At 72.6% G+C, this 55,858-nt stretch carries 54 protein-coding genes (1 of these 54 cut by a window edge); 23 read left to right on the top strand and 31 right to left on the bottom strand.

The features are described 5' to 3' along the window. Positions 1 to 616: 616 nt before the first annotated feature. Positions 617 to 1,615, top strand: a complete 999-nt coding sequence (trpS, locus tag B085_RS0115755; RefSeq protein WP_018559524.1) for a tryptophan--tRNA ligase — start codon at positions 617 to 619, stop codon at positions 1,613 to 1,615. 47 nt (positions 1,616 to 1,662) lie between these two features. Here trpS and proC read toward each other — a convergent pair whose 3' ends face one another. The 3 genes from proC to B085_RS0115770 form a co-directional block, all read right to left on the bottom strand. Continuing rightward, positions 1,663 to 2,472, bottom strand: a complete 810-nt coding sequence (gene proC / locus B085_RS0115760; protein ID WP_018559525.1) for a pyrroline-5-carboxylate reductase — start codon at positions 2,470 to 2,472, stop codon at positions 1,663 to 1,665. Between the two features lie 66 nt (positions 2,473 to 2,538). Beyond that, positions 2,539 to 3,276 carry an ABC transporter permease gene (locus B085_RS0115765; protein ID WP_018559526.1) on the bottom strand — a complete coding sequence of 246 codons (738 nt, stop codon included), beginning with the start codon at positions 3,274 to 3,276 and terminating at the stop codon, positions 2,539 to 2,541. After that, entirely contained in the window at positions 3,273 to 4,061 is a 789-nt protein-coding gene (locus B085_RS0115770) for an ABC transporter ATP-binding protein (protein WP_026251077.1), read from the bottom strand. The genes B085_RS0115765 and B085_RS0115770 overlap by 4 nt, the downstream gene beginning before the upstream one ends. Before the next feature lie 200 nt (positions 4,062 to 4,261). Between B085_RS0115770 and B085_RS0115775 the strand changes: the two genes are divergently transcribed. The 3 genes from B085_RS0115775 to B085_RS49315 all read left to right on the top strand — a co-directional run bounded on the left by B085_RS0115775 (position 4,262) and on the right by B085_RS49315 (position 7,009). Then, positions 4,262 to 4,615 carry a hypothetical protein gene (locus B085_RS0115775; RefSeq protein ID WP_018559528.1) on the top strand — a complete coding sequence of 118 codons (354 nt, stop codon included), beginning with the start codon at positions 4,262 to 4,264 and terminating at the stop codon, positions 4,613 to 4,615. Between the two features lie 323 nt (positions 4,616 to 4,938). Then, positions 4,939 to 6,429, top strand: coding sequence for a SulP family inorganic anion transporter (locus B085_RS42585; RefSeq protein WP_018559529.1), 1,491 nt, complete (start codon positions 4,939 to 4,941; stop codon positions 6,427 to 6,429). Positions 6,430 to 6,541: 112 nt separating this feature from the next. Beyond that, the gene (locus B085_RS49315; RefSeq protein ID WP_063741030.1) at positions 6,542 to 7,009 is read left to right on the top strand and encodes a hypothetical protein; all 468 of its coding nucleotides are present in this window, start codon (positions 6,542 to 6,544) and stop codon (positions 7,007 to 7,009) included. Positions 7,010 to 7,283: 274 nt separating this feature from the next. On the opposite strand, the gene B085_RS0115790 is transcribed toward B085_RS49315, so the two are convergent. From B085_RS0115790 to B085_RS0115805, 4 genes are all read right to left on the bottom strand, one after another. Next, positions 7,284 to 8,072 carry a class I SAM-dependent methyltransferase gene (locus tag B085_RS0115790; protein ID WP_018559531.1) on the bottom strand — a complete coding sequence of 263 codons (789 nt, stop codon included), beginning with the start codon at positions 8,070 to 8,072 and terminating at the stop codon, positions 7,284 to 7,286. A gap of 51 nt (positions 8,073 to 8,123) precedes the next feature. Continuing rightward, entirely contained in the window at positions 8,124 to 8,477 is a 354-nt protein-coding gene (locus B085_RS0115795) for an SH3 domain-containing protein (RefSeq protein WP_018559532.1), read from the bottom strand. 52 nt (positions 8,478 to 8,529) lie between these two features. Next, a complete protein-coding gene (locus B085_RS0115800) occupies positions 8,530 to 8,910 on the bottom strand; it encodes a hypothetical protein (RefSeq protein ID WP_018559533.1) in 381 nt (126 codons plus the stop codon). 129 nt (positions 8,911 to 9,039) lie between these two features. Then, entirely contained in the window at positions 9,040 to 9,360 is a 321-nt protein-coding gene (locus B085_RS0115805) for an SH3 domain-containing protein (protein ID WP_018559534.1), read from the bottom strand. Between the two features lie 123 nt (positions 9,361 to 9,483). On the opposite strand from B085_RS0115805, the gene B085_RS0115810 reads away from it, so the two are divergent. Then, positions 9,484 to 11,664: a serine/threonine-protein kinase gene (locus B085_RS0115810; RefSeq protein WP_026251078.1), complete on the top strand. Its 2,181-nt coding sequence runs from the start codon at positions 9,484 to 9,486 to the stop codon at positions 11,662 to 11,664. Between the two features lie 58 nt (positions 11,665 to 11,722). On the opposite strand, the gene ilvD is transcribed toward B085_RS0115810, so the two are convergent. The 4 genes from ilvD to B085_RS0115830 form a co-directional block, all read right to left on the bottom strand. Beyond that, on the bottom strand, positions 11,723 to 13,576 hold the full coding sequence (ilvD, locus tag B085_RS0115815; RefSeq protein ID WP_026251079.1) for a dihydroxy-acid dehydratase: 1,854 nt from the start codon (positions 13,574 to 13,576) through the stop codon (positions 11,723 to 11,725). Between the two features lie 171 nt (positions 13,577 to 13,747). Next, positions 13,748 to 14,383, bottom strand: coding sequence for a TetR family transcriptional regulator (locus B085_RS0115820; protein WP_018559537.1), 636 nt, complete (start codon positions 14,381 to 14,383; stop codon positions 13,748 to 13,750). Beyond that, a complete protein-coding gene (locus B085_RS0115825; protein WP_018559538.1) occupies positions 14,383 to 15,186 on the bottom strand; it encodes a sugar phosphate isomerase/epimerase family protein in 804 nt (267 codons plus the stop codon). The genes B085_RS0115820 and B085_RS0115825 overlap by 1 nt, the downstream gene beginning before the upstream one ends. Before the next feature lie 156 nt (positions 15,187 to 15,342). Continuing rightward, on the bottom strand, positions 15,343 to 16,281 hold the full coding sequence (locus B085_RS0115830) for a Ppx/GppA phosphatase family protein (RefSeq protein WP_078619907.1): 939 nt from the start codon (positions 16,279 to 16,281) through the stop codon (positions 15,343 to 15,345). A gap of 101 nt (positions 16,282 to 16,382) precedes the next feature. Here B085_RS0115830 and B085_RS0115835 point away from each other — a divergent pair, with 101 nt between their 5' ends. Continuing rightward, positions 16,383 to 17,204, top strand: coding sequence for a hypothetical protein (locus B085_RS0115835; protein WP_234018582.1), 822 nt, complete (start codon positions 16,383 to 16,385; stop codon positions 17,202 to 17,204). A gap of 7 nt (positions 17,205 to 17,211) precedes the next feature. Here the strand turns inward: B085_RS0115835 and B085_RS42590 are convergent, their stop codons facing one another. After that, the gene (locus B085_RS42590) at positions 17,212 to 18,882 is read right to left on the bottom strand and encodes a BACON domain-containing protein (RefSeq protein ID WP_018559541.1); all 1,671 of its coding nucleotides are present in this window, start codon (positions 18,880 to 18,882) and stop codon (positions 17,212 to 17,214) included. A gap of 216 nt (positions 18,883 to 19,098) precedes the next feature. Here B085_RS42590 and radA point away from each other — a divergent pair, with 216 nt between their 5' ends. Continuing rightward, positions 19,099 to 20,487, top strand: coding sequence for a DNA repair protein RadA (gene radA, locus B085_RS0115845; RefSeq protein ID WP_018559542.1), 1,389 nt, complete (start codon positions 19,099 to 19,101; stop codon positions 20,485 to 20,487). 66 nt (positions 20,488 to 20,553) lie between these two features. Then, positions 20,554 to 21,684: a DNA integrity scanning diadenylate cyclase DisA gene (disA, locus tag B085_RS0115850; protein WP_018559543.1), complete on the top strand. Its 1,131-nt coding sequence runs from the start codon at positions 20,554 to 20,556 to the stop codon at positions 21,682 to 21,684. Between the two features lie 57 nt (positions 21,685 to 21,741). On the opposite strand, the gene B085_RS0115855 is transcribed toward disA, so the two are convergent. Continuing rightward, on the bottom strand, positions 21,742 to 22,596 hold the full coding sequence (locus tag B085_RS0115855; RefSeq protein WP_202470822.1) for a hypothetical protein: 855 nt from the start codon (positions 22,594 to 22,596) through the stop codon (positions 21,742 to 21,744). Positions 22,597 to 22,778: 182 nt separating this feature from the next. Here B085_RS0115855 and B085_RS0115860 point away from each other — a divergent pair, with 182 nt between their 5' ends. The 5 genes from B085_RS0115860 to B085_RS0115880 all read left to right on the top strand — a co-directional run bounded on the left by B085_RS0115860 (position 22,779) and on the right by B085_RS0115880 (position 27,026). Continuing rightward, the gene (locus B085_RS0115860) at positions 22,779 to 23,666 is read left to right on the top strand and encodes an A/G-specific adenine glycosylase (RefSeq protein WP_018559545.1); all 888 of its coding nucleotides are present in this window, start codon (positions 22,779 to 22,781) and stop codon (positions 23,664 to 23,666) included. Positions 23,667 to 23,809: 143 nt separating this feature from the next. Beyond that, positions 23,810 to 24,379 carry a SigE family RNA polymerase sigma factor gene (locus B085_RS0115865; protein ID WP_018559546.1) on the top strand — a complete coding sequence of 190 codons (570 nt, stop codon included), beginning with the start codon at positions 23,810 to 23,812 and terminating at the stop codon, positions 24,377 to 24,379. A 5-nt stretch (positions 24,380 to 24,384) separates the two neighbouring features. Beyond that, on the top strand, positions 24,385 to 25,068 hold the full coding sequence (locus B085_RS42595; protein WP_086020706.1) for a hypothetical protein: 684 nt from the start codon (positions 24,385 to 24,387) through the stop codon (positions 25,066 to 25,068). After that, complete coding sequence (gene cseB / locus B085_RS0115875; protein ID WP_018559548.1) at positions 25,061 to 25,744, top strand: two-component system response regulator CseB; 684 nt, start codon at positions 25,061 to 25,063, stop codon at positions 25,742 to 25,744. The genes B085_RS42595 and cseB overlap by 8 nt, the downstream gene beginning before the upstream one ends. A 49-nt stretch (positions 25,745 to 25,793) precedes the next feature. Next, entirely contained in the window at positions 25,794 to 27,026 is a 1,233-nt protein-coding gene (locus B085_RS0115880) for a sensor histidine kinase (protein WP_018559549.1), read from the top strand. 115 nt (positions 27,027 to 27,141) lie between these two features. Here B085_RS0115880 and B085_RS0115885 read toward each other — a convergent pair whose 3' ends face one another. Next, positions 27,142 to 28,686: an MDR family MFS transporter gene (locus tag B085_RS0115885; RefSeq protein WP_018559550.1), complete on the bottom strand. Its 1,545-nt coding sequence runs from the start codon at positions 28,684 to 28,686 to the stop codon at positions 27,142 to 27,144. 124 nt (positions 28,687 to 28,810) lie between these two features. On the opposite strand from B085_RS0115885, the gene B085_RS0115890 reads away from it, so the two are divergent. Continuing rightward, a complete protein-coding gene (locus tag B085_RS0115890) occupies positions 28,811 to 29,395 on the top strand; it encodes a TetR/AcrR family transcriptional regulator (RefSeq protein WP_018559551.1) in 585 nt (194 codons plus the stop codon). On the opposite strand, the gene B085_RS0115895 is transcribed toward B085_RS0115890, so the two are convergent. Next, positions 29,377 to 30,090 carry a peptidoglycan DD-metalloendopeptidase family protein gene (locus tag B085_RS0115895; RefSeq protein WP_018559552.1) on the bottom strand — a complete coding sequence of 238 codons (714 nt, stop codon included), beginning with the start codon at positions 30,088 to 30,090 and terminating at the stop codon, positions 29,377 to 29,379. The two genes, B085_RS0115890 and B085_RS0115895, sit on opposite strands and share 19 nt — an antisense overlap. A gap of 349 nt (positions 30,091 to 30,439) precedes the next feature. Between B085_RS0115895 and B085_RS42600 the strand changes: the two genes are divergently transcribed. Further along, positions 30,440 to 33,172, top strand: coding sequence for an NACHT domain-containing protein (locus B085_RS42600; protein WP_078619921.1), 2,733 nt, complete (start codon positions 30,440 to 30,442; stop codon positions 33,170 to 33,172). A 113-nt stretch (positions 33,173 to 33,285) separates the two neighbouring features. On the opposite strand, the gene B085_RS42605 is transcribed toward B085_RS42600, so the two are convergent. Beyond that, positions 33,286 to 34,926 carry a ricin-type beta-trefoil lectin domain protein gene (locus tag B085_RS42605; protein WP_018559554.1) on the bottom strand — a complete coding sequence of 547 codons (1,641 nt, stop codon included), beginning with the start codon at positions 34,924 to 34,926 and terminating at the stop codon, positions 33,286 to 33,288. 333 nt (positions 34,927 to 35,259) lie between these two features. Further along, positions 35,260 to 37,776, bottom strand: coding sequence for an ATP-dependent Clp protease ATP-binding subunit (locus B085_RS0115910; RefSeq protein WP_018559555.1), 2,517 nt, complete (start codon positions 37,774 to 37,776; stop codon positions 35,260 to 35,262). Between the two features lie 431 nt (positions 37,777 to 38,207). Here B085_RS0115910 and B085_RS42610 point away from each other — a divergent pair, with 431 nt between their 5' ends. Continuing rightward, a complete protein-coding gene (locus B085_RS42610; protein ID WP_018559556.1) occupies positions 38,208 to 38,735 on the top strand; it encodes a hypothetical protein in 528 nt (175 codons plus the stop codon). Here the strand turns inward: B085_RS42610 and B085_RS0115920 are convergent. The 10 genes from B085_RS0115920 to B085_RS0115965 all read right to left on the bottom strand — a co-directional run bounded on the left by B085_RS0115920 (position 38,666) and on the right by B085_RS0115965 (position 46,778). After that, a complete protein-coding gene (locus tag B085_RS0115920) occupies positions 38,666 to 39,007 on the bottom strand; it encodes a histone-like nucleoid-structuring protein Lsr2 (protein ID WP_018559557.1) in 342 nt (113 codons plus the stop codon). The genes B085_RS42610 and B085_RS0115920 overlap by 70 nt on opposite strands. Positions 39,008 to 39,172: 165 nt before the next feature. Beyond that, on the bottom strand, positions 39,173 to 39,691 hold the full coding sequence (locus B085_RS0115925) for an amino-acid N-acetyltransferase (RefSeq protein ID WP_018559558.1): 519 nt from the start codon (positions 39,689 to 39,691) through the stop codon (positions 39,173 to 39,175). A 9-nt stretch (positions 39,692 to 39,700) separates the two neighbouring features. After that, a complete protein-coding gene (locus tag B085_RS0115930) occupies positions 39,701 to 40,105 on the bottom strand; it encodes a BlaI/MecI/CopY family transcriptional regulator (RefSeq protein ID WP_078619908.1) in 405 nt (134 codons plus the stop codon). A 55-nt stretch (positions 40,106 to 40,160) separates the two neighbouring features. Then, positions 40,161 to 40,346 (bottom strand): hypothetical protein, encoded by a 186-nt coding sequence (locus B085_RS0115935; protein WP_018559560.1) that lies wholly within the window; start codon positions 40,344 to 40,346, stop codon positions 40,161 to 40,163. Positions 40,347 to 40,659: 313 nt separating this feature from the next. Then, complete coding sequence (locus B085_RS0115940; protein WP_078619909.1) at positions 40,660 to 41,334, bottom strand: hypothetical protein; 675 nt, start codon at positions 41,332 to 41,334, stop codon at positions 40,660 to 40,662. A 129-nt stretch (positions 41,335 to 41,463) separates the two neighbouring features. Continuing rightward, positions 41,464 to 42,261: a type III pantothenate kinase gene (locus B085_RS0115945; protein WP_018559562.1), complete on the bottom strand. Its 798-nt coding sequence runs from the start codon at positions 42,259 to 42,261 to the stop codon at positions 41,464 to 41,466. Continuing rightward, positions 42,261 to 43,271 carry a carboxylating nicotinate-nucleotide diphosphorylase gene (gene nadC, locus B085_RS0115950; protein WP_018559563.1) on the bottom strand — a complete coding sequence of 337 codons (1,011 nt, stop codon included), beginning with the start codon at positions 43,269 to 43,271 and terminating at the stop codon, positions 42,261 to 42,263. Before nadC ends, B085_RS0115945 begins: the two co-directional genes overlap by 1 nt. After that, positions 43,268 to 44,995, bottom strand: a complete 1,728-nt coding sequence (locus B085_RS0115955; protein ID WP_018559564.1) for an L-aspartate oxidase — start codon at positions 44,993 to 44,995, stop codon at positions 43,268 to 43,270. Before B085_RS0115955 ends, nadC begins: the two co-directional genes overlap by 4 nt. Continuing rightward, a complete protein-coding gene (panC, locus tag B085_RS0115960; RefSeq protein ID WP_018559565.1) occupies positions 44,992 to 45,846 on the bottom strand; it encodes a pantoate--beta-alanine ligase in 855 nt (284 codons plus the stop codon). Before panC ends, B085_RS0115955 begins: the two co-directional genes overlap by 4 nt. Beyond that, positions 45,843 to 46,778 (bottom strand): Rossmann-like and DUF2520 domain-containing protein, encoded by a 936-nt coding sequence (locus tag B085_RS0115965; RefSeq protein ID WP_018559566.1) that lies wholly within the window; start codon positions 46,776 to 46,778, stop codon positions 45,843 to 45,845. Before B085_RS0115965 ends, panC begins: the two co-directional genes overlap by 4 nt. Positions 46,779 to 46,880: 102 nt before the next feature. Here B085_RS0115965 and B085_RS0115970 point away from each other — a divergent pair, with 102 nt between their 5' ends. Beyond that, a complete protein-coding gene (locus tag B085_RS0115970; RefSeq protein WP_018559567.1) occupies positions 46,881 to 48,014 on the top strand; it encodes a threonine aldolase family protein in 1,134 nt (377 codons plus the stop codon). A gap of 131 nt (positions 48,015 to 48,145) precedes the next feature. Here the strand turns inward: B085_RS0115970 and B085_RS0115975 are convergent, their stop codons facing one another. The 3 genes from B085_RS0115975 to cdgB all read right to left on the bottom strand — a co-directional run bounded on the left by B085_RS0115975 (position 48,146) and on the right by cdgB (position 51,895). After that, entirely contained in the window at positions 48,146 to 48,841 is a 696-nt protein-coding gene (locus B085_RS0115975) for a response regulator (protein WP_018559568.1), read from the bottom strand. An 82-nt stretch (positions 48,842 to 48,923) separates the two neighbouring features. Further along, the gene (locus B085_RS0115980) at positions 48,924 to 50,117 is read right to left on the bottom strand and encodes a sensor histidine kinase (RefSeq protein WP_018559569.1); all 1,194 of its coding nucleotides are present in this window, start codon (positions 50,115 to 50,117) and stop codon (positions 48,924 to 48,926) included. A gap of 131 nt (positions 50,118 to 50,248) precedes the next feature. Continuing rightward, entirely contained in the window at positions 50,249 to 51,895 is a 1,647-nt protein-coding gene (gene cdgB, locus B085_RS0115985) for a diguanylate cyclase CdgB (RefSeq protein WP_018559570.1), read from the bottom strand. 407 nt (positions 51,896 to 52,302) lie between these two features. On the opposite strand from cdgB, the gene B085_RS0115990 reads away from it, so the two are divergent. Beyond that, positions 52,303 to 52,803: a flavin reductase family protein gene (locus B085_RS0115990; RefSeq protein WP_018559571.1), complete on the top strand. Its 501-nt coding sequence runs from the start codon at positions 52,303 to 52,305 to the stop codon at positions 52,801 to 52,803. Positions 52,804 to 52,843: 40 nt separating this feature from the next. On the opposite strand, the gene arfB is transcribed toward B085_RS0115990, so the two are convergent. Then, the gene (gene arfB, locus B085_RS0115995) at positions 52,844 to 53,287 is read right to left on the bottom strand and encodes an alternative ribosome rescue aminoacyl-tRNA hydrolase ArfB (RefSeq protein WP_026251084.1); all 444 of its coding nucleotides are present in this window, start codon (positions 53,285 to 53,287) and stop codon (positions 52,844 to 52,846) included. 159 nt (positions 53,288 to 53,446) lie between these two features. On the opposite strand from arfB, the gene B085_RS0116000 reads away from it, so the two are divergent. The 5 genes from B085_RS0116000 to B085_RS0116020 all read left to right on the top strand — a co-directional run. Next, a complete protein-coding gene (locus tag B085_RS0116000; protein ID WP_026251085.1) occupies positions 53,447 to 54,022 on the top strand; it encodes a TerD family protein in 576 nt (191 codons plus the stop codon). A gap of 99 nt (positions 54,023 to 54,121) precedes the next feature. Further along, positions 54,122 to 54,499 carry a GNAT family N-acetyltransferase gene (locus B085_RS42615; protein ID WP_202470825.1) on the top strand — a complete coding sequence of 126 codons (378 nt, stop codon included), beginning with the start codon at positions 54,122 to 54,124 and terminating at the stop codon, positions 54,497 to 54,499. An 88-nt stretch (positions 54,500 to 54,587) separates the two neighbouring features. Further along, entirely contained in the window at positions 54,588 to 55,082 is a 495-nt protein-coding gene (locus B085_RS0116010) for a hypothetical protein (protein ID WP_018559574.1), read from the top strand. 55 nt (positions 55,083 to 55,137) lie between these two features. Then, on the top strand, positions 55,138 to 55,539 hold the full coding sequence (locus B085_RS0116015; protein WP_018559575.1) for an SHOCT domain-containing protein: 402 nt from the start codon (positions 55,138 to 55,140) through the stop codon (positions 55,537 to 55,539). 114 nt (positions 55,540 to 55,653) lie between these two features. Next, positions 55,654 to 55,858, top strand: the start of a protein-coding gene (locus tag B085_RS0116020) for a zinc-binding dehydrogenase (RefSeq protein ID WP_018559576.1). It continues 770 nt past the right edge of the window; 205 of the gene's 975 nt are visible here — the first part of the coding sequence; it begins with the start codon at positions 55,654 to 55,656; its stop codon lies beyond the right edge, outside the window.

The following is a 55,858-nucleotide window of genomic DNA, read 5'->3' on the forward strand; positions in this document are numbered from 1 at the left end:
CTACAAAGGAACCTCGTCCGAGATGGACGGGGTATCAACATATCTGGCGTTGACTTTTGGCACGCTGTTGAGTTCTCAAGGAACGGAAGCTTCCTTCGAGACCGTTTCACCGGCCCCTCCGGGCTTTCCCTTCGTTGTCTCCAACCTTACCAGATCCGTTTCGCGTTTCCGCTCTTCGTTTCCGGCCCCCTGTTGGAGCGGGGTTTTTGTTTCGCGCCTTCCGGCGTGTCCACTACGTTAGCGGATTTCCCCGGCGGTTCATAATCGAGCCATTCGGTTCGAATTTCGGCATGCCGAAATCGTCCCCGAGGGGAGATCGTGCAGTAGTGGTTTGCCGCCGGGCGGCTTGAGTGGCCGCCGTTGGAAAGGTGACCCCGTCCGAGGCAGCTAGAGAACACTACACCACGCCCCACGGTGCTTCAAACCTGTGGCCGTCAACAGGTTTGCGCGTTACCTTCGAGCCATGACCGAGCATGCGCACTCGTACCTGTGGTGGGCCGCCTGACGGCGGCCGACCACCCAGCGCATGCACCCAACGGCCGCCGCTTCGGCGGCCGTAGGTGTTTCTGCTCCCGGCCCGCCGACCGCGGCGGCCCCACAGCCGGAAGGAACACCGATGACGAGGGTCTTCAGCGGGATCAAGCCGACGGGGCACCTGACCCTGGGCAACTACCTGGGCGCCGTGCGGCAGTGGGCGGCTGTGGACCAGCACCGGGCCGAGTCGCTCTTCTGCGTCGTGGACCTGCACGCGCTCACCGTCGAGCACGATCCGGCCCGCGTACGGCGGCTGAGCCGGCAGGCGGCGACGCTCCTGCTGGCGGCCGGCCTCGACCCGCGGGTCTGCACGCTCTTCGTGCAGAGCCATGTGGACGAGCACACCCGGCTGGCGTACCTCCTCGAGTGCACCGCCATGGACGGGGAGATGCGGCGGATGGTGCAGTACAAGGAGAAGGCGGCCAGGGAGCAGCGGCGCGGCGGCAGTGTGCGGCTGTCCCTGCTGACGTACCCCGTGCTGATGGCGGCGGACATCCTGGCGTACGGGGCGGACGAGGTGCCCGTCGGGGACGACCAGGCGCAGCACGTCGAGCTGACCAGGGATCTGGCGGCGCGGTTCAACCACCGGTACGGGCCCGTGTTCACCGTCCCCCGGGCGGTGCTGCCGCAGGTGGCGGCGCGGGTGATGAACCTGCAGGACCCGGGGTCGAAGATGGGGAAGTCCGAGGACACCGGTCCGGGGATCGTCTACCTGCTCGACGAACCGGAGGTCGTCCGCAGGAAGGTGCTGCGGGCGGTGACGGACAGCGGGCGGGACGTGGAGTACGACCCGCAGGAGCGGCCCGGGGTGGCGAACCTGCTGGAGATCCTGGCCGCGTGCACCGGGCGGGCGCCGCAGGACCTCGCGGCGCGTTGCGACTCGTACGGCGCCTTGAAGAAGGACGCCGCCGAGGCGGTGGTGGAGGAGCTGCGGCCGTTGCGGGAACGGCATGCGGAGCTGGTGGCCGATCCCGGGTACGTGGACGGGGTGCTCAGGGAGGGTGCCGAGCGGGCGCGGGCCCTGGCCCGCCCGACGGTCGACGCGGCCTACCGGGCGATCGGGCTGCTGCCGCCGGGCTGAGGACGTGCCGGCGGCGGCGGGGACCCGCCGCCCCGGCCGGCGGTCGGTCAGCCGTTGCCGGAGGCCAGCTCGCGGCTGCGGTCGCGGGCGGCCTCCAGGGCGGCGATCAGGGCGTGGCGCACGCCGTGCTTCTCCAGTTCCCGGATGGCGTTGATGGTGGTGCCGGCGGGTGAGGTGACGGCCTCGCGGAGCTTGACGGGGTGCTCGCCGCTGTCGCGCAGCATCACGGCGGCGCCGATCGCGGACTGCACGATCAGGTCGTGGGCCTGGGCGCGCGGCAGGCCGAGGAGGATGCCGGCGTCGGTCATGGCCTCGACCAGGTAGTAGAAGTACGCGGGTCCGGAGCCGGACAGGGCGGTGGCGGCGTCCTGCTGGTACTCGGGGATGCGCAGGGTCTTGCCGACCGGCTGGAAGATCTCCTCGGTGCGCAGCAGGTGCTCCTCGGCGGCGTGGCTGCCGGCGGAGATGACGGACATGCCCTCGTCGACCAGGACCGGGGTGTTGGGCATGACGCGGACGACCGCGATGCCGTCCGCGAGGCGCTCCTCGAAGAACGAGGTCGGGACGCCGGCCGCGGCGCTGATGATCAGCCGGTCGGCGGCGACGTGCGGGGCGAGCTCCTCCAGGAGGGCGGACATGTCCTGGGGCTTGACGGCGAGGATGAGGGTGTCGGCGGTCTTGGCCGCCTCCTCGTTGGAGACCGACTCGACGCCGTGGCGGGAGTGCAGCTCCTGGGCGCGGGCCGGGCGGCGCGCGGTCACCAGCAGGTTCTCCGGCTTCCAGCCGGCACGGAGCATGCCCGACAGCAGGGCCTCACCGATCTTGCCGGTGCCGAGCACCGCGACTTTCTGCGTCATGGGGCCATCCTCGCACCGTGGACGGCCCGGAGGCCGTGCCGTCCACGGTGCGGTCACCCGCGGGGATCAGGCCGTACGGCGGCGGAGCGTGGCCGCGCCGAGGGCGAGGGCGAGGGCGGCGCTGCCGGCGACGACGGCGAGGTCGCGGACGAAGTCACCGGTGACGCCGGTGTGGGTGAGCACCTGCTGCATGCCGTCGACGGCGTACGACATCGGCAGCACGTTGGAGATGGCCTCCAGCACGGGCTGCATCCGGTCGCGCGGCATGAGCAGTCCGCAGAGCAGGATCTGCGGGAGCAGCACGGCGGGCATGAACTGCACGGCCTGGAACTCGCTGGTGGCGAAGGCGCTGACGAAGAGTCCGAGGGCGGTGCCGAGGCAGGCGTCGGCGAGGGCGACCACGAGCAGCAGCCAGGCGGAGCCGGTGACGTCGAGGCCGAGCGCGAGGACGGCGAGCCCGGTGGCGAGGGCTGCCTGGACGACGGCTACGGCGCCGAAGGCGAGGGCGTACCCGGCGAGCAGGTCGCCCTTGCCGAGCGGCATGGACAGCAGGCGCTCCAGGGTGCCGGAGGTGCGTTCGCGCAGCGTCGCGATGGAGGTGACCAGGAACATCGTGATGAGCGGGAAGATGCCCAGCAGCGAGGCGCCGACGGTGTCGAAGGTGCGCGGGCCGGCGTCGTACACCCAGGACAGCAGGGTCAGCAGGACGCAGGGCACGACGACCATCAGGGCGATGGTGCGCGGGTCGTGACGCAGTTGCAGCAGTACGCGGCGGGCGGTGGCGAGGGTGCGGCGCGTGCTCATCGGACGTTCTCCTCGGCCTGGTGGGGGAGCTTTCCGGCGGCCTCGTCGACGATGCGGAGGAAGGCGTCCTCGACGGTGGGGGCGCCGGTGCGCGCGCGGAGCGCGTCGGGGGCGCCCTGGGCGAGGATGCGCCCCTCGCGCATCAGGAGGAGCCGGTGGCAGCGCTCGGCCTCGTCCATGACGTGGCTGGAGACGAGGAGGGTCGCGCCCCGTTCGGCGGCGAGGCGGTGGAAGAGCTCCCACAGGTCGCGGCGCAGGACGGGGTCGAGGCCGACGGTGGGTTCGTCGAGCACGAGCAGTTCGGGGGTGCCGAGCAGCGCCACGGCGAGGGAGACGCGGCCCAGCTGTCCGCCGGAGAGGTTGCCGGCGAGGGCGGTGGCGTGGGAGGTCAGGTCGACGTCGGCGATGGCGCGTTCGACGTGTCCGGGGGCGTCGCCGCCGAGGACGGCGGCGAAGTACGCGAGGTTCTGGCGGACGGTCAGGTCGAGGTAGACGGAGGCGGCCTGGGTCACGTAGCCGACGCGGGGGCGCAGGTCGCGGTGGCCGGCGGGCAGGCCGAGGACGTCGAGGGTGCCGGTGACGGCCGCCTGGGTGCCGACGACGGCGCGCATGAGGGTCGACTTGCCGCAGCCGCTGGGGCCCAGCAGGCCGGTGATCTCGCCTCGGGGGACGGTGAACTCCAGGGCGTCCAGGACGGTGCGGCCACCGCGGACGACGGTGAGCCCGGAGGCGTGCACGGCGGATCCGGGGCCCGGTTCCCGGGGCTCCTCGGCTTTATTCATCATGCGGTGAATAGTGCTCCGGGACCTGTCGGGACGTCAAGAAGCGCCAGATGCATCCGTTTGGGTGACGGATCATTTACGCTCCGTTTACCTAAAGAGCTTGCAAAATGGAGTGGCTGTCTGCGCAAAATGAAGGGCGGCTACGCATCCGAACGGGGGCACCTGTGGTATCGGCCAAGGGAGTTGCGCGTGCTGTCGCCGTCATGGCGGCACTGCTGCTCTCCTTGTTCGCGGCGATAGGCTGCGCCGCCGCCGAGCCCGTTCCCGCCTCCTCCGGCCGCGGCACGGGCACGACGGTGGCTCGCGCGGAGCCCGAGACCCGCAACTGCCTCGCACGGAGGCACGGGAGCAACGGCATACGCCTGGTGCTGCCCGCGACGGTGAGCGTCCCGGCCCCGGCATCCGCTCCGCGGGGCGCCACCGGAACCGACGAGATGGTTCCGGTGGACGACGCCCAGGTGTCCGCCGCCGTGACGGCGCCGCGGACCGCCCGGCAGGCCGTACCCCTCTCCAGATCAGGAGAACTACCGGTCGCCCACGGCGCGTTCCGCTGCTGAGGCACGGCGCGCCGCCTGCTCCCCCCTCCTGACCGCGGTCGTCGTCCGCGGCCCGGGCCCTACCCCGGCCCGGGTCCTCGCCGGCGCCCGCGCGTCCACGTGCACGCACCTGCACTCGTACGCGGCGCCCGCGAACCGGGAGACCGACCCCCCACACCGCACGACCACGTTCGCCCCCGCCCACGCCGGCGCCGGGGCGCAATGGAGGACACCCGCGTGAAGACCTTCATCCCCCCATCCCCCACCTCCTGTTCCCCCCTCCCCCCACCAGCCGTCCGGCCCCCGCGGCCCGTCCGCGGCTCCCTCACCCCCGCCCCCGCCCGGTGAGCCGCCTCATCAGCGCCGCGTCGCGACTGCCCCGTCCGCAGTCGCTGCGCGCCGACGTCACCGCCTCCCTCGTCGTCTTCCTCGTCGCCCTGCCGCTGTGCGTGGGCGTGGCCGTCGCCTCCGGGGTGCCGGCCGAACTCGGTCTGGTCACCGGCATCGTCGGCGGCATCGTGACCGGCATACTCCCCGGCAGCAGCCTCCAGGTGTCCGGCCCGGCCGCCGGGCTGACCGTCCTGGTCTACGAGGCGGTCGAGGAGTTCGGACTACCCTCGCTGGGCGTGCTCGTGCTCTGCGCCGGCGCGCTGCAGCTCGCCATGGGGGTGCTCCGGCTCGGCCGCTGGTTCCGGGCCATCTCCGTCGCCGTCGTCCAGGGCATGCTGGCCGGCATCGGCCTGGTGCTGATCGCCGGACAGGTCTACGCCCTGACCGACACCGCGGCACCGGCCGGCGGCCCGGCGAAGATCGCCGGATTACCCGGACTGGTCGCGGGCACCGTCGTCTCCCCCACGGCGCTCACCGCGCTCGCCGTCGGCGCGGGCACCATCGCGGTGCTCGTCCTGTGGCCCCGCATCCCGCGCGCGGCGCGGCTGCTGCCGGGGCAGCTGGCGGCGGTCGCGCTCGCCACGGGCGCGGTCGTGCTGTTCGACCTGCCGGTCGAGCGCGTCGAGGTGGCGGGGCTGCTCGACGTCGTCCAGCCGCCCGGCGCCGAGCAGTTCGCGGGGCTGGCGAGCCTGTCCATGATCGGGACCGTGCTGGCCTTCACCCTGATCGCATCCGCCGAGAGCCTGTTCAGCGCCGCCGCGGTGGACCGGCTGCACGACGGGCGGCGCACCGACTACGACATGGAACTCATCGCACAGGGCACGGGCAACGCCGTCTGCGGGGCGCTCGGGGCCCTGCCGATGACCGCGGTCATCGTACGCAGCGCCGCCAACGTGCAGGCGGGTGCCCGTACGAAGGCGGCACGTGTGCTGCACGGCGTGTGGCTGCTGCTGTTCGCCGCGCTGCTTCCCGCCGCGCTCGGGGTGATCCCGGTCGCCGCGCTGGCGGGCGTGCTGGTGCACGCCGGCTGGAAGCTCGTACCGGTGAAGGAGATCGTGCCGCTGTGGCGCGAGCACCGGGGTGAGGCCGTCGTCCTGATCGTGACCGCGACGGGCATCGTGGTCACCAACATGTTCGAGGGCGTGCTCATCGGGCTGCTCACGGCCGTGGTCAAGGCGGCCTGGGAGACCTCGCAGACCCATGTCGAGATCCACGACAAGGGTGAGGGCCCGATCGTCGTCCGCGTTCTGGGCAACGCCACCTTCCTGCGGCTGCCCAAGCTGCTGGAACAGCTGGAGGCACTGCCCCGCGACCGCCCGATGGAGCTGGACCTGCGCCGGCTGCGGCACCTCGACCACGCCTGCGGCATGGCCCTGCTCGGCTGGGCCGAGCGGCACAACGAGGAGGGGGTGACGCCGGTCCGGGTACAGGGCGCACCGGTGTGACGCGGCGGCCCGGGACCGGGCGGGAGGGGGCGCCGCCCCTGACGCACGGTTCCGGGCCGTCTCAGGGTCATCCCCTATGGCTTCGGGGACGAAGCGGAGTGACCGTGGCCATATGAGGCGTTCTACCGATGCATCCCGGGACGGGACCGGAGCCGAGAAGCGGCAGCTCGCGGTGGCCTCGGCCACCCTCGGGCCGTGGCGTCCGGCGGCGGCCGTCGGCGCGATCGGCGGCGGGGTGTCCCTCGCCGCCTCCGCCCTGGGCGGAGACTTCGGGCTCGGCGTCGTCGCGGGCGCCGTGTCCGTCGCGCTGATGCTCTTCTTCCTCGTCGGCGGCGCCGGCGCGGTGACCGGCCGCGGCCCGCGCGCCGACCGCCGTATACGCCGCTGGGCGGCCGCCCACCCCTGGCGCGTCGCGCTGGTACCGGCCGGGATGCTGCTCGTCACCGACGTCGTGGTGCGCCAGATCCTGACCTCGGAGGGCTTCTTCGGCAGCCTCTGGGACGGCCTGTGGCGAGGGGTCCTCGTCGCGGGCGTGGTCGGCGTCGTCGGCTCCGTGGCGGGGAGGCGGCGGGCCGGCTAGGCCTTGTCGTCAAATGAGCTCCCCCAGCTACCGCTGGGAGGGGCCCCCACCGCCCGAAGGGCGGGCTCAGCGGCTCCCCCAGCTGACGCTGGGAGGGGGCCCCAGGTGCGGTGCATCGCAAGGCGGAGGATCGTCCTCGTAGTGGGCTACTCGGACGATGCGACAACGCAGCGTGGGGGCACCTCCCAGCGGAGCTGGGGGAGCGCCGTGCCAGGCGTCGCTGAGTGGGGGCACCCCCGGCCGAAGGTTGGGGGAGGGCATGTGACGACACGGCCTAGCGTCCGCCGGTCCTCTTCACCGCCACCGTCAGGTCGACCTTGTAAGGCTCGGCCACCTCCCCGTCCGGGAAGAGCGCGAGCAGCGCGCGCCGCTCGTCGGCGAGGATGCGGCGGGCGGTGCCAGGGGCGAGCACGGCGAAGTAGGAACGGCTGCCCAGCATCGTGAGGTGCGTGTCCAGCGGGACGGTGCGCGACCAGCGCAGGACGCGGGTCTCGGTGCGCATCCCCAGACGGGAGCCGAGCGAGCGGAGGATGTCCTGCGCCATGCCCGTCAGGCCGTTCTCGTGGTAGCGGGGCACCGCCCGGGCCAGCCGCTCCTCCTGCTCCCGCACCCAGGCGACCGAGGTGTCCGGCACGTTCCACCACAGCGCGAGCGCGCCGCCCCGGCGCAGCACCCGCGCCGCCTCGGGGGAGGACTTCGCCGGGTCCGTCCAGTGCCAGGCCTGGGCGTACGTCACGAAGTCCGCCACCCCGGACGCGAACGGCAGCGCGTCCCCGTCCGCGCGCACCAGCGGCACTTCGGGCTGACCCGCCCGCAGTTGCGCCGCCATCCCCGCCCCGGGTTCCACGGCCGTCACGTGCGCCCCGCGCGCCCGCATCAGCGCCGTGGCGATCCCCGTCCCGGCCCCCACGTCCAGGACCGCGGCCCCGGCGAAGGACCGGCCGCCGATCTCCTCGACGGCGTCGAACAGCTCTCCGGGGTAACCGGGGCGGGCCGCGGCGTACTGCGCGGCAACGGTGTCGAAGGACCGGGCGAGCACGCGGTGGGCCGGCTGTGTGGTCATGGGGGTTGTTCTTCCCGTGGGACACGGGCACGACCCACCGTGCGGGCTCGGTCAGGTGCAGCGCGGGGCGACGTAACCGTCGCTGCCGGTCAGGATGTTGACGTCGGCCACGTACTGGTCCGGTCCGATCCGGTCCCAGATGTTCGACGTGCCGTAGTAGCCGCTCACCGTCTCACCCGGCGTCTGGCAGAGGATCGGCATCTTCTGGTCGTACGGCAGGGTCCTCAGGAGCTGGAAACTGGTGCCCGGACCGCTGCGCACGTCGACGCGCACCCCGGGGGCTGCCGGGTAGTACACGAGGCCGGGTGCCGCCACGGCTTCGGCGGCGCCTGCCAGAACGAGGAGGACCGCCCCGGCCATCGCGGCCGCACCGGTGACGAGCGCCGCGCGCCTGCTCTTGCTCAACGCGTTCCTCCCGCGGTACCGATCCAGGACGTCGCGGCGAGATGCCGCCGCGTCAGCTGCAGCGCGACGTGACGTACCCGTCGCGGCCGGTGTGCACATAGGTGTCGGAGACGTACTGGTTGGTGCCGATGCAGTCCCAGATGTTCGAGGTGCCGTAGTAGCCGCTCTCCGTCGTACCGGGGGTCTGGCAGAAGAGGGGCACCTTGGCGTCATAGGGGAGGACCTTGACGATGTGATAGTTGCTGCCGGGCCCGGAGCGGACATTGAGACGCACGTCCGGCGCGACCGAGTAGTAGATGAGATCGCTCGACGCCGAAGCCGGGGCCGCCGCGGCATCGCCAGCGCCGCCGAGCACCGGGAGCGCCGCCCCGGTCAGCACGGCCACGCCGGAGGCGAGTACCGCGCGCCTGCTCTTGTCCTTGTTCTCGCTCAACGCATTCCTCCGATGGACGGACCACTTGTGGACGCACACGCCGAGGGCCCCTGGCAAGCCACGGAGCCAGGCGGTGCATGGTGCATGAGATGCGAGGAGGCGTGACCGTTCCCGGCCCGCGATCCCGTGTCAGACGCAGCGTCCGGCGACGTACCCGTCGCTGCCGGTGTGCACGTACGCGTCAGAGACGTACTGGTTGGGACCGATCCGGTCCCAGATGTTCGAGGTCCCGTAGTAGCCGCTCACGCTCGTACCCGGCGTCTGGCAGAAGATCGGCACCTTCTGGTCGTACGGCAGGATTTTGACGATCTGGTAGCTGGTGCCCGGACCGCTACGGACGTTGAGCCGCGTACCGGGCGCAACGGAGTAGTACACCAAGGAAACGTCGGCGGCGGCCACGGCCTTCTCGTCCTGCTCGGCCGCCGGTTCGTCAAGGTTCTTCTCGGCCACTGGTTCTCCCCCGTGAAGATTCACGCTCTGTCAAGTGCAGGCTAGCAATTCGAGCCGTCGTCGTTACGAGGATCCACTAGGCTCACCGAGTTGCGGCTGTGGACGAACACACGGGGGTGGGCCATGCCGCCAGTGCGGAGAACCGGGACCGACCCGGAAGCGGAACATCCGGAATACGCGGGGCAGTACCGGCTCGAGGGCCGGCTCGGCTCCGGCGGCATGGGCGTGGTCCACCTGTCGCGCTCCACCTCGGGCATGCGCCTGGCCGTGAAGGTCGTGCATGAGGAGTTCGCGAAGGACGCCGAGTTCAGGGCGCGTTTCCGGCAGGAGGTCACCGCCGCCCGCCTCGTGAGCGGGGCCTTCACCGCGCCCGTCGTCGACGCCGATCCCGAGGCCGAGCGGCCGTGGATGGCCACGCTGTACATACCCGGGCCGACACTGGCGGCTTTCGTGAGGCGGAACGGTCCGGTGGCACCGGCCCAGGTGCGCTATCTGATGGCGGGCCTCGCCGAGGCCTTGCGCGATATTCACCGAGCGGGCGTCGTCCACCGGGATCTCAAGCCGAGCAACGTGCTGCTGGCCGCCGACGGTCCGAAAGTGATCGACTTCGGCATCTCCCGCCCCTCGGACAGCGAACTGCGCACCGAGACGGGCAAGCTCATCGGGACCCCTCCGTTCATGGCTCCCGAACAGTTCAGGCGGCCCCGGTCGGTGGGCCCGGCAGCCGATGTCTTCGCGATGGCGAGCGTCCTGGTGCACGCCGCCACCGGGCGCAGCCCCTTCGACTCCGACAGCCCGTACATCGTGGCGTACCAGGTGGTCCACGACGAGCCCGAATTGACGGGCATACCCGCGGATCTGCTCCCGCTCATCCGGCGTTGCCTCGCCAAGGACCCCGATGACCGGCCCACACCGGACGCGCTGATGACCGAGCTCAGGACGATCTCGGCCTCCTACGACACACAGACCTTCAGCGCCTTCGACGTGGAAAGGCTCGACACCGAAGGTCTCATCCCCGCGCAGCGCCGGGCCGCCTCCGAGGAATCACGGAGCGCCGGGGAATCCCCGTCCCGTAGGAACTCGGGCAGCGGAGGGCGCGGCATGAGCCGGATCGCCGCGGTGGCGGCGACGTCGGCGCTGCTGATCGCCGGAGGCGTCACCGCGATCCAGGTTTACGGCGGCCCCTTCGGCGATGCCCGTCACACGGCAAGCACCGCTTCCTCCGTGGGATTTCAGCCCTGGTCCACTTCCCTGCTCGGCGGTACGACGGAGAACGCGCTGGCAGGCTGCACGTATGCGACGCACTTCCTGTTCTGCTCCCAGCGGGGCGTGAACGCGGCGAAGGTCGACCCGCGCAACGGACTCCTGCAGTGGTCCGTCCACGGCGATCCCGGCGTGGACGACGTACGGAAGTCGTCCCACCCTCCCGTTCTCGACCACGGGGTCCTGCGCGTGGTCACCCGCGGTGGGAAGCGTCTCGAAGGCCTGGACCCGGCCGACGGCAAGTCGATCTGGGCACTCGACATCTCCGCCGCCTACGGTGCCTTCTACGATGCCGCCGATTCGGTGCTGCTCGTGGGGCGCGACGGTTCGGTGACCGCCGTCGACGGCCGGACCGGCACAGAGCGGTGGCACAAGAAGCTGCATGGTCATTCGCTGCCGGTCTTCACGACGCTCCAGGGCTCCGCAACCGCTTATGCCACCGAGGTGTCGGGCGACGGCAAGCACACCTTGGTGAGCTCGCTGGACCCGGCCGACGGAAAGCTGTCGGGGCAGCACCGCCTCGACGGGGACCTCGACGTCGTCGGGGCTTCCGCTTCCGGTGTCTACCTCGCCTCCTCCGACGCGTACTCCCGTACCGACGCCGTTCTCCGGCTGGACCTGCGCGACGGCACGACCAGGCGGTTCCCCCTCGCCAAACCGCTGGACGCCGCACAGGCGGTGGTCCGCGATGACGTGGTGTACGTGCTGGGGTACGGCGGCACGCTGCTGGCCGTCGACACACGTGGTTCGGGCGGGTCCGAGGCGCGGGCCCGGTCCTGGCGACTGGAGACCTCGGTCAGCGACGGCTCCCGGCCCGTCGTCGTGGGAGACCGTCTGTACCTCTCCTCCAGCGACGGACGGCTGCTTGCCGTCGACACCGAGCGGGGCGTGTTCCTCGGGCAGACGAAACCCCGCCTGGGCGACGGGCCCGGCAACACCGAGTCCCCGCCCTCCCCCCTCGTCGCCGACGGGAAGGTGTTCGCGACCGCGCCCGACGGCAGCGTGTTCGCCGTGGACGCCGAGGACCCCTCCCGCTGGTGATCACGGGGATCGGCGGAAGGGGTCCCGGGGAACGACGAGGGGCCCGGCTGTCCCGGGGTCAGCGCTCGAGCTTGGAGACGTCGCGGACGGCGCCCTTGTCGGCGCTGGTGGCCATCGCGGCGTAGGCCTTGAGGGCCAGGGAGACCTTGCGGTCGCGGGCCTTGGGGGCGTACGTGCCGCCGAGGGCGGTGCGGCGGGCGGCCAGATCCTCCTCGGGGACGAGGAGTTCGATGCTGCGGCCGGGGATGTCGATGCGGATGCGGTCGCCGTCCTCGACGAGGGCGATCGTGCCGCCGGACGCCGCCTCGGGCGAGGCGTGGCCGATGGAGAGGCCGGAGGTGCCTCCGGAGAAGCGGCCGTCGGTGATCAGGGCGCAGCTCTTGCCGAGGCCGCGGCCCTTGAGGAACGAGGTGGGGTAGAGCATCTCCTGCATGCCGGGGCCGCCCTTGGGGCCCTCGTAGCGGATGACGACCACGTCGCCCTCCGTGATCTCCTTGCGGAGGATCTTGTCGACGGCCTCCTCCTGGGACTCGCAGACCACGGCCGGGCCCTCGAAGGTCCAGATGGACTCGTCCACGCCCGCGGTCTTCACCACGCAACCGTCGACGGCGAGGTTGCCGTGCAGCACGGCCAGGCCGCCGTCCTTGGAGTAGGCGTGGTCGACGGAGCGGATGCAGCCCTCCGCGGCGTCGGTGTCCAGGGCCTCCCAGCGCTCGGACTGGGAGAAGGCCTCGGCGGAGCGGACGCAGCCGGGGGCGGCGTGCCACAGTTCCTCGGCCTCGGCGGAGGGGGAGCCGCCGCGGACGTCCCAGGTCTTGAGCCAGTCGGCCAGCGACGGGGAGTGGACCGCGTGGACGTCCTCGTTGAGCAGGCCGCCGCGGTGGAGCTCGCCCAGCAGGGCGGGGATGCCGCCGGCGCGGTGCACGTCCTCCATGTAGTACGTGCGGTCCTTCGCGACGTTGGGCGCGACCTTGGCGAGGCACGGCACACGGCGCGAGACGGCGTCGATGTCGGTCAGGCCGAAGGGGACGCCGGCCTCCTGGGCCGCGGCGAGCAGGTGGAGGATCGTGTTGGTGGAGCCGCCCATGGCGATGTCGAGGGCCATGGCGTTCTCGAACGCGTCGAAGGTGGCGATGGAGCGCGGCAGCACGGACTCGTCGTCCTGCTCGTAGTAGCGCCGGGTGAGGTCGACGACGGTACGGCCGGCGTCCTCGTACAGCGCCTTGCGGGCCGTGTGCGTGGCCAGGACCGAGCCGTTGCCGGGCAGGGACAGGCCCATCGCCTCGGTGAGGCAGTTCATCGAGTTGGCGGTGAACATGCCGGAACACGAGCCGCAGGTGGGACAGGCGTTCTCCTCGATGCGGAGGATGTCCTCGTCGGAGACCTTGTCGTTGACGGCGTCGGCGATCGCGTCGATCAGGTCGAGGGTGCGCACCGTGCCGTCGACGAGGGTGGCGCGCCCGGCCTCCATGGGGCCGCCGGAGACGAAGACGGTGGGGATGTTGAGGCGCAGGGCGGCCATCAGCATGCCCGGGGTGATCTTGTCGCAGTTGGAGATGCAGATCAGCGCGTCGGCGCAGTGCGCCTCGACCATGTACTCGACGGAGTCGGCGATCAGGTCGCGGGAGGGCAGCGAGTAGAGCATGCCGCCGTGGCCCATGGCGATGCCGTCGTCGACGGCGATCGTGTTGAACTCGCGCGGCACGGCACCCGCGGCCTTGATCGCCTCGCTGACGATGCGGCCGACGGGCTGCAGGTGGGTGTGCCCGGGCACGAACTCCGTGAAGCTGTTGGCCACCGCGATGATCGGCTTGCCGATGTCCTCGCTCGCTACGCCCGAGGCCCGCATGAGGGCACGGGCGCCCGCCATGTTGCGGCCGTGGGTGACTGTGCGGGACCTCAGCTCGGGCACGGGGACCACTCCCTACGTTTCCATCCGGAGCTTTCGAGCGTACGCCTCCGGTCGTGGCGCACGGCGGTGTGTCCGTATTGCGGACGGCGAGTCCACGGTGTGGATGAGACTCCGGGCCCGGCCGCGACGGGGTGCTCCTCCTATTGTCGGCCCGTTCGCCGTGATGCCGGCTCAGCCCGTGACGGGTCCGGGATCGGTCAGGTAGCGCTGGAGCGTCGGCGCGACGAGGGCGACGACCTCCTCCAGGTCCGCCGACGCCAGCGGCTCGATCCGGATGACGTAGCGCATCATCGCGATGCCGATCATCTGGGCGCCCGCGAGTTCCGCACGGAGCCGGGGCTCGGGGACCTTCAGCTCCGAGGCGACCCGCTCCAGCAGCCGCCGCAGGACGATCCCGCGCAGCACGCTCGCGGCGGCGTCGTTCGTCACGGCGGAGCGGAGGATCGCCAGCATGGGGGCCCGGGAGACCGGGTTCTCCCAGATGGCGACGAAGAAGCGGGCCAGCCGCTCGCCGACGCCCTCGGGGCCGGCCGCGAGGACGTCGGGAACGCCGAAGGCGGGCTCGAAGCTCAGCTCGATGGACGCGGCGAAGATCTGCTCCTTCGCCCCGAAGTAGTGGTGCACCAGCGAGGAGTCCACGCCCGCGGACTTGGCGATGGAGCGGATCGAGGTCTTGTCGTAGCCGCGTGCGGAGAACTCCTCGCGGGCCGCGGCGAGGATCCGGTCGCGGGTCTCGGGGGTGCCCGAGCGGCTCCCGGCGGGGCGGCCGCGGCCGCGCTTGCCGGTGCCGCCGCCTTCCGGGGCCATCAGCGCACCCGCGCGGCCGCGGCCAGGTGCAGCCGGGTGAAGGCCAGCGCCTCGGCGAGGTCCGCCTCGCGCTCGGCGGCCGACATCGCGCGCCGGGTGTTGACCTCGATGACCACATGGCCGTCGAAGCCCCGCGAGGCCAGGCCCTCCAGCACCTCGGCGCAGGGCTGCTTGCCGCGTCCGGGCACCAGGTGCTCGTCCTTGCCGGAGCCGCTGCCGTCGGCCAGGTGGACGTGGCCGAGCCGGTCGCCCATGCGGTCGAGCATCTCCAGCGTCTCGGTCCGGGCCGTGGCGGTGTGCGACAGGTCGATGGTGAAGTGCCGGTAGTCGTCCGTGGTGGGGTCCCAGTCGGGCGCGTAGGCGAGCATCTCCCGGTCGCGGTAGCGCCACGGGTACATGTTCTCGACCGCGAACCGGACGTCGGTCTCGCCGGCCATCCGCCAGATGCCGGCCACGAACTCCCGCGCGTAGCTGCGCTGCCAGCGGAACGGCGGGTGGACGACCACGGTCGAGGCGCCCAGCTTCTCCGCCGCCGCCTGGGCCCGTTGCAGCTTCACCCACGGGTCGGTCGACCAGACCCGCTGGGTGATCAGCAGGCAGGGCGCGTGCACCGCCAGGATCGGGATGGCGTGGTAGTCCGACAGCCGGCGCAGGGCCTCGATGTCCTGGCTGACCGGGTCGGTCCACACCATCACCTCGACGCCGTCGTAGCCCAGCCGGGCCGCGATCTCGAAGGCCGTCGCGGTGGACTCCGGGTAGACCGAGGCCGTGGACAGCGCGACCTTCGCGTCCGGTACGCGCACGGTGTGTCCGTTCGGGTCCACAGGGTCAGGGGCTGCCACGGGGAACAGCGTACGGCGGCCGGTCGGCCGAGCGGGACACCGCACCCGGCCGACGTGACGCGATCGACACGCGGGTGGCGCACCGGCCGCACGGCCGGCGCGCCGTGTGCGCCGCCCTCAGCCCCGGTCGCTCGTCATCAGGTCGAGACGGCGCAGGATGACGCCCTCACGCAGCGCCCACGGGCAGACCTCCAGCTCGGTGACCCCGAACAGGTCCATCGCCGCGTCCGCGACGAGTGCCCCGGCCAGCAGCTGGCGGGCCCGGCCCTCCGACACGCCCGGGAGCTCCCGGCGGGCGCCCTCGGTCATGGCGGCCAGCCTCGGCACCCACTCCTCCAGCGTCCTGCGGGTGAGCGTGCGCTGCACGTACAGGCCCTCGGCGGAGCGCGCCGCGCCCGCGATCCGGGCCAGTTGCTTGAAGGTCTTGGAGGTGCCCACCACGTGGTCGGGCGCACCGAGCCGGCTGAACTCGGCGACGGTGCGGGCGATCTCGGCCCGTACGTGCTTGCGCAACCGGCGCACGTCGTCGGCGGTGGGCGGGTCGCCGGGGAGCCAGCCGCTGGTGAGCCGGCCGGCGCCGAGCGGCAGGGAGACCGCGGCGTCCGGGTCCTCGTCCATGCCGTACGCGACCTCCAGGGAGCCGCCGCCGATGTCCAGCATGAGCAGCCGGCCGGAGGACCAGCCGAACCAGCGCCGGGCGGCGAGGAAGGTGAGCCGCGCCTCGTCCTCCCCGGACAGCACGGTCAGGTTGACCCCGGTCTCCGCGGCGACCCGGGCGAGCACCTGCTCGCCGTTGGCCGCCTCGCGCACCGCGCTGGTGGCGAAGGGCAGGACGTCCTCGACTCCCTTGTCCTCGGCGACGACCAGGGCCTCGGCGACCTGGGCGACCAGCCGGCGCACGCCGTCCTCGCGGATCGAGCCGTCCTCGTCCAGCAGCTCCGCCAGCCGCAGCTCCGCCTTGTGGGAGTAGGCGGGGAGCGGGCGTGCGCCCGGGTGCGCGTCCATGACCAGAAGGTGGACGGTATTCGAACCCACGTCGAGGACACCGAGTCTCATGCCCGGAACGCTACTGCGCCGGGCCCGGACCGAGGACATGCGGGGTATGGGCACCTGCGCGGGTGACCACTCGAGAAGCTTCACATGCTTACCCTGACATCGTGGCGAAGGTGAAAAAGGCGACGAAGCGGCAGCATCACCCGGACGTGTCGGACGAGGTCGGGCTCGATTTCCCGCGCGCATGGGTCGAGTTCCCCGATCCGGCGGACGAGGAACAGGTCTTCCGGTGCGACCTGACGTGGCTCACCTCACGGTGGAACTGCGTCTTCGGCCGCGGCTGCGAGGGCATCGAGGCGGGCCGGGCGAGCGACGGGTGCTGCACCCTGGGCGCCCACTTCTCGGACGACGACGACGAGAAGCGCGTCGCGGGTCACGTGGAGCGGCTCACCCCCGAGCTGTGGCAGTTCCACGCGGTCGGCGAGGAGGACGGCTGGACCGAGGTCAACGAGGACGGCGACCGGCAGACCCGGCGGCACCAGGGGGCCTGCATCTTCCTCAACCGCCCCGGCTTCCCCGCGGGCGCCGGCTGCGCGCTGCACACGCTGGCGCTCAGGGAGGGCCGCGAGCCGCTGGAGACCAAACCGGACGTGTGCTGGCAGCTGCCGATCAGGCGGACGTACGACTGGGTGGACCGCCCCGACGACACGCGGGTGCTGATGATCTCGATCGGCGAGTACGACCGGCGCGGCTGGGGCCCCGGCGGGCACGACCTGCACTGGTGGTGCACGGGGGCGCGGTCCGCGCACGGCGCGGGTGAACCGGTCTACGTCTCGTACCGGGCGGAACTCACGGAGCTGATGGGGCCGCGGGCCTACGCGCGGCTCGTCGAGCTGTGCGAGCAGCGGCTCTCCTCGCTGCTGCCGATGGCACCGCACCCCGCGGATCCGGCGGCGGGCGCGGGCGGCCGGCGCGAGGACGCCTGAACCCGGCCTAGTTCTCGCCCTCGACCGGGGACGGGGAGTCCGAGGGGCTCTGGCTCGGCGGATCGCTCGGTGTCGGGTCGGGGGCGGACGGGGTCGGCGAGGGGTCGGGGGAGGGCGACTGCTGCCTCCCCCTCCCCTCGATCGTGACCACCGCGCCCGACGGGTCGAACCAGATCCGTGCCGCCCAAGGCCCCACGGGCTCCCGCGAGCGGTCCACGGAGACCGTCAGCGTCACGCTCTCCCCCGGGCGCAGCCTGCCGTGGCCGCGGCTGAGCCGCAGCCACGGCTCGGAGGTGGCCGCCCTCCAGCGGACCGGCCCGTCGCCCTCGGCGGTGAGGGTGACGACGGTCACGTGACCGCGCGAGCGGGCCTCCACGAGCAGCCGGCCCGCGCGGGGCGCCGCGTGCTCGTCGGTCTGCCCGGAGGCGCCGGACGGCGAGGCGGATCCGCGGGCACCGGCCGCGGCGGACGCGGAGGCCGACGCCGAGGGGGCGGCGGAGGCCACGGAGACCGACAGGCGGCCCTGGCCGCCGCGGTTGGAACGCCCACGCGCGTCGGCCGCGCCCGCGGCACCGGCCTTCTCGTACTGGACGCCGTCGAGGTCCTCGCCGGCGCTGAAGGAACCTTCCCCCTTGTGCTCGGGGGCCAGCGGCGCACCGTGGTACGCCGCCCACAGCGCCAGCACCGGCGCCGCGACGACCGCCGCGACGACCGTGGAGGTCACCGCGCGATGCCGCATCCGCGCCCGCCGCGCCATCCGCTCCTTCAGGTCCATGGGGAAGCCGTGCCGGTCGAAGCGCGGGCTGCTCTGGCGGGTGCGTCCCACGCCGCCCCGCATGGCGTGCAGCAGGGCGGCGTACGCGGCCGAGCGGGGCGCCTCGACCGTCGACAGGACGGCGGTGGCGGCGGTGGTGGCCAGGCCCGGCCAGGGACCCGTCGCCACGGCGCGCTCGGCCGTGACCCGGCAGTGCGGGCAGACGTCGACGTGGGTCACCAGCTCGCGGCGGAGCGCCGAGCCCAGCAGCACCCGGGAGTCACCGGTGAGGCGGGCGACGGCCGCGCAGTTGCCGAGCTCGACCACGGCGAGCGCCGCCCGGGTGCGCTCCACCTCGCAGGCGGCCTGCGCGAGCAGCGCCCGCGTCGTGTCCGGCTCCCGGCCGACGACCAGCGCCACCTCGTGCGGCGCGAGCTGGTGCCGCACGGCGAGCTCCAGCGCCTCGCGCTGCTCGGGCGTGGTGCCGGCCGCCTCGGGCCAGGCCAGCGCCGCGAGTTCGCCGCGCCTGCGGGCGGCCACGTCGGCCGAGGCCTGCACCGACACCGGCCGCCCCTCGGCCAGGGTGCGCAGGCACGCCCAGCGGGCGAGCGCGTACAGCCAGGGCCTGCGCAGCTCCGGGTCGCGCAGCCGGGCGCGCTGGCGCTCGGCCACGGCCAGCACGTCGCCGAGGGCGGCGGCGGCGGAGTCGTGCTCGCACAGGACGGAGAGGCAGTAGGTGAACAGCCCGTCCAGGTACGGCTCGTAGTGGGCCGGCGGCTGCGCGGGCAGGGTCCCCTGCGGGCGCGGCCGCCGCCGCGCCGGGGACCCGCTGGTCCCCGGCGCGGCGCGGCCACGCTGGACCGGCGCGCGGTGTCGGCGGTGCGCGCCGGTTGTCTGGGAGGGTGTGTCAGACCTGCTGCTCATCACTCCGTGACGGTAGGACCACGACCCGTACGCCCTCGGGCATCACGGCGGGCTTTAATCCAAACGGGTGGTGATCCCGCCCGAAAGAGCACACGCCGCTCACCCCCTCGGGTGACCCTTCCGGCCAGGTGCACGAGCGTTCTCCGGAGCGGACGGCAGACGTCCGCGCCCCCGGGCGGTGCCGCGTTGTCGGTGGCACCCGATAGCGTGCGGCACATGGCTGCCCGTACCCGCCCCGCTTCCAAGGACCGCCCGTCGTACCGCTGCACCGAGTGCGGCTGGACGACGGTCAAGTGGCTCGGCCGTTGCGGCGAGTGCCAGGCGTGGGGCACGGTCGAGGAGTACGGCGCCGCGGCGCCGGTGCGGACGACCGCGCCGGGCCGGGTGACCTCGCCCGCGATGCCGATCGGCCAGGTGGACGGACGGCAGGCCACCGCGCGCGGCACGGGCGTGCCGGAGCTGGACCGGGTCCTGGGCGGCGGGCTGGTGCCCGGGGCCGTGGTGCTGCTCGCCGGCGAGCCCGGCGTGGGCAAGTCGACCCTCCTGCTGGACGTGGCGGCGAAGGCCTCGGGCCCGCAGACACGGACGCTCTATGTGACGGGTGAGGAGTCCGCCTCGCAGGTCCGGCTGCGCGCCGACCGCATCGGGGCGCTCTCCGACCACCTCTTCCTGGCCGCCGAGACGGACCTGTCCGCCGTGCTCGGCCACCTCGACGACGTCAAGCCGTCCCTGCTGATCCTGGACTCGGTGCAGACGGTCGCCTCCCCGGAGATCGACGGCGCCCCCGGCGGGATGGCCCAGGTGCGCGAGGTCGCGGGCGCCCTGATCCGCGCGTCGAAGGAGCGCGGCATGGCGACGCTGCTGGTCGGCCACGTCACCAAGGACGGCGCGATCGCGGGTCCCCGCCTCCTGGAGCACCTGGTGGACGTGGTGCTGTCCTTCGAGGGCGACCGGCACGCCCGGCTCCGCCTGATCCGGGGCATCAAGAACCGCTACGGCGCCACCGACGAGGTCGGCTGCTTCGAGCTGCACGACGAGGGCATCACGGGCCTGGCCGACCCGTCCGGCCTCTTCCTGACCCGGCGCGACGAACCGGTCCCCGGCACGTGCCTGACCGTCACCCTGGAGGGCAAGCGCCCGCTGGTCGCCGAGGTGCAGGCGCTGACCGTCGACACCCAGATCCCCTCCCCCCGCCGTACGACCTCCGGTCTGGAGACCTCCCGGGTGTCGATGATGCTGGCGGTGCTGGAGCAGCGCGGCCGGATCCGGTCGATCGGCAAGCAGGACATCTACACCGCGACGGTCGGCGGCGTGAAGCTCGGGGAGCCGGCCGCCGACCTGGCGGTGGCGCTCGCCCTGGCCAGCGCGGCGATCGACACGCCGCTGCCGAAGAACCTGGTCGCGGTGGGCGAGGTGGGCCTGGCAGGAGAGGTCAGGCGGGTCACCGGCGTGCAGCGCAGGCTCGCCGAGGCGGCCCGGCTCGGCTTCACCCACGCCCTCGTGCCGCCGGACCCGGGGAGGATCCCGGCGGGGATGAAGGTGACGGAGGTGACGGACATAGGGGACGCCCTGCGCGTCCTGCCCAAGAGGGCCCCACGTCCCTGACCCTTCCGACGGTAAACTTTGCCCTGGTCTCGCCCATCCGGGCATCCGTACGACCGGAGGAGAGCAGTGGCAGCCAACGACCGGGCGGCAGCTCCCGGCAAGGCCTGGAGTCGCGAGGGCTCCGGCGGTGAGGGCCTGATGCGCGCCTCCCTGAGTGCCGTTGCCCCCGGCACCGGCCTTCGGGACGGCCTCGAGCGGGTCCTGCGCGGCAACACCGGTGGCCTCATCGTGCTGGGGATGGACAAGACCGTCGAATCGCTGTGCACCGGCGGCTTCGTGCTGGACGTCGAGTTCAGCGCCACCAGGCTGCGCGAGCTGTGCAAGCTCGACGGGGCCCTCATCCTCGACCGCGACATCACCAAGATCGTGCGGGCCGGGGTCCAGCTGGTGCCGGACGCGTCGATCCCCACCGAGGAGACCGGCACCCGCCACCGCACCGCGCAGCGGGTCTCCATCCAGACCGGCTTCCCGGTCGTGTCCGTCAGCCAGTCGATGCGGCTGATCGCCCTGTACGTGGGCGGGCAGCGCCGCGTCCTGGAGGACTCGGCGGCCATCCTCTCCCGCGCCAACCAGGCGCTGGCCACCCTGGAGCGCTACAAGCTCCGCCTGGACGAGGTCGCGGGCACGCTCTCCGCCCTGGAGATCGAGGACCTGGTCACCGTCCGGGACGTCACGGCGGTCGCGCAGCGCCTGGAGATGGTGCGCCGGATCGCCAAGGAGATCGCGGAGTACGTGGTCGAGCTGGGCACCGACGGCCGGCTGCTCTCCCTGCAGCTGGACGAGCTGATCGCCGGCGTCGAGCCCGAGCGCGAGCTGGTCGTCCGCGACTACGTGCCGGAGCCGACCGCCAAGCGCAGCCGCACGGTCGCCGAGGCGCTCACCGAGCTGGACGCCCTGCCCCAGGGCGAGCTGCTGGAACTGCCCACCGTGGCAAGGGCGCTGGGCTACGCGGGCTCCCCGGAGGCGCTGGACTCCGCGGTGTCGCCGCGCGGGTACCGGCTGCTGGCGAAGGTGCCCCGGCTGCCGAACACGATCGTGGAGCGGCTGGTCGAGCACTTCGGCGGGCTGCAGAAGTTGCTGGCCGCGAGCGTGGACGACCTGCAGACGGTCGACGGTGTCGGCGAGGCCCGGGCCCGCTCCGTCCGCGAGGGCCTGTCGCGCCTCGCGGAGTCCTCGATCCTCGAGCGCTACGTCTGAGGAGCCGCCCCGCGCCGAAGTCCCGGGGCGTCCCGGGCCCTGCGCGTGCCCGGCGTCCTAGACGTTCTTCAGGACGAAGGACGTCTGCTTCTCGGAGCGGCCGGGCAGTTTCACCTCGAGAAGGTAGGTCCCGTACGGGGCCGTCGCGCCCTTGGGGGTGGCGCACCGCGGGGAGCTCGTGCGGCGGTCCCACTCGACGTCGTACGAAGTCGAGCCGCCCGCCGGGACCTGCAGCAGGTACGGGGCCCGGCTCCTGGGGCAGTCGTCGCTGGCCCACACATGGTGGTCGTTGACGTCGGTGATGGTCAGGACCGCCGAGTCCGGGCCGAAGTCCAGCTTGCAGGCGGTGGCCGAGGTGTTGGTCGCGGTCAGCGTGAACCGGGGCCGCTCGCCTGGCTCGTAGGCGTTGTCGGTGCTGCGCACGTTCAGCGTGACGCCGGACCCGCAGTCCGGCAGCGAGGAGCCCGCGGGCAACTGCGCACCGCCGCCGCCGTTCGCCCCGTCGCTGCCACTGTCGCCCGAACCACCCGTGCCCGCGGCGCCCGAGGCACCGGAGTCCGCGCCGCCGTCGGCGGCACCGGAGTCGCCGCCCTGCGAACTGCCTTCCGTGGCACCGGAGTCGCCCGAGCCGCCGTCCGAGGCGTCACCGCCGTCGTCACCGCCGCCACCGCCGCCACCGCCGCCGACCGAACCGCCCGGGCGGGAGCTGTTGAGCGGGCCGCTCGCGGACGGACCAGGGGTGATGGACGGCGCGGGTGAGCGGCCGTCCGGCCCGTTGGCGCTGTTCCCGCCGCCGTCGCGGGAATTGACGGCCCATACGACCAGGACGGTGAGCAGCGCGAGCAGGAGCAGCACAACCGCCCGTCGCCGCCAGTAGATGGAGGACGGGAGAGGTCCTACGGGATTGCGCATAGAGCCCACGCGCAAACCTTATGCGGTTTCCCTTGAATCGGACCAAGGCACGCGCGGCACGCTGGCAACTTGTGTGATTGATCAGCAGATCTCCCCTCCGTTCCGGGGACTCCCCACCCGTTCGCGCGGCCCGTTCGGGCTGCCCGCCGCGGCGGCCCCGGGGACGTAGGATCGGAGGCGCTATGAACGACGACCGCGACCACCACTCGCTGCACACACCCGTGATCGACTGGTTCGACGACAACGCCCGGGATCTGCCGTGGCGCCGCCCCGAGGCGGGCGCCTGGGGCGTCATGGTCAGCGAGTTCATGCTGCAGCAGACCCCGGTCAGCCGGGTCCTGCCGGTGTACGGGCAGTGGCTGGAGCGCTGGCCCACGCCGGGGGCCCTCGCGGCGGACCCCGCCGGGGAGGCGGTGCGCGCCTGGGGCCGGCTGGGCTATCCGCGCCGGGCGCTGCGGCTGCACGCCGCTGCGACCGCGATCGCCCAGCTGCACGGCGGCGAAGTGCCCACGGACCACGCCGAGTTGCTGGCCCTGCCGGGGGTCGGCGAGTACACGGCCGCCGCGGTGGCCTCCTTCGCGTACGGGCAGCGGCACGCGGTGCTGGACACCAATGTGCGCCGGGTCTTCGCGCGTGCCGTGACCGGTGTGGAGTACCCGCCGAACGCCACGACCGCCGCCGAGCGCCGGGTCGCCCACCGGATGCTCCCCGCCGACGAGGCCACCGCCGCCCGCTGGGCCGCGGCGACCATGGAACTGGGCGCCCTGATCTGCACCGCCCGCGGCCCCGAGTGCGCGCGCTGCCCGATCGCCGGGCAGTGCGCCTGGCGGCTGGCCGGCTCCCCCGGGCACGACGGCCCGCCGCGCCGCGGCCAGACGTACGCCGGTACCGACCGCCAGGTCAGGGGCAGGCTGCTGGCCGTGCTGCGCGAGGCCACGGAGCCGGTGCCGCAGGCGGCGCTGGACGCCGTGTGGCACGAGCCCGTCCAGCGCGCCCGGGCGCTGGACGGCCTGGTCGCCGACGGCCTGGTGGAACCCCTCCAGGACGGTATGTACCGGCTGCCCGGCTGACTGCCGCGCTCCCCGGACGGCCGAGTCGTTACACAACCGATGGGTGGCTGTGGGTCCGCTGTGCGGCGGCGGTCGTCAAAGCCGTACATCCGCTCCGTAGCGTCGGGCAGGTCGTAATCGAGCGCGCCGGACGGAGGGACGCCATGGCGGCGAACGCCCAGGGGACAGCCCAGGTCATGGACTTCGAGGAGTACGTGCGGAACCGGCAGGAGGCCCTGCTGCGCAGCGCGCGCCGGCTCGTCCCGGACCCGATCGACGCCCAGGACCTCGTCCAGACGGCGCTGGCGCGCACCTACCCGCGCTGGGGCGACATCGCCGACAAGAGCCTCGCGGACGCCTACATGCGCCGGGTGATGATCAACACCCGTACCGAGTGGTGGCGCGCCCGCCGGCTGGAGGAGGTGCCGACCCCCGAGCTGCCGGAGGGGTCGGTCGACGACGGCGCCGAGCAGCGGGCGGACCGGGCGATGCTGCTGGACGCGCTCGGCATGCTGGCCCCCAAGCAGCGCCAGGTGGTGCTGCTGCGCCACTACCGGCAGCTCAGCACGGAGGAGACGGCGCACGCGCTGGGCATGTCGGTGGGTACCGTGAAGAGCACCCTGCACCGGGCACTGGCGCGGCTGCGCGCCGAGCTGGAGCGGCAGAGCAACGGATACGGAAGGCCCGTGGAGCCCGTCACGGGCGGTACGGAGGGCGTGTGCGCCGCAGCGTAGTCCCGGTGGGAGCCGCTGCCGCCGCTGTCGCGGTGTGCGGGGCGCTCGTCGCCGTGACCGGCTGCCGCGACGCCGGAGGTGTCCGCGAGGAGGGCACCGCCGCGGTCGCCTCCGCCGCCCCGGCGTCCCCCTCGGCGTCGCCGCCGGCCCCGGACGCCCACCCGCTGGGCACCGGGCGGTCGGCGGACCCGCGGACGGCGGACGCCAAGGCCGCCGCGGACGTGGTGCACCTGGTGCAGCGCGACCCGAAGGTGGCCCGGGACATCCGGGACAGCCTGGTGGCCTGCCCCGCGCCGTCCGCGGCCGCGGCGGCCCGTCCCGGTGCCTCGGCGGACCCGTACCCGGTGGACCGCCGCTCCGGCCGGCTGACCGGGAAGGACGCCACGGACCTGGTGGTCAACGTCTCGACCTGCGCGGACAGCGTGGGCATCGGAAGCTACGTCTACCGCCGCGTGGACGGCGGGTACGTCAACGTCTTCGCCGACGAGCAGCCCCCCGTCTTCGCCGAGATCGACGACGGCACCCTGAAGGTGACCCACCAGGTGTACGAGCCGCAGGACACGGTCTCCAACCCCTCCGGCGAGGACGTCACGACGTACCGGTGGAACGGCACCCGCTTCGAGGAGGTCTCCTTCTCCCACCGCGACTACGAGACGGACGACGGCACCGGGAGCGGTTCGCATGGCTGAGACGCACGTCCTGTTCGTCGAGGACGACGACGTCATCCGCGAGGCGACCACCCTGGCGCTGGAGCGGGACGGCTTCGAGGTGACGGCCGTGCCGGACGGCCTGGCCGGCCTGGAGGCGTTCCGGGCGCGGCAGCCGGACCTGGCGCTGCTGGACGTGATGGTGCCGGGCCTGGACGGGGTGAGCCTGTGCCGGCGCATCCGGGACGAGTCGACGGTGCCGGTGATCATGCTCTCGGCGCGGGCCGACGCGATCGACGTCGTCCTGGGCCTGGAGGCGGGCGCCGACGACTACGTCACCAAACCCTTCGACGGGGCCGTGCTGACCGCCCGCATGCGGGCGGTGCTGCGGCGCTTCCGGGTGGCCGCGGTGGACGGGCCCCCGGCCGGGGCGGGGGTGCTGACCTTCGGTGACCTGGAGGTGGACCCGGAGGGGATGGAGGTGCGGCGCGCCGGTGAGCGGATCGCGCTGACGCCGACGGAGATGCGGCTGCTGCTGGAGTTCTCGGCGGCGCCGGGGACGGTGCTGTCCCGGGACCGCCTGCTGGAGCGGGTCTGGGACTACGACTGGGGCGGCGACACCCGGGTGGTGGACGTCCATGTGCAGCGTCTGCGGGCGAAGATCGGGCAGGAGCGCATCGAGACGGTGCGCGGCTTCGGCTACAAGCTCAGGGGCTGACGCGGTGACCGCACGACCCGGGGACCCCGCCGCGAGGAGGGGCCGTCGGATGCCGAAGATCGGGCTGCGCTGGAAGGTCTGCGTGGCGATCGCCGTGGTGTCGGCGCTGGTCGCGCTGGTGCTGAGCCTGGTCGTGCACAACGCGGCCCGGGCAAGCATGATCGACAACTCCCGGGACGCCCAGAACGAGCGGGTGCAGTTCGCCCAGCGGATCTACGAGTCCACCGGCCGGCTGACCATGAACGCCCGGCTGGACGACCCCGACCTGCCCGCGCCGCTGAAGCGGCTGGCCCGGGAGGGCAAGCGGGCCACGTACGTCTCCGACGACGGCGGCGCGCCCGTGGTGTGGGCGCAGACCCCGCTGAAGGACGGCAAGATCCTGTCGCTGAAGGCGACCTTCACCGACCGCTTCTCGGTCCTTGAGGACCTGGACCAGGCCCTGGTCATCGGCTCGTCGGCGGTCGTCGTGGGCGGCACGGCGCTGGGCGTGCTCATCGGCGGGCAGTTGTCCCGGCGGCTGCGCAAGGCGGCCGAGGCCGCGGGCCGGGTGGCCGACGGGGAGACGGACGTACGGGTGCGCGAGGCGATCGGCGGCCGGGTCCGCGACGAGACGGACGAGCTGGCGCGGGCCGTGGACGCCATGGCGGACGCCCTGGCCGGCCGGCTGGAGGCGGAGCGCCGGGTCACCGCGGACATCGCCCATGAGCTGCGCACCCCGGTGACGGGGCTGGTCACCGCGGCCGAGCTGCTGCCGCCCGGGCGCCCCGCGGAGCTGGTCAGGGACCGGGCGCAGGCGTTGCGCACGCTCGTGGAGGACGTGCTGGAGGTCGCCCGGCTGGACGGCGCGGCCGAGCAGGCCGACCTGCAGGACGTGCCGCTGGGCGACTTCGTGCGGCGCAGGGTGGCGGCCGCGGCGCCCGAGGCGGCGGTGACCGTCCGCGGCGACGCCGTCGTCCGCACCGACCCCCGGCGGCTGGAGCGCGTCCTGGGCAACCTGCTGGCGAACGCCTCGCGGCACGGTCGGCCGCCCATCCAGGTCAGCGTCGACGGTCCGTACGTGGAGGTCCGCGACCACGGCCCGGGCTTCCCCGGCGACCTGCTCCGCGACGGCCCCAGCCGCTTCCGCACGGGGAGCAGCGACCGGGCCGGCAGCGGCCACGGCCTGGGGCTGACGATCGCCACCGGCCAGACCCGCGTCCTCGGCGCCCGGCTCACCTTCCGCAACGTGCCCGCGGAGCAGGGGGGCGGGGCGGTCGCCCGGCTGCTGCTCCCCCGGGAGTAGAAGGGCCGCGGGAGCCGCGGGTCGCGCATACAAACAATACGGACGATGCCCGCACGCGGGTCGGAGAACGACCCCGTGCGGGCATCGGCAGCGGGTGGCCGGGGGGCCAGGCGGCTCAGACCACCTCGACCGCGGCGACCGCCTCCTCGGTGCTGGGCGCGGTGGGCGCCGAGCGGAGCGGGATCTCCTTGACGAAGAAGGCCAGCAGGAAGCCGATGACGCTGACGACGGCGCCCCACAGGAAGACGTGGTGCGTACCGCCCGCGACAGCGTGGAGGTAGGCGTCCTTCACCGGCGGCGCCAGCTTGGCCAGGCCCGCCGGGTCCATCTGGGCGGAACCGGAGGTGGCTCCCGCGGCGGCCTCGCCGAGGCGGTCCGTCATGGTGTTCTGCACCTGGTGGGTGAAGATCGCGCCGAAGAGGGCGACGCCGAAGGAACCGCCGATCGTACGGAAGAGGGTGGAGGACGAGGAGCCGACCCCCATGTCCTTCATCTCGACGCTGTTCTGCGCTATGAGCATCGTGATCTGCATCAGGAAGCCCATGCCCGCGCCGAGCACGGCCATCCACACGCCGGAGACGAAGCGGCTGGTGCCGGTGTCCATCGTCGACAGCAGGTAGAGGCCGACGGTCATCAGGCCGCCGCCGACGATCGGGAAGATCTTGTACTTGCCGGTCTGGGTGGTGACCCGGCCGGCTATGAGCGAGACGACCATCATGGACAGCAGCAGCGGCAGCAGCAGCAGGCCGGAGTTGGTCGCGGAGGCGCCCTGCACGATCTGCTGGAACAGCGGCAGGAAGGTCATCGCCCCGAACATCACGAAGCCGACCAGGAAGCCGATCACGGAGATCAGCGAGAAGTTGCGGCTGTGGAAGATGTGCAGCGGGATGACGGGCTCCGCGACGCGGGTCTCCACGTACAGGAATCCGGCCAGCGCGGCCACGCCGAGCACCAGCAGGCCCAGGATCTGGGGCGAGCCCCACTCGTACTGGTTGCCGCCCCAGGTGGTGAGCAGGACGAGCGAGGTGATGCCGACGGTGAGCAGCACCGTGCCGAGGTAGTCGATGCTGGTCTTGATCTGCTTCTTCGGCAGGTGCAGCACCGCCGAGATCATGAAGAGGGCGACCACGCCGAGCGGGAGGTTGATGTAGAAGCTCCAGCGCCAGCCCCAGTTGTCGGTGATGTAACCGCCGACGAGCGGGCCGCCGATCATCGCGACCGCCATGACGCCGGCCATCATGCCCTGGTACTTGCCGCGCTCCCGCGGCGGGATCAGGTCACCGATGATCGCCATCACACCGACGATCAGACCGCCGGCTCCCAGGCCCTGCACGGCGCGGAAGGCGATCAGCTGGCCCATGTCCTGCGCCATGCCGGACAGCGCCGATCCGATCAGGAAGATCACGATCGACGACATGAAGATGCCCTTGCGGCCGTACAGGTCGCCGAGCTTGCCCCAGACGGGCGTCGACGCGGCGGTGGCGAGCGTGTAGGCGGTCACCACCCACGACAGGTGCTCCAGGCCGCCCAGCTCGCCCACGATGGTGGGCATCGCGGTGCCGATGATCATGTTGTCGAGCATCGCGAGCAGCATCGCGATCATGAGCCCGAACAACACCACGCGCACGCTGCGCTGCGGGGTCTCGGCGGTCTCCGCCATCACAAGCTCCCCTACTTGTTTCTTGCTTGTCTTCGATTGCTTACCTGCCGCCCGGCTAGTTGCCTGGGGCACCCTGACAGTATGCGGCTTACTAGCCGGGCGTCAAGTAAGTTAAAGTTCGCCCATGGCAACGCCCCACGCACGCAGAGGTGACACGCGACGCCGCATCCAGGACGTCGCGCTGGAGCTCTTCGCCGAGCAGGGATACGAGAAGACGTCCCTGCGTGAGATCGCCGAGCACCTGGACGTGACCAAAGCGGCGTTGTACTACCACTTCAGGACCAAGGAGGACATCCTCAACAGCATCGTCGAGGACCTGGCCTCACCGGTCGACGAGCTGATCGCCTGGGCCACGGAGCAGCCGCGCACCCTGGAGACCAAGTGCGAGGTGCTGCGGCGCTACGCGGACGCGCTGTGGAGCGCCGGCCCGCTGTTCCGCTTCATCCAGGAGAACCAGGCCACCGTCCGCGACCTCAGCATCGGCGAGACCTTCAAGACCAAGCTGCTCGCCGTCCACTCCCTGCTCAAGGACCCGGACGCGCCGCTGACCGACCAGGTGCGCTCGATCACCGCGGTCTTCGCGATGCACGCCGGGATGTTCGCGATGCAGAACCTCGAGGGCGACCCCGAGGACAAGCGCGCCGCCGTCCTCGAGGTCGCCCAGGAGTTGATCGCCCGGACCTACCGGGATCAGACCGACACCCCGTGAGACCGCAGATACGGCAGCGGGTTCACGGACGAGCCGTAGTAAGGGGTCTTGCGGATCTCGAAGTGCAGGTGGGGACCGGTACTGTTGCCGGTGTTGCCGGACAGCGCGATCTGCTGGCCCTGGCCGACGTACTGGCCGACGCGCACCTGCATCTTCGACAGGTGGCCGTACTGCGAGTACATGCCGTTGGCGTGGCGGATCACGATGTTGTTGCCGTAGGCGCCGCCCCAGCCGGCCGCGACGACGGTGCCGGCGCTCACGGCGTGGACGTTGGTGCCGATCGGCACGGCGAAGTCCTGGCCGGAGTGCTTGTGGGCCCAGCGGGCGCCGTTCTGCATGTAGCCGGCGGACAGTGCGTACTTCTTGACCGGCACCGACCAGCCGCTGTTGGTGCGGCTCTGCTGCTGCGGGGCGCTCTTCGCGGACTGCCCCACGTGGTTCCGGTGCTTCCAGTGCAGCTCGGCACGCGCGTGGCGGTCGGCCTTCGCGGCCCGGGCGGCGCGCTGCTGCACATCGGCCTGCGCCCGGGTCGCGTCCGCCAGCTTCCCGGCCGCGCCGAGGCCCAGCAGGCTCTCGCTCTGCGTCTGCGCCATGGCCGTCCCTGCCGCACCGAGTGCCAGCGAGGCGCACACGCCGGCGGTGACGACGGTGCGACGGCCGCGGAAGACGGAGTTCGAGATCTTGGGCATGCGCATTCGGAATTACCTCGCGGAAATAGCCGGACAAGAACGATGCGACGTGTTCGCCGCGGATCCCTTGGTAACCCGACATTCCGACCCCGGACAAACCCCCCCATCTACTACCGTCTTTCGTAGCCCGGACCTCCGGCACCCCGCTTCGCCGCCTGCCGCAGGGGCACTGTCCCCTAAGGTGATTCGTACGTGTCCCAGGTCACGTGGGTCACGTCACCGGCCCCGGGACCAAAGGGAATTGCCCTTCGGGACCTAGGTCCCGTGGCCCGGGTCACACGGAAAGAGAAATGCGGGAGCCGGCGGAGCGCGCGAATGGGAAGAGCGCGCGATCCGCATGACGGGGGGCGGGAACGTGGATCCTTCGGCCGTGGGTGTACGGCTGGCGTCGGCCGTCGCGGGGCCGCTGGTCAAGCGGCTCTTCGTGGCCGAGGGCCCCGGAGCGGGCCTCGTGGACCGGCCGGTCCGCATCTCCTCCCGGGTCTCCTTCAGGGGCGAGAAGCGCACCCTCACCGACGCGGACCTGCGCGCCCTGGCCGCCGGGCTGGTGCGCCGCGCCCTGCGCGCCGGGGAACGCCCGGTCGGCGCCGACGAGGAGACCGCCGTCGCCGACGCCCTCGCGGCCTCACTCCGGGCCCTGGGCGACCTCGACCTCACCGACGTGCAGGCCGTGGACCTCGGCCACACCGCGTTCGCCCGCGCCCTGCGCCGCGCCGCCGATTCCCCGGAGCGGGAACTCAGCGCCGACGGCGCGCACTTCCACGAGCGGCTGCTCGACACGGCCTGCCTGCACATCCTGCACTTCTTCACCCAGCGCTCGACCTTCGTCGCCGCCACCCTGGTCGAGCAGAGCCGGGCGCTGGGCGACCTGACCGCCCGCGTCGACGCGCTCATCAGCCGCACCCCTCTGCCGGGCGGCGAGGACGCGGCCTTCGAGCGGCGCTACCTGGACTACGTCGCGAAGAAGTACGGGCGGCTCACGATCCACGGCCTCGACCTGGCGGACGCCCCGGACCGCTGGCCGCTGGACACCGCCTACCTCAGCCTGGAGGCGGTCCCCTCCTCCGGGCCCGCGGAGGACGGGACGGAGGACTCCGCCGGGCCCCGCGCCGCCGACCGGGCCCTCGCCGCGCACGAGCGGGTCCTGCTGCGCGGCGAGGCGGGGTCGGGGAAGACCACGCTCGTGCAGTGGCTGGCGACCGCCTGCGCGCGCCAGGACCCGGACGAGGGCATGGCCCACCTGGAGGACCGGATCCCCTTCGTCCTGCCGCTGCGCACCCTCACCCGCCACGGCGAGCGCCTCCCCGCGCCGCGCGGCTTCCTCGCCGCCGCCGGCTGCCCGCTCGCCGGCACGCAGCCGGCCGGCTGGGAGGCCCGCGTCCTCGCCGAGGGCCGAGGGCTGCTGCTGGTGGACGGCATCGACGAGATCCCCGACGCCGAGCGCCGCCGCACCCGGGCCTGGCTCGGCGACCTGCTCGACGCCCATCCCGGCAACCGCTGGCTGGTCACCTCCCGCCCCTCCGCCGTGCGGGAGGACTGGCTGGCCGCCGAGGGCTTCACCGAGCTGGCCCTGACCCCCATGGGCCCCGCCGACGTCGCCGCCTTCGTCGGCCGCTGGCACGCCGCCGCCGGGCCGGAGGCGGCCGGGTACGCCGAAGGGCTGCTCGCCGCCCTGCGTGCCGAGCCGGACCTCGGCCGGCTCGCCACCAACCCGCTGATGTGCGGACTGATCTGCGCCCTGCACCACGACCGCCGCGGCTACCTGCCCAGGGCCAGGAAGGACCTGTACGCCGCCGCCCTGTCGATGCTGCTGGTCCGCAGGGACCGCGAACGGGAGGCGGCGGTCGTGCCGCTGCGCGAGGAGGCGCAGACCGAGCTGCTGCAGCGGCTGGCGTACTGGCTGGTCCGCAACGGCCGCACCGAGATGGACCTCGGCCGGGCCGAGGCCGTCGTCGCGCGGGCGCTGCCCGCCGTCCCCGAGGCCGCCGCGCTCGGCGACGCCGGCGCCGTCCTGGCGCACCTCCTCGACCGCGGCGGCGTGCTGCGCCGGGCCGCCCCGGGCTCGGTCGACTTCGTGCACCGCACCTTCCAGGACCACCTGGGCGCCCGGGCCGCCGTGGACGAGGGCGACTTCGGGCTGCTCGCCGCGCACGCCGCCGACGACCGGTGGGAGGACGTCCTGCGCATGGCGGTCGCGCTCGCCGGCCCCCGAGAGCGCGCCGCGATCCTGCGGGAGCTCCTCGACCGCGGCGACCTGGCCGCGGACCGGCGCACCCGGGCCCGGCTCCACCTGCTCGCCGCCGCCAGTCTGGAGGACTCCGCGGCCCTCGACCCGGAGGTGCGCGAGGCCGTGGAGCGGCGCGCCGCGGCGCTCGTCCCGCCCGCGGACGCCGGAGAGGCCCGCGCCCTGGCCGAGGCCGGGCCGCTCGTACTGGATCTCCTCCCCGGCCCCGGCGGACTCTCCGACGCGGAGGCCCTGCACGTCGTGGTGACCGCCTGCCACTTGCCCTCGGACCGGGCCGCCCGCTACCTGGCGGGCTTCGCCGCGCACCGGTCCCTGCGGGTCCGCGCCCAGCTGATGTGGTCCTGGCACCGCTTCGACTGCGCCCTGTACGCGCGGGAGGTCGTCGCCCGTCTCGACCCGGACGGCCTGGACTTCACCGTCCGCTCCGCCGAGCAGCTGCGCGAGCTGCGCGGGCTGGGACTGCGGCCCACCCGCCTCGACCTGCGGGGCGACCTGCCCGCGGACGAGCTGGCCGGGTACGTGGCCGGGCTCGCGCTCACCGAGGTCCGGGTGAAGGACTGCGCCCTGACCGACCTGCGCTTCCTGGCGGGCCAGCGGGAGCTGCGCAGGCTGGTGCTGGTCGGCCCGGGCGCGCCCGCCGACTGGACGTCGATCGGCGGGCTGCCCGCACTGCGTGAGCTGGAACTGGCCGCCCCGGCCGGCGGCCGGGTCGACCTGTCACCGCTCGCCGCCCACCCGGGCCCGCTGACCGTGCGCGTCCCGCTGGCCGCCGACCGCGTGACCGGGACCGACCGGCTGCCCGCGGGCGTGACCGTCGTCCCCGGGCCGCGCCAGGGAGGCTAGTCGCCGTCCCGGTCCCTCCAGCCGCCCCAGCCGCCCCGGCCCCGGCCGTCGTGGCCGTCCCGGTCGCAGTAACCGTCGCAGGGGTCCCCGCCGGCGGTCGGCGGGCCGGTGGCCTATGGCGTGGGGCTCGGCGGCGCCGAAAGCCGCGCGGCCGCCCGGGTGGCGCCGGCGGCCAACCGGGAGCCGGTGGTGTACGCCACCGACTGGAAACGGAGCGGGGTGACGGAGGTGTCGAAGGTCCAGCGCTGGACGAGCCGGCCGTCGCGGGGCCTGAGGACGACCCCGGCACCCGCCTCGCGGCCCGCGGGGGCGACCGCGAGCTGCTGGTTCCAGCGCGGGATGAGGTCCCCGGTCAGGGTGAGGTCGTAGCGCACGTCCTCGGCACCGGTGACGAAGGACGCCGTGCACAGACCGAGTTCCAGCGCGGGGCCGCGGTGGGAGTTGAGGCAGTACGCGGGCTGGGCGACGCTGCGCATCAGCCCGTCCGGCTCGTACGACCAGAACTGCGTGGCGCCGGTGTCGCAGCGCGCGGTGGCCGTCTCGGTGCCGATGACGGTGCGGCGGCCGGTCAGGTCCACGCACAGGTCGTTGTCCCTGTTGCGGAGCCGGCCGCGGAGCCCGTCGGCGGGGACGGGGTCGGCGGTGACCGTACCCGGGCCGGGCGCGGTGTCCGAGGTGGTGACCGGGGCCGAGACGGTGGGGGACGCCGTGGCCGCAGTGGGCGCCGTGCCGGAGGCACGTCCCTCGCCACCGCCGTCGCCGGTGGTGAGGCCGACGACCAGGGCGGTCACGAGGACGAGGCCGCCGAAACCCAGCAGGGTCGCGGTCAGCCGCCGGCGGACGCCGCTCGCCGCCCGTCGCCTGCGACCGCCGCGGCGCCGCCCCGCGGAGCGGCCGGAGCCGTTCCCGGCATCGTTGTCATGCGCCGCCCGGCGAGTGGGGCGCGAGTCGTGATAGCCCCGCGCCTCCCAGACCAGGACCGCCTCGGCGATCAGCACACCCAGCCGGTCCCCGGAGTGGTCGAGCTGCTCGGCCGCGTAGCGGCAGTGGTCGCAGCGGGCGATGTGCCGCTGCAGATCGGGTACGAGACCGGCGCCGCCGCGATGGACGGAGATGTCCAGCAGGCGGCTGAACTGCAGACAGGCCTCGTACGGCGCGAGGTCCCGGTGCGCCTGGACGCACGCCTCGCGGAAGCGGGTGCGGGCGAGCTCCAGCTGGGCCGCGGCCCGCTCCGGGTCGATGCCGAGCAGCCCGGCCGGTACGTCCAGCGGCTCGGCGTCGACCTCGGCGTGCCAGAGCAGGCAGCGCGCGGGCTCGGGGAGCCGCATGAAGGCCCGGTTCGCCAGCCGGCGGTTCTCGGGTACCGCCAGCCGGGTGTCGGCCTGGTCGGGGCGGGGGCGCAGTCTCCGGTGGAGCCAGGCCCGCCGGCGGTCGACGGCCCACTCCTCGGCGATCTTGTGGACGGTGATCAGCAGCTCGGGGCGCCAGGCGGCCGTGGGCCCGGTCAGTCGCAGGGTGTCGACGAAGACCCGGGTGAACGCGGCCGCCGCGAGTATCCCGGCGGCGTGTCCGGAGACCGTGCACAACTCCGCGTACTCGGAGACCGGCCGCCAATGGCGGGCCAGCAACTCCTCGAACGGCTGGTGCGCGTCTTCCTTTCCCAGGGACTTTCCGATCTCTCCGGACAGCGACTCGTCCGGGACGCCGAACAGCCGGCCGGGGTGCGCGGAATTCGGATGCGGGGATTCCTTCAACGAGAGTTTCCTTCCGCGTTCGCCCCGCCGGGATAAGTACGAACCAATACGCCGGCGCGGGACGCAGCTACGTGGGGGGAGGTGGGGCCGGGGCGCCGATGGAGGGGCAAGGCGGCCTCTCCTCACTCTCGGCTGATCTTTTCGAATGCCTGCCGGAATGACGGCACGACACCGGCCGGAGCACGGAGAAGGAAGGGTCCGTGCTGAACATCGCTCACCTTTCCACAAATGCAACCGGCGCAACAAGGGTGGGTTCATGGGGAACACAAAACGCGACGACCCCGCCCGCACTATTGTGCGGACGGGGTCGGATCGCTGTGCGATTACCTGCGGTTACGCTTCCTTGCTGAGGTTCGGACCGCCGGCCGCCTCGACCGGAGGGGCGTCGGCGACGGCCACCTTCTCCTCACCGCGGAAGGTGAACTTGACGTTCTCGCCCTCGCCCTCGGTGCCCACGACCACGATGTGACCGGTGCGCAGCTCACCGAAGAGGATCTTCTCGGAGAGCACGTCCTCGATCTCCCGCTGGATCGTCCGGCGCAGCGGCCGGGCGCCCAGCACGGGGTCGTAGCCCTTCTTGGCGAGCAGGGACTTGGCCTCGGGGCTGAGCTCGATGCCCATGTCCTTGTCCCTGAGGCGCTCGTCCACCCGGGCGATCATGAGGTCGACGATCTGGATGATGTCTTCCTCGCTGAGCTGGTGGAAGACCACGATGTCGTCGACACGGTTCAGGAACTCGGGCCGGAAGTGCTGCTTGAGCTCCTCGCCGACCTTGGCCTTCATCCGCTCGTACCCGGTCTTGACGTCACCCGCGGCCGCGAAGCCGAGGTTGAAGCCCTTGGAGATGTCCCGGGTGCCGAGGTTGGTGGTCATGATGATGACCGTGTTCTTGAAGTCCACGACCCGGCCCTGGGAGTCGGTCAGGCGACCGTCCTCCAGGATCTGCAGCAGGCTGTTGAAGATGTCCGGGTGGGCCTTCTCGACCTCGTCGAAGAGGACGACCGAGAACGGCTTGCGGCGCACCTTCTCGGTGAGCTGGCCGCCCTCCTCGTAGCCGACGTATCCGGGCGGGGAGCCGAAGAGCCGCGAGACGGTGTGCTTCTCGCTGAACTCGGACATGTCGAGCTGGATGAGCGCGTCCTCGTCGCCGAAGAGGAACTCGGCGAGCGTCTTGGAGAGCTCGGTCTTACCGACACCGGACGGGCCGGCGAAGATGAACGAGCCACCGGGGCGCTTGGGGTCCTTCAGACCGGCCCGCGTGCGGCGGATGGCCTGCGAGAGGGCCTTGATCGCGTCCTTCTGGCCGATGACGCGCTTGTGCAGCTCGTCCTCCATGCGCAGCAGACGCGAGGACTCCTCCTCGGTGAGCTTGAAGACCGGGATGCCCGTGGCCGTGGCCAGGACCTCGGCGATCAGCTCCTCGTCGACCTCGGCGACGACGTCCATGTCGCCGGCCTTCCACTCCTTCTCCCGCTTGGTCTTCGCGGAGAGCAGCTGCTTCTCCTTGTCGCGGAGGGAAGCGGCCTTCTCGAAGTCCTGCGAGTCGATCGCGGACTCCTTCTCCCGGCGCACGTCGGCGATCTTCTCGTCGAACTCGCGCAGGTCCGGCGGAGCGGTCATCCGGCGGATGCGCATCCGGGAACCGGCCTCGTCGATCAGGTCGATCGCCTTGTCCGGCAGGAAGCGGTCCGAGATGTAGCGGTCGGCAAGGGTCGCCGCGGCCACCAGGGCGGCGTCCGTGATGGACACCCGGTGGTGGGCCTCGTAGCGGTCCCGCAGGCCCTTGAGGATCTCGATGGTGTGCGGCAGCGACGGCTCCGCGACCTGGATGGGCTGGAAGCGGCGCTCCAGGGCCGCGTCCTTCTCCAGGTGCTTGCGGTACTCGTCGAGCGTGGTGGCGCCGATGGTCTGCAGCTCACCGCGGGCCAGCATCGGCTTGAGGATCGAGGCGGCGTCGATCGCGCCCTCGGCGGCACCCGCACCCACCAGGGTGTGGAGCTCGTCGATGAACAGGATGATGTCGCCGCGGGTGCGGATCTCCTTGAGGACCTTCTTCAGGCGCTCCTCGAAGTCACCGCGGTAGCGGGAACCGGCCACCAGGGCACCGAGGTCGAGCGTGTAGAGCTGCTTGTCCTTCAGCGTCTCGGGGACCTCGCCCTTGACGATGGCCTGGGCCAGGCCCTCGACGACGGCGGTCTTGCCGACGCCGGGCTCGCCGATGAGGACGGGGTTGTTCTTGGTGCGGCGCGACAGCACCTGCATCACGCGCTCGATCTCCTTCTCGCGCCCGATCACCGGGTCGAGCTTGGTCTCACGAGCGGCCTGCGTGAGGTTGCGGCCGAACTGGTCCAGGACGAGCGAGGTCGAGGGGGTGCCCTCGGCCGGGCCGCCGGCGGTGGCGGCCTCCTTGCCCTGGTAGCCGGAGAGCAGCTGGATGACCTGCTGCCGCACCCGGTTGAGATCGGCGCCCAGCTTCACGAGGACCTGGGCCGCGACGCCCTCGCCCTCGCGGATCAGGCCGAGCAGGATGTGCTCGGTGCCGATGTAGTTGTGGCCGAGCTGGAGGGCCTCGCGGAGCGACAGCTCCAGGACCTTCTTGGCCCGGGGGGTGAAGGGGATGTGCCCGGACGGGGCCTGCTGGCCCTGGCCGATGATCTCCTCCACCTGCTGGCGGACCGCCTCGAGCGAAATCCCGAGGCTCTCCAGGGCCTTAGCGGCGACACCCTCACCCTCGTGGATAAGGCCCAGGAGGATGTGCTCGGTGCCGATGTAGTTGTGGTTGAGCATCCGGGCTTCTTCCTGAGCCAGGACGACAACCCGCCGCGCGCGGTCGGTGAACCTCTCGAACATCGTTAATCGCTCCTCAGAGCGGTCGGGCAGTTAGGGGCGTGTCCCCTCCCTGTCCTTCCGCATGCTAGTCCCGCACAGCGGGGCAGCTCACTTCAACCGTCGACACCTTGCGAGGTCGTTTACCCCCGCGCCGTCGACAACAGCCTCAACCCGATGGTGCGAGACGATGTTCCCGCAGGCCAGGCGGATAGCCCTTTATCCAGTACGCCGAGGGCGAACGTCCCGCCTGTCCGACATGGCCGTCGTCCGTTCCCACTAGGTATTTCTTACCCGCCCGCACGGACAGTCCATGCAAGGAGCACGCCCGATGTCTGCTAAGGGCGAACAGACTTGCGTCGCGTGGATTCACGGAGCGTGACGGAACCGGCCCACCGGACACTCCCGGTGACCCGCCTCGTAACCCGGGACCCCCGGGGGGCGTTGCGCAGGGCATGCAGGCCTCACGGGTCCCGGCGACCCTGGAACACGCGGACGCACTCGACGTCCCCGCGGAGGCGGGGCACGAGGTGCTCGGCCGCTTCCCGGCGCCCCGGACGGGTCCGGTCGCCCTGGCGGGGCATCGCATGCGGTTCTTCGTCGCCCCGGGCGGCGCCGAGGAGCTGCCCGGCCTGCTGGACTGGCTGGAGTGGAGCGGGATCCCGCTCGACCTCGTACCGCTGTGCGGGCCGGAGGCCGCCTACGACGACGGCGCGCCCGCCTGGCTCCGGCCGCCCGTTCCGGACGGCGGGTGCCACACCGGCGCGCCGCTCCGTCTGCCCGCGATGACGTTCCGCACGCAGCCCGGCCCCGCGGCGGACGGACGCTCCGGGGGGACCGTGGGCCTCACGGCCCTGGTCTCCGCGCTCGCGACCGCCTGCCACCGGGTCCGGCTGCGCGTGGCCCGGACCGATCAGCCGTGCGCCTTCTCGTACGCCTCACGGATCTGCGCGGGAACGCGACCGCGGTCGTTGACCTCGTAGCCCTCTTCCTTCGCCCACGCGCGGATCTTCGCGGTGTCCTGGCTCGCGGCGCCCCCGCGGGCGGCGCCCTTCGTGGTGCGCCCGCGGCCGGCACGGCCACCGGTGCGGCGACCGCCGTCCACGTACGGGCCGAGGAGACCGCGCAACTTGTCGGCGTTGTCGGTGGTGAGGTCGATCTCGTACGTCACTCCGTCGAGCGCGAACGTCACGGTCTCATCCGCCTCGCCGCCGTCGAGGTCGTCAACAAGAAGGACCTGAACCTTCTGTGCCACCGGCTTCCCTTTCATCGAATACGGATTACCGGTAAAAGCAAACCGCCTTTTCCCGGAAAACTCAAACCCCTTGCCCGAACTGCTTCCGTCCCGGTAGGCATCGCCGCCGTCTTCAGCGGAACGTTTCGGACATACTGTTGTGCCGGACGGACACCGTGGGCAGCCTCACAGATGCAACAGCATCCGGCTGTTGCCCAAGGTGTTGGGTTTCACTCGTTCGAGGTCGAGGAACTCGGCCACGCCCTCGTCCTTTGACCTCAGCAGCTCACCGAAGACATCGCCGTCGACCGGCGTCTCGCCGATCTCGACGAAGCCGTGCTTCGTGAAGAAGTCCACTTCGAAGGTGAGGCAGAAAATTCGCCGCACTCCCAGCCACCGCGCGGTCTGCAGCAGCTTCTCCAGCACGAGATGCCCGACACCCTTGCCGTGGTGCGCCGGGGCGACCGCGAGGGTGCGCACCTCGGCGAGGTCCTCCCACATGACGTGCAGCGCCCCGCAGGCCACCACCTCGGCGTCGTGGTCGTGTTCGGCCACCCAGAACTCCTGGATGTCCTCGTAAAGCGTCACCGTCGGCTTGTCGAGCAGGATGCGGTCGCGGACATAGGCGTCGAGCAGTCGCCGGACAGCCGGTACGTCGGCCGTCCGGGCCCGGCGGATGGTGACGTCTTTTGATGCGGCGGGCATGTGCGGACGCTATCGCCCGTCCGATCCGTCCGTCTCCCCGGGGTCACCCGGATCAGCGGATTGCACCACACGCATTGCGTCGCGGAGCGCTTCTCGCTGTTCCGCGGACATCATGCCGAAGAAGGCGACAAGGGCCGCCGCGGGGTTGTCGCTCGCCGACCACGCCTCGTGCATCAGCGCCGCCGAGTAAGCGGCGCGAGTGGAAACGGCCTCATAGCGATAGGCGCGCCCTTCGGCTTCCCGCCGGAGCCAGCCCTTCTGATGAAGGTTGTCCATTACGGTCATGACCGTCGTGTACGCGATCGAGCGCTCCCGGCGGAGATCCTCCAGCACCTCGCGCACCGTCACCGGGTGGTTCCAGCGCCATACCCGGGTCATCACGGCGTCTTCGAGGTCTCCCAATGGACGGGGCACACCCGAATACTAGTTGCTTACGGGCGCATTGCCCGGAATGCCGGAAATATCGAGGTCACACCCGGTGCTCGGTGCCGCCCGGCCGCTGGGCCGGGGGCTGCGCGCCGGACAGCGCGGCGTCGACCACCGCGTCCTCCTTGGCCTTGTTGACCCCGCCCTGGCTCCTGATCAGCGTCCGGATGAGGAAGGTGAACGCGATGGCCATCACGGTGGGGGGCACGAGCGCGGAGACGTATTCCATGGCACCAGGGTAGCCACGCCCCGTACGCGCCCCGCGGCGGACCTCCCCCGGGTGGCGGAGGTCGGCCGGCAGGTCCTGCCGGGGCGCCGGTCCGGTCGCTCCGGGACGGCTGGCGCGCCCGTACGCGCCCTGGGGCGGACCGCCGCGGCCAGGACCGGCCAGGAGCGCAGCCGACACCTCGGAGGCCGCCGAACCGGCCGTCAGGGGGCACGCGGAGGCCGCGCCGGGGAGGGCGCGGCGCACCCGTGAACGCGCGGGAGACGTCACGGGAGGGACCCGTGACGTCTCCGGCAGGTCGTGCGCCGATCTCGCGTCAGCCCGTGGCGCGCTCCTCGGGCGGCGGCGCGGAGCGGCGGCGCGGCGGGAAGATCTCGGCCGGCGTGGGGACCTTGCGCTTCTCCTCCCCGGGCTCCGGCGCGGCCGGCTCGGCGGGGGGCGCCTTCGGCTCGGGTTTGGGGCCCGGCTTGGGGTCGTCGGAGGCGGACCGGCCGCCGGGCAGCGCGCGCAGCCGGGCCCTGCCCACGGAGGGCGGGCCGCAGGGTTGCGAGGGAGCGGGGATGCGCGCCTCCAGCCGGGCGCGCACGTCGAGTTCCGCCAGGTGCTCGCAGTGGCGCAGCACGGCCCGCCTGCGACGCGCCTCGGCGTCGGTGCACGGCGCGTCGTGCAGCCGGCGCAGCGCGGCGAGGTCGTCCGGCAGGGGCACGTAGCCCGTGTCGAGCGCTCCCGTCAGCCGCTCGAGGTACCCGGCGGCGCTGCCCGGCAGCGCCTCCCGGTACCTGGCGAGTTCGGCGAGCTGGAAGGTCCGCAGCCGCCCGCCCTCGCGGGCCGCCTCGTCGACGTCCTCGGCAAGGCGCAGATAGTCCCTGACCTCGTCGGGGGTGGGGATCATGGTGCTGGACTGGAGGGCCGCTGAGAGGGCGCGCCGGAGCACGCGCAGTTCATCCGCGCTGAACGCCATTCCGCCTCGGGACCCGTGTGGCGTGGGCATGGTCCGACTTTACGTACTAACCGGACAAAATACGCGTAACCAGATATGGCCGGGCGCGCCGCGTGCGTCCCCCGGCGGATCCGGCCGGCCGCAGGTCGCCGGGGCGTCAGCTCGTCAGTCGTCGGGTCGTCAGGTCGTGGACACGTTCCGCTCGTAGACCAGCCGAAGGCCTATCAGGGTCAGCCAGGGCTCGTGGACGTCGATGACCGCCGACTCGCCCAGCACCAGCGGCGCCAGTCCGCCGGTGGCGATGACCGTGACGTCGTCCGCGTCGTCGGCCAGCTCCCGCGCCATCCGCTCGGCCACGCCGTCCACCTGGCCCGCGAAACCGTAGAGGATGCCGGACTGCATGGCCTCGATGGTGTTCTTGCCGATGACGCTGCGCGGGCGGGTCAGCTCCACCTTGCGCAGCTGGGCACCGCGGGCGCCCAGCGCGTCCACCGAGATCTCGATGCCGGGGGCGATGGCGCCGCCCGCGTACTCGCCGCGCGCCGTGACCGCGTCGAAGGTGGTGGCCGTGCCGAAGTCCACCACGACGCACGGCCCGCCGTAGAGGTGCACGGCGGCCAGGGCGTTGATGATCCGGTCGGAGCCGACTTCCTTGGGGTTGTCGGTGAGCACCGGGACGCCGGTCTTGACGCCGGGCTCCACGAGCACCGCGGGCACGTCGCCGTAGTAGCGGCGCGTCACCTCACGCAGCTCGTGCAGCACCGAGGGGACGGTGGAGCAGATGGCGATCCCGTGGATGTTGTCGCCCAGTTCCTCGCCGAGCAGCGGGTGCATGCCCATCAGGCCCTGCATGAGCACGGCCATCTCGTCCGCCGTGCGGCGCGGGTCGGTGGAGACCCGCCAGTGCTCGACGATCTCGTCCCCGTCGAACAGCCCCAGGACGGTGTGGGTGTTGCCGACGTCGATGGTGAGCAGCATCAGTCCCGCTCCGACCCCTCGGACCGCAGGTCCAGTCCGATGTCCAGGATCGGCGAGGAGTGCGTCAGGGCGCCCACGGCCAGGTAGTCGACGCCGGTCGCGGCGTAGGCGCGGGCGTTGTCCAGGGTGAGCCGGCCGGAGGACTCCAGCAGGGCGCGGCCCGCGACGATGGCGACCGCCTCCTCCGTGTCGGAGGGGGTGAAGTTGTCCAGCAGGATCAGGTCGGCGCCCGCGTCCAGGACCTCGCGGACCTGGTGCAGGGTGTCGACCTCGACCTCGATCGCCAGCTCGGGGAACTCGTCGCGGACGGCCTTGAAGGCCGCCGCCACGCCGCCCGCGGCGACCACGTGGTTGTCCTTGACCAGGGCCGCGTCCGACAGCGACATGCGGTGGTTGACGCCGCCGCCGCAGCGCACCGCGTACTTCTCCAGCGCGCGCAGGCCCGGGGTCGTCTTCCGGGTGTCGCGGACCTTCGCCTTGGTGCCCTCCAGCGCGTCCGCCCAGCGGCGCGTGGCGGTGGCGATCCCGGACAGCCGGCACATCAGGTTGAGCGCACTGCGCTCCGCGGTCAGCAGGTCCCTCGTACGGGTGCGCACCGAGAGCAGCGTTTGACCGGCCTCGACCCGGTCGCCGTCCTCGACGTGCCGCTCGACCTCGAACTCGTCGGTGCACACGATGGACAGGACCGCCTCGGCGACCCGCAGCCCCGCGACCACACCGGCCTCGCGCGCGGTGAAGTCACCGGTGGCCATGGCGTCCTCGGGGATGGTGGCCACGGTGGTGACGTCCACCCCGCCGTCCAGGTCCTCCTCGATGGCCATGTGCGCGACGTCCTCGACCAGGACCGGGTCCAGCCCGGCGTCGACGAGCAGCTGCGCCAGATCGGGGTCGAGGCCGCACTCGCCCGGGTCGTGCGCGTATTCGCCGTCGGAACCGCAGCCGCAGCCGTCGCCGCAGCCACCGCCTCCGGCGCCGCCGATCTGCAGGAGGGGGAGGTCGGGCGTGCTCATCGCAGGTGCTCCGTTCCGGAACGGGTCGGGGGAAGGTCCGCCGTGGGGGTGGTGCGGATGGTGAGACTAGTGGGTGCGACGGGTGCCGCCGCACCGGACGGAAGCCGTACGACGATGTGCCTGCGCCAGTTCTCGTCGTCCCGCTCGGGGCGGTCCTCGCGCCAGTGGCAGCCGCGGGTCTCCTCGCGGCGGCGGGCCGCCTCCACCAGGACCCGGGCGACCAGGCAGAGGTTGGTCGCCTCCCAGCTCTCCACGCAGGGCTCGGCCGTCTTGCCGTCGCGCTCCAGCAGCTCCGCGGCCTCGGCGTACATCCGGCCCAGCGCCGCGGCCGCCTCGTCCAGGCTGGCCTCGCTGCGCAGCACCCCGGCGCCGCGCGTCATGATCCGCTGGATCTCGAAGCGCGCCCCGGCCGGCAGCAGCGGGAAGCGGCTCGGGTCGGGGACCACGGGGGCGCCGGGGGCCGCGGGGTGCTCGGCGATGTCGGCGGCGATGCGCTCGGCGAAGACCAGCCCCTCCAGGAGGGAGTTGGACGCCAGCCGGTTGGCGCCGTGCACGCCCGTGCAGGCGACCTCGCCGCACGCGTACAGGCCCGGCACCGTGGTGCGGCCGTGCAGGTCGGTGCGGACGCCGCCGGAGGCGTAGTGCGCGGCGGGGGCCACCGGGATCGGCCGGGTGACCGGGTCGATGCCGTTGGCGCGGCAGGCGGCCAGGATCGTCGGGAAGCGCCGCTCCCACATCCGCGCGCCGAAGTGCCGGCCGTCGAGGTACATGTGCTCGGTGCCGGTCTCCTGCATACGGCGCGTGATGCCCTTGGCGACGATGTCGCGGGGCGCCAGCTCGGCCAGCTCGTGCTGCCCCTGCATGAAGCGCACCCCGTCGGCGTCCACGAGGAAGGCGCCCTCCCCGCGCACGGCCTCGGAGACCAGCGGCTGCTGGCCCTCCGCGTCCGGGCCGAGGAAGAGCACCGTCGGGTGGAACTGGACGAACTCCAGGTCCGAGACCTCCGCGCCGGCGCGCAGCGCGAGGGCCACCCCGTCGCCCGTGGACACCGCCGGGTTGGTCGTGGCCGAGAAGACCTGCCCCATGCCGCCGGTCGCCAGCACCACGGCGCGGGCCCGCACGGAGCCGACGCCGTCGCGCTGTCCCTCGCCCATGACGTGCAGGGTGACGCCCGCGGCGCGGCCCTCGGCGTCGGTCAGCAGGTCCAGCACGAGCGCGTTCTCGATGAACTCGATCCCTGCCTCGCGCACGGCCTCGATCAGCGCCCGGGAGATCTCCAGGCCCGTCGCGTCGCCGCCCGCGTGCGCGATCCGGCGGCGGTGGTGACCGCCCTCCCGGGTCAGCAGGATCTCGCCCGTCGTCTCGCTGGTGTCGAAGTGCGCGCCCGTCGCGATCAGCCGGCGGACGGCGTCGGGGCCCTCGGTGACCAGGGTGCGCACGGCCTCCTCGTCGCAGAGCCCGGCGCCCGCCACCAAGGTGTCGTCCAGGTGCTGCTCGGGGGTGTCGCCCTCGCCCAGGGCGGCGGCGATGCCGCCCTGCGCCCAGCGCGTGGAGCCGTCGTCGAGCCGTGCCTTGGTGACGACGGTGACCTTGGCGCCCTGCGCCGCGCAGCGCAGCGCGACCGTCAGCCCGGCGACGCCGGAACCGACGACCACCACGTCCGCCTCGTGCTCCCAGCCGGGAGCGGGGGCGTGCAGCCGTATGCCTGTACCTGTGCCGCTCATCGGCGGACTCCGAACTCCAGGGGGACGTTGTCGATCAGCCGTGTCGTGCCGACCTTGGCGGCGACGGCGAGCACCGCCGGCCCGGTGTGGCCGGGGGCGGCCTCGGTGAAGTCGACCGGGTCGATCAGGGCGAGGTAGTCCACCGCCAGGCCGTCGCCCTTCTCCAGCACCGTCCGGGCCGCCGCCCGTACGGCGTCCGGGCCGTCGCCCTGCGCCTCACGACCCGCGAACAGGGCCCGCGAGAGGGTGAGGGCGCTCTCGCGGTCGCCTTCGGAGAGATAGCGGTTGCGGCTGGACAGGGCCAGGCCGTCCGGTTCGCGGACCGTGGGCACGCCGACGATCTCGGCCGGGAAGTTCAGGTCCGTCACCATGCGGCGGATCAGGGCCAGTTGCTGGGCGTCCTTCTGGCCGTAGAACGCCACGTCCGGCCGGGTCAGGTGGAGCAGCTTGGCGACGACGGTCAGCATGCCGTCGAAGTGGCCGGGACGCGAGGCGCCCTCGTAGCCCTCGCCCATCGGCCCGGCGCTGATCCGCACCTGCGGCCGCCCGCCGGGGTACACCTCGTCGACGGAGGGCGCGAAGACGAGGTCGGCGCCGGCCCGGCCGGCGGTCGCGACGTCGGCGTCGAGGGTGCGCGGGTAGCGGTCGAAGTCCTCGTTCGGCCCGAACTGCAGCGGGTTGACGAAGACGGTGACGACGACGGTGCCGTCCCCCACTCGCTCGCGGGCGGTCCGTACGAGCGTGGCGTGCCCCTCGTGCAGCGCGCCCATGGTCATGACGACGCCGACGGGGCCGGGCCGGCCCTCGACGGCCTCCCGCAGTTCGCGCGCGGTGTGCACCAGCCCGGTCATCGCTCTCCCCCCTCGGCGCCGTCCCCCAGGACTCCCAGCAGCGCCTCGGCGAACTCCGCCTTCAGCATTCCGCCCGCCAGCGCGCGGTCCGCCGTGGCGCGGGCCATCGCGAGGTACGGGGCCACCATCTCCGGTGCGTGCAGGCGCAGTTCGGCCAGGTGCGCCGCGACCGTGCCGGCGTCGCCGCGGGCGACCGGGCCGGTCAGGGCGGCGTCACCGGAACGCAGGGCGTTGTCCAGGGCCGCCCCCAGCAGCGGGCCCAGCATGCGGCCGGGCTCGGCGACGCCCGAGGCGCGCAGCAGTTCCATGGACTGGGCGACCAGGGTGACCAGGTGGTTCGCGCCGATCGCCAGGCCCGCGTGGTAGAGCGGACGCGCCGACTCCTCGATCCACTCGGGCTCGCCGCCCATCTCGATCACCAGGGCCTCGGCCGCCATCCGCAGCTCCGCGGGGGCCGTGACGCCGAAGGAGCAGCCCGCCAGCCGCTGCACGTCGACGGAGGTGCCGGTGAAGGTCATCGCGGGGTGCAGCGCCAGCGGCAGCGCACCCGCGCGCAGGGCGGGCGTCAGCACGCCGGTCCCGTACCGGCCCGAGGTGTGCACCAGCAGCTGGCCCGGCCGTACGGCCCCGGTCTCCGCGAGGCCGGTCACCAGCCCGGGCAGCGCGTCGTCCGGCACGGTCAGCAGGACGAGCTCCGCGCGGGCCAGCACCTCGGCGGGCTCCACCATCGGCACGTCGGGCAGCAGCGCGGCGGCGCGGCGGCGTGAGAGGTCGGACACACCCGACGCCGCGACCGGATGGTGCCCGGCCAGTTTCAGCGCGGCCGCGAGCGCGGGCCCGACCCGCCCCGCGCCGACGACACCGACCGTGAGCCGCGCGGGGCGGGCCTCCACGTCGGGGGGCAGGGGCCCCGGGGTGTGCGATGCGTTCACGCTGCGCTGGCCTTCCGTTCCAGTCCTCACGGGGGTACCGGACGTTCTCGTCAATGCTACGCGAATGTTTCCCGGCGCCCTCCGGGGCGGCAGGATCGGTCCATGACCTCTGCCGATGACGAGAAGGCGCGGCGCACAGCCGCCGTACGCTCCTGCGACCGCGTGCTGTCCTACGGGAAGCCCGCCACGATGCGCGAACGGCTGGCCAGGCTGGCCGGACGGGACGGCCTTGACGGCCGCGTGGACACGTACGGCGACGGGATCGTGGCCGAGCTGGAACAGCGGGTGGCCGGGCTGCTCGGCACGGAGGAGGCCGTCTGGTTCCCCACCGGGACGATGGCCCAGCAGGTCGCCCTGCGCTGCTGGGCGGGACGCACCGGCAGCCCCGTCGTCGCGCTGCACCCGCTGGCCCACCCCGAGATGCACGAGCGCGGCGCGCTGTCCGCGCTGAGCGGGCTGCGGACCGTCCACCCCACCACGGCCCGCCGGATACCCGACGCCGACGAAGTACGCGGCATGGACGAGCCCTTCGGCACGCTGATGCTCGAACTCCCGCTCCGGGACGCCGGCTTCGTCCTTCCCACCTGGGACGAACTCACCGCCATCGTCGCCGCGGCACGCGAGCGCGACGCCGTCGTCCACTTCGACGGGGCCCGCCTGTGGGAGTGCCCGCCGCACTTCGGGCACCCCCTGGACGAGATCGCCGGCCTCGCCGACAGCGTGTACGTCTCCTTCTACAAGTCCCTCGGCGGCGTCTCCGGCGCCGCCCTGGCCGGCTCCGCCGACCTCGCCGCCGAGGCGCGCACCTGGCGGCACCGATACGGCGGCCTGGTCTTCCAGCAGTGGCCCGCGGTGCTGGCCGCCCTCGACGGGCTCGACCACGAACTGCCGCGCCTGCCGGAGTACGTCGCCCACGCGAAGGGCGTCGCGGCGGCTTTGCGGGACGCGTTCGCCGAGGGGGCGGGCTGGGTCCGGGTGCACCCGGAGGTACCGCACACGCACCAGTTCCAGGTGTGGCTGGCCGAATCCCCGGACGTCCTCGACGAGGCCACGGTGCGGCAGGCCGAGGAGACCAAGACGGCGCTCTTCGGGCGCTGGGCGGAGGCGGAGGTGCCGGGGGTCGCGATGACGGAGGTCACGGTGGGGGCGTCCGCGCTCGAGTGGGACGACGCCGCCGTGCGGGACGCTGTCGCGGACTTCCTCCACCTCGTGGACGCCGTGCGCGGTACCGCCTGAGGCGTGTGGGGCCGGTTGTGGGGTGCGGGTTGTCTGCGCCTGCGGCGGGCTGTCCCCCGCCCGCCGCAGGCGCAACGGACCGGCGCACACCAACGCGCCGCAACCACAACCACCCCGCACAGACGAAGGCCTCAGGCCGTCCCCCCACCGCCGCCCGCCCGAACCAGCCCCGTCTCGTACGCGAGAACCACCGCCTGCACGCGATCCCGAAGCCCCAGCTTCGTGAGGATGCGTCCCACATGCGTCTTCACCGTCGCCTCGCTGAGCACCAGCTTCGCCGCGATCTCCCCGTTGGACAGCCCCTGGGCGACCAGCAGCAGCACCTCGCGCTCACGGTCCGTCAGCCGGTCCAGCTCCTTGTGCGTCGGCTGGCTCGCGCTCGGCAGCAGCGGGGTGAAGCGGTCGAGCAGGCGCCGGGTGGTGCTGGGGGCGACGACCGCGTCGCCGCTGTGGACGGCGCGGATCGCCGCGAGCAGCTCGTCCGGGGGGACGTCCTTGAGCATGAAGCCGCTCGCGCCGGCCTTGAGGGCGGAGAAGGCGTACTCGTCGAGGTCGAAGGTGGTCAGGATGAGTACGCGGGGGCCGCCGTCGTCGGGGGTGCGGTCGGGCGCGCCGCAGATCTGGCGGGTGGCCTCGACGCCGTCCAGGCGCGGCATCCGGACGTCCATGAGGACCACGTCCACCGGGGTGGTGCGCAGGGTCTCGACGGCCTCCGCGCCGTCCCCGGCCTCGGCGACGACCTCCATGTCGGGCTGGGCCTGCAGCACCATGCGGAAGCCGGTGCGCAGGAGCACCTGGTCGTCGACGAGCATCACGCGGATCGCCATGGGTCCGGTCCTCTTTCCCTTTGCCTGTGGTCTCTGTTTCCCGCCGTCATACGACGCATCCCCCGTGGCACGGCGCATCCCCCTAGCGCGCGGTCTTCACCGGGAGCACCGCGCTGATGCGGAAGCCCCCGCCGGGGCGCGGTCCGGCGTCCAGGGTGCCGCTGACCATGCCGACGCGTTCGCGCATGCCGATGAGGCCCTGGCCCTGGCCGTCCTCGCCGCCGCCTTCGTACAGCTCCTGCTGGGCGCCGCGCCCGTCGTCCTCGATGAGGAGGCTGAGTTCGCCGTCGCCGAAGGTGAGCCGGACCGTGGCGTGCGCCTCGGGCCCGCCGTGCTTGCGGGTGTTGGTGAGCGCCTCCTGCACGATGCGGTAGGCGGTGAGCTCGACGCCGCTGGCGAGCGGCCGGGACTCCCCCTCGACGTCGAAGGCGACGGGCAGCCCCGCGCCCCGGACCTGCTCTATGAGGTCGGTCAGCTGGTCGACACCCGGCTGGGGTACGTACTCTCCGCCGCCGTCGTCTCCGGCGCGCAGCACCCCGAGGAGGCGGCGCATCTCGGTGAGCGCCTGGCGGCCGGTGGTGGAGATGGTCTCCAGCGCCTGCTTGGCCTGCTCGGGCGAGGCGTCCAGCACATAGGCGGCGCCGTCGGCCTGGACGACCATGACGGAGACGTTGTGCGCGACGACGTCGTGCAGTTCGCGGGCGATGCGCGCGCGTTCGGCGGCGACCGCGGCCTTGGACTGGGCCTCGCGTTCGCGCTGCAGGCGGGCGGCGCGCTCCTCCAGCTCGGCGTAGTAGGCGCGGCGGGTGCGGAGGCTGTCGCCGATGACCCAGGCGAGCAGGAAGGGGACGGCGAGGAAGACGGCGGAGACGGCGTCGGCCCACTGGCCGTCCGTCTCGTTGGGCCAGCGCAGCGTGGAGATGGTGGAGGCGACCAGTCCGCCGGCGAAGGCCATCCGGGAGGCCCATCGGGCGCCGTTGGCCGCGACGGTGTAGATGATCACCAGCATGGCGAAGTCGCCCGGGTTGGCCTGGACGTCAAGCACCAGCTGGAGCACCCCGACGAGGATGCCGAGCAGCAGCATCTTCTCCGGCATGCGGCGGCGCAGTGCGACCACGGTGGACAGCGCGAGCGCCAGCGGCACGGCGGCGGCCCGGGAGTGCGCGTGCAGTTCGTCGTTGGCGATCCACAGGGAGGAGAACCCGAGCAGGACGAGAGCCCAGAAGCTGTCGACCCAGGTCGGGTGCCTGCGGAGGAAATCGTAGAGACGCTGCACGTAACCCAGCGTAGGTATTCCGGATATGTGCAGGAGTCAACCGGAGGAGCGATCCGGGGTACTCCCCAGGGTGGACGCGTGCCCTCCGCCGAGGAGGAGACGGGCCGCCCGGGGGGCGCGCCCCCGCCCGGTCAGCCCGCGGCGCGGCGGTGGCCGCGGGTGCCGTTGCGGGAGCGCTTCTCGATGTACATGCGCTGGTCCGCGGACTGCAGCACCTCGTCCGCGGTCATCCCGCAGCCGGCCCAGCCGATGCCGAAGCTGGCGCCGACCCGGACCGCGCGGCCCTCGAAGCGGATCGGCGGGATGATCGCGTTGCGCAGGCGGACGGCGAGGTCCTCGGCGTCCTCGCGGCCGAGGCCGTCGGCGAGGACGACGAACTCGTCGCCGCCCAGCCGGGCCACCGTGTCGCCGTCGCGCACCGCGCTGGTGAGGCGGCGGGCGACCTCGATGAGCACGGCGTCGCCGGTGTGGTGCCCGAAGCGGTCGTTGATCGACTTGAAGCCGTCCAGGTCGCAGAAGAGCACGGCCAGGCCCTTGCCGCCGTCCCCCACGTCGGACGGCTGGACGGTGTGGGTGTGGTGGTCGAAGCCGGCCAGCCGGGCGCTGCCGTCGACCGGGTCGTAGTCGTAGGTGTAGGCGAACTCGTCGGTGCCCGCGTGGGCGGCCGTGTGGCCGTCGGCGTCCGGGGCCTGCGGGCGGGCGCAGATCTTGCCGGACAGCCGGGCGCGCAGCTCGGCGCTGTTGGGCAGCCCGGTGAGCGAGTCGTGGCTGGCGCGGTGGGCGAGGGCGATCTCGCGGCCCTTGCGTTCCTCGATGTCCTCGACGTGGGTGAGCAGGAAGCGCGGGCCGTCGGCGGTGTCGGCGACGACGGAGTTGCGCAGGCTGACCCAGACGTAGCTGCCGTCGCGGCGCTGCAGCCGCAGTTCGGCGCGGCCGCCCTCGGCGCTGGTGCGCAGCAGGACGCCGACGTCCTCGGGGTGGACGAGGTCGGAGAAGGAGTGGCGGCGCAGCACCGCGGCGGGGCGGCCGAGCAGCCGGCACAGCGCGTCGTTGGTCCGGACGAGCTTACCGTGCTGGTCGCCGCCCATCTCGGCGATGGCCATGCCGCTGGGGGCGTACTCGAAGGCCTGCCGGAAGCTCTCCTCGCTGGCCCGCAGCGCCTGTTGCTCGCGCTCCAGACGGACCAGGGCGCGTTGCATATTTGCACGTAGACGCGCGTTGCTGATGGCGATGGCGGACTGGAAGGCGTACATCTGCAACGCCTCGCGGCCCCACGGTCCGGGACGGCGGCCGCCCACGGGGCGGTCGACGGAGATGACGCCGATCAGTTCGCCGGCCCCGGCCGGGTTGGCGTGCATGGGGGCGAGGAGGCGGTCCTCGGGGTGCCACTCGTCGGGGAAGCGGGGCGGCAGGCCGTCACCGGGCCAGCTGGGGACGTCGTCGCCGTCCAGCACCCAGCCCTCGTGGTGGGGTATGAAGCGCAGGGTGCCCCAGCGCTCCCCCATCGTGAGCCGGCGCTCCCAGGAGGCGCGCGAGCCGACCCGGCCGGCCATCAGGGCCTCCGCGGCGGCGCTCCCGGAGACGGCGGCGACGACCAGGTCGCCGTCGGGGCGGACGAGGTTGACCACGGCCAGTTCGAAGCCGAGGCCCTTGACGACGCCGTCGGCCACGGCCTGCAGGGTGTCGGCGAGACTGCGCGCGCAGTTGAGGTCCGCCACGACCTGGTGCACCTGGCGCAGGGTCGCGAGGCGGACATACGGCTCCGACTCGGTGTCCATGCGCTCTCCCCGGGCCCTCGACGACAACTCTGGAACTGCTTGTGGTCCGTTGTGGTCCAATTCCCACCGCAACTGAATCACAGCGAGCAGTTCGACCGGTACACAGGGTCAACAATTCATGCCCCTTGTGACTCAAGTCACATCTGATTGTCGTGTTCCGATCACGCAGCGTAGAGCAGACCGGGTGTCCCTCCTCACCCATTGAACACAATCGAGCAGGTGAGCGGGGGTTGTACGACCGGAGGCGGGTACGGCCGGAGGTCCTAGGACCCGGCTCGATCCGAAGTCCGATGCGGGTGGTGCGGCAGTCCGGCTAGCGTCGGGGCGTGTCACAGTCAACCACCTCCGCGCCCCGCATCCCGCATCCTGGGACCGTGCCCGACGGTTCCGAGCCACCCCTGTCCGGCGTGGACAGCGACGCCTTCCGCGCCGTCATGAGCCGCCTCGCCGCGGGGGTGGTCCTGGTGACCGCCCACGACCCCGAGGACGGCCCGCGGGGGGAGGACGTCGGCATGACCGCGACCGCCTTCGTCTCGGTCTCCCTGGAGCCGCCCCTGGTGATGGTGAGCCTGCGCGAGGGATCCCGGATGGACGAGCTGCTGGAGCGCCAGGGGCGCTGGGCGGTGTCCGTGCTCAGCGAGAGCCAGCGGCACATCGCCGGGCGCTTCGCGATGCGCGGCCGCATCAGCGACCGGCTGCTCTTCGAGGACGTGGCCTACTACCGCGGCGAGGCCTCGGGCGCCCCGATCCTCGGCGGCGGCCTGGCCGTGCTCGAGTGCGAGACCGAGCAGCGCGTCCCGGCGGGGGACCACACCCTGGTGATCGCCCGCGTGCTGACCGCGCGCACCCCCAGCGCGGACGGCGCGCCGCTGATGTACTTCCGGGGTCGCTACCGGCACCTCGGCTGAGGCGCGGCGCGGGAACCCGCGGCAAGGACACCTCTCGGGCTCAGGACCAGCCCCGCGGGTCGCGGCCGCGCTTGGTGTCGCCGCGGCGCTTCTTCTCCTTCAGCCGCCGCTCGTTGATGCCGCGCGGGATCTTCGTGGGCCTGCGCGCCTTGGGCGGCGGCGCGGTCGCCTCGGCGAGCAGCGCCGCCAGCCGGGTCATCGCCGCCTCGCGGTTGCGCCACTGCGAGCGGTGCTCGGAGGCCCGTACCACCAGGACGCCGCCCACCAGGCGGGAGGCGAGCCGCTCCAGGGCGCGCTGCTTCCACACCGTGGGCAGCGAATCGGAATTGGCGAGATCGAATCGCAGCTCGACCTGGCTGTCCGAGGTGTTCACATGCTGGCCGCCCGGTCCGGACGAACGGGAGAAACGCCACATCAGCTCGGCCTCCGGTACGGAGACCGAGCCGCGGACGACGAGTGGAGGCGGCCCTGACATGCCTCCCATGATCCCGCCGACGGCCGCCGGAGTCACAGGATTTTCCGGGACATGGCCCCGGAGGCGGTTTTCGCCGTAAAGGAACCAAGCCGGCCTCTCACGACGTTCCCCCCTGTGAAGGTAGCGTCGACGTCGGCACGAATGACCGACATCACGGAGGGGACTCCCATGGCTGTAAGCCTGTCGAAGGGCGGCAACGTCTCGCTCACCAAGGAAGCACCGGGCCTGACGGCCATCACGGTGGGCCTGGGCTGGGACGTGCGCACGACCACCGGCACCGACTTCGACCTCGACGCGAGCGCCATCGCGCTCAACCCGAGCGGCAAGGTCTACGCGGACCCTTACTTCGTCTTCTTCAACAACAAGCAGACGCCGGACCAGAGCATCGTCCACACCGGCGACAACCGCACCGGCGAGGGCGCGGGCGACGACGAGGCCATCAACGTCAACCTGGCGGGGCTGCCCGGCGACGTCGAGCGGATCGTCTTCCCCGTCTCGATCTACGACGCCGAGACCCGCAGCCAGAACTTCGGCCAGGTGCGCAACGCCTACATCCGCATCGTCAACCAGGCCGGCGGCGCCGAGATCGCCCGCTACGACCTCAGCGAGGACGCCGCCACCGAGACCGCCATGGTCTTCGGCGAGCTCTACCGCAACGGCGCCGAGTGGAAGTTCCGCGCGGTCGGCCAGGGCTACGCCTCCGGCCTCGCCGGCATCGCCACCGACTTCGGTGTCGGCCTCTGACACCGGCCGGTTGCCGAGAGCCTCACTCGATGAGGCGCCTCATGCCCCGCACGCGACGAGCGTGCGGGGCATGCTGGTGCTCGAACCCCTCGTGCCGGTGTGACGGAGGTGTACGCCTCCAACCCCGGCTTCCACCGCGCCACCGGGGACTTCCCCGCCCCCGGATCCGTCACCCCGGAGCAGGTCGCGAGCAGCGTCGCCGCCGAACTCTCGCACCCCGCCGCGGAGGTGCTGCCCGCCCGCGACGACGCGGACGGGAGCCTCGTGGGCCTCGCCGAGCACCCGGACCCCGCCGACCCGTTCCCCTGGATCGGCCTGCTGATGGTGCACGGGAGCCGGCACCGCTCGGGCCTGGGCCGCGAGATCGCCGGACTGGTCGAGGAACGGCTGCGCGCGCGAGGGCGGGGGTGCGCCTGGCGGTCCTCGACAGCAACCCGGGCGCGCCGGCGTTCTGGCGGTCGCTCGGCCACCGCGTGATCGACCACCGTGAGGACCGGCGGACGGGCCGCCCCTGCTCCGTCCTCCACAAGAACCTGCCGCCGGGGCCGCCACGTACCATCGGCGGGTGATCGACCTCGGCTACTCGCTCTCCCGCCGCTTTCCCGACCCCCCGCAGACCGACTACCGCACCGCCGACGTACGGGCGCTGCGCCACGACCTGTTCTGCGGGGACGTCTACGTGGCGGACGTGACGGCCGACCGCGAACTGTCCACAGCCTGGGGATGGGTGCCCGTCCTCGACTTCGCGTGGGCGCTCTGCGACATCGTCGAGCAGCTGGACCGCGACCCGCTCGGCAGCCGTGCGGCCCGCCCCCAGTACGCCGAGCTGGACTTCACCGAGTCCGCCGACCGGCTGCGCTTCCGGCGCCGCTTCGGATTCGTCGACGTCAGCGCCGACTGGGCGCCGGACGACCGGCCGCTCTCCCTCGCCCACGCCGAGCTGCGCCGCGAGGCCCGCGACTTCCTGCACGACCTGGTCGCCGACCTCGCCGACATGCACGACGGCCTCGACACGAACCCGGTGATCTGGGAACTGACGGCGCGTTTCCCCCGGCTGTAGCCCGAACGGCGCAATCCCGGGTGCGGGACCCGTTCGGCCGTCGTCCACTTGGGGCATGGACGACTACCCTCTGCTGAACCTCTTCTGGACGATGCTCCTGATCTTCTGCTGGGTGCTGTGGTTCTTCCTGCTCTTCAGGATCATCGGGGACCTCTTCCGCGACCACACCGTCGGCGGCTGGGCCAAGGCCGGCTGGATCATCGTGCTGATCTTCCTGCCGTTCATCGGCGTGCTGATCTACGTCATCGCCAGGGGCAGGGGCATGGCGGAGCGCGACCAGAAGCAGGCGAAGGAAATGGACGCGGCCTTCAAGCAGTACGTGCGGGAGGCCGCCGCGGGCGAGGGCGGAGCGGCGGGCGGCAACGTCGACCAGCTGTCCAAGCTCGCCGAGCTCAAGAGCCAGGGCCACATCACCGAGGACGAGTACACCAAGGCGAAGGCGAAGCTCCTCGCTTGACCTGCTCGACGTTTGACCTGCTCGACGGGCTTGACCTCGACCTCGCTCGAGGTTGAACAGTGGGCGGTGCGGATCATCCGACCGCCCACTGCGTCATGTCCAGGGGGAAGCACCGTGCACGCCATCCGTCTCCACGCGTTCGGCCCGGCAGGCAACCTGCGCCACGAGAAGACCGGGGATCCGGAACCCGGCCCCGGCGAGGTGCGCATCGCTGTCGCCGCCGCGGGTGTCCATGTGATCGACACGGCCATCCGCTCCGGCGACCCCAAGGGCCCCTACCCGCTGCCCGAACTGCCCACGGTCCCCGGCCGCGAGGTGG

This window comes from Streptomyces sp. BoleA5 (assembly GCF_000373665.1).
Classification (GTDB): Bacteria; Actinomycetota; Actinomycetes; order Streptomycetales; family Streptomycetaceae; genus Actinacidiphila.

Bases quoted from the DNA above. Each gene is read 5' to 3' on its own strand.
- trpS (WP_018559524.1), top strand. From the start codon at position 617: ATGACGAGGGTCTTCAGCGGGATCAAGCCGACGGGGCACCTGACCCTG.
- proC (WP_018559525.1), bottom strand. From the start codon at position 2,472: ATGACGCAGAAAGTCGCGGTGCTCGGCACCGGCAAGATCGGTGAGGCC.
- B085_RS0115765 (WP_018559526.1), bottom strand. From the start codon at position 3,276: ATGAGCACGCGCCGCACCCTCGCCACCGCCCGCCGCGTACTGCTGCAA.
- B085_RS0115770 (WP_026251077.1), bottom strand. From the start codon at position 4,061: ATGATGAATAAAGCCGAGGAGCCCCGGGAACCGGGCCCCGGATCCGCC.
- B085_RS0115775 (WP_018559528.1), top strand. From the start codon at position 4,262: ATGGCGGCACTGCTGCTCTCCTTGTTCGCGGCGATAGGCTGCGCCGCC.
- B085_RS49315 (WP_063741030.1), top strand. From the start codon at position 6,542: ATGAGGCGTTCTACCGATGCATCCCGGGACGGGACCGGAGCCGAGAAG.
- B085_RS0115790 (WP_018559531.1), bottom strand. From the start codon at position 8,072: ATGACCACACAGCCGGCCCACCGCGTGCTCGCCCGGTCCTTCGACACC.
- B085_RS0115810 (WP_026251078.1), top strand. From the start codon at position 9,484: ATGCCGCCAGTGCGGAGAACCGGGACCGACCCGGAAGCGGAACATCCG.
- B085_RS0115820 (WP_018559537.1), bottom strand. From the start codon at position 14,383: ATGGCCCCGGAAGGCGGCGGCACCGGCAAGCGCGGCCGCGGCCGCCCC.
- B085_RS0115830 (WP_078619907.1), bottom strand. From the start codon at position 16,281: ATGAGACTCGGTGTCCTCGACGTGGGTTCGAATACCGTCCACCTTCTG.
- B085_RS42590 (WP_018559541.1), bottom strand. From the start codon at position 18,882: ATGAGCAGCAGGTCTGACACACCCTCCCAGACAACCGGCGCGCACCGC.
- radA (WP_018559542.1), top strand. From the start codon at position 19,099: ATGGCTGCCCGTACCCGCCCCGCTTCCAAGGACCGCCCGTCGTACCGC.
- B085_RS0115855 (WP_202470822.1), bottom strand. From the start codon at position 22,596: ATGCGCAATCCCGTAGGACCTCTCCCGTCCTCCATCTACTGGCGGCGA.
- B085_RS0115860 (WP_018559545.1), top strand. From the start codon at position 22,779: ATGAACGACGACCGCGACCACCACTCGCTGCACACACCCGTGATCGAC.
- B085_RS0115865 (WP_018559546.1), top strand. From the start codon at position 23,810: ATGGCGGCGAACGCCCAGGGGACAGCCCAGGTCATGGACTTCGAGGAG.
- cseB (WP_018559548.1), top strand. From the start codon at position 25,061: ATGGCTGAGACGCACGTCCTGTTCGTCGAGGACGACGACGTCATCCGC.
- B085_RS0115880 (WP_018559549.1), top strand. From the start codon at position 25,794: ATGCCGAAGATCGGGCTGCGCTGGAAGGTCTGCGTGGCGATCGCCGTG.
- B085_RS0115885 (WP_018559550.1), bottom strand. From the start codon at position 28,686: ATGGCGGAGACCGCCGAGACCCCGCAGCGCAGCGTGCGCGTGGTGTTG.
- B085_RS0115890 (WP_018559551.1), top strand. From the start codon at position 28,811: ATGGCAACGCCCCACGCACGCAGAGGTGACACGCGACGCCGCATCCAG.
- B085_RS0115895 (WP_018559552.1), bottom strand. From the start codon at position 30,090: ATGCGCATGCCCAAGATCTCGAACTCCGTCTTCCGCGGCCGTCGCACC.
- B085_RS0115910 (WP_018559555.1), bottom strand. From the start codon at position 37,776: ATGTTCGAGAGGTTCACCGACCGCGCGCGGCGGGTTGTCGTCCTGGCT.
- B085_RS42610 (WP_018559556.1), top strand. From the start codon at position 38,208: ATGCAGGCCTCACGGGTCCCGGCGACCCTGGAACACGCGGACGCACTC.
- B085_RS0115925 (WP_018559558.1), bottom strand. From the start codon at position 39,691: ATGCCCGCCGCATCAAAAGACGTCACCATCCGCCGGGCCCGGACGGCC.
- B085_RS0115935 (WP_018559560.1), bottom strand. From the start codon at position 40,346: ATGGAATACGTCTCCGCGCTCGTGCCCCCCACCGTGATGGCCATCGCG.
- B085_RS0115940 (WP_078619909.1), bottom strand. From the start codon at position 41,334: ATGCCCACGCCACACGGGTCCCGAGGCGGAATGGCGTTCAGCGCGGAT.
- B085_RS0115945 (WP_018559562.1), bottom strand. From the start codon at position 42,261: ATGCTGCTCACCATCGACGTCGGCAACACCCACACCGTCCTGGGGCTG.
- nadC (WP_018559563.1), bottom strand. From the start codon at position 43,271: ATGAGCACGCCCGACCTCCCCCTCCTGCAGATCGGCGGCGCCGGAGGC.
- B085_RS0115955 (WP_018559564.1), bottom strand. From the start codon at position 44,995: ATGAGCGGCACAGGTACAGGCATACGGCTGCACGCCCCCGCTCCCGGC.
- panC (WP_018559565.1), bottom strand. From the start codon at position 45,846: ATGACCGGGCTGGTGCACACCGCGCGCGAACTGCGGGAGGCCGTCGAG.
- B085_RS0115970 (WP_018559567.1), top strand. From the start codon at position 46,881: ATGACCTCTGCCGATGACGAGAAGGCGCGGCGCACAGCCGCCGTACGC.
- B085_RS0115975 (WP_018559568.1), bottom strand. From the start codon at position 48,841: ATGGCGATCCGCGTGATGCTCGTCGACGACCAGGTGCTCCTGCGCACC.
- cdgB (WP_018559570.1), bottom strand. From the start codon at position 51,895: ATGGACACCGAGTCGGAGCCGTATGTCCGCCTCGCGACCCTGCGCCAG.
- arfB (WP_026251084.1), bottom strand. From the start codon at position 53,287: ATGGGAGGCATGTCAGGGCCGCCTCCACTCGTCGTCCGCGGCTCGGTC.
- B085_RS0116000 (WP_026251085.1), top strand. From the start codon at position 53,447: ATGGCTGTAAGCCTGTCGAAGGGCGGCAACGTCTCGCTCACCAAGGAA.
- B085_RS0116015 (WP_018559575.1), top strand. From the start codon at position 55,138: ATGGACGACTACCCTCTGCTGAACCTCTTCTGGACGATGCTCCTGATC.